Here is a 41746-nt window from a genome sequence, read left to right as displayed (position 1 = left end):
GTAGTTTTTTTTTCATTTATCAATGTTTAACTGTTATGCTGGTATCTTTCACAATGCCCGCTAACGTTTCGGGGCTTTGCGAAGTGGCGGAAAATCGAAGCGGAAAGTTTCGATTTAGACGACACGTAGCAAAAGCCAATTTCTATTTGCTAAATTATGAAAAAAAGCCAATAAAATTGGCTTTTGCGGATTACGAAGCAGAAAACTTTCAACTATTACTTAACCCGCCATTTTGCAAAACCCTTGTTGGTGGCAGTACTGGTTGTTCACAGTGCTATTTTCCGTTTAATATTGATTTGCTCCAAAAAAGTTTCATCGTGAGAAATGACAAGCAATGTTCCCTGATAATCGTTGATTGCATTCGTCAGAATTTCAATATTTTGAATGTCTAAGTTGTTGGTCGGCTCGTCCAAAATAATCATATCGGGTGATTGATTGCCGATACTTAAACAGCATAGCATTAAACGCATTCTTTCTCCACCACTCAAAGCGTTACAAGATTTACCCCAATCTTCTCTTGTGAACAAAAACCGGTTCAACCGAATTTTAATTTCGTGTTCCTGCAATGCAGTCGTGTTAAACACTTGTGCCTGTTCGTAAACTGTCAGATTATTGTCAATCAAAGAATAATCCTGGTCGATATAAACCGATTTATTTTCTGCGATAAAAACCGTCCCGATTTGTGGTTTCAGATTTCTCAAAATCACTTTTATCAAGGTTGTTTTTCCCGAACCGTTTGTACCTTTTATGGCAATTCGTTCTCCACTTACAATTTGAAAGTTAAGATTTTCCGTCCACAAATAGTTTCCGTTTTCATAACTAAAATTGATATTTTCGGCAACGAACAACTTTTTGCCTTTATGTAGTTTGGCGTTGTCAAACCCGAATTTCATTTGGTCGGTTTCCGAAAGCGAAGAACGCAGGTTTTGAAGCTCTTGTTTGATATTCCCGATTTTTTCTGTGTGAACACCCGCAATTTTGGCGGTACTCCGCTCTGCACTGTTTTTCCACGTATTGGAAACTATTTTCGGAAGTCCTGCTTTGCCTAAATTTTTCTTGGCTCGGACATCTAATCTTTGTTGCCGTTCTGTGGTTTCACGTTCTTTTTCTTTCGCTTTCTTCAACGCCTTTTCTTTGCTGTGTATATCTTGGCTTATCGCATTGATTTCAATTTCTTTTTGCTCTTTGTAAAAATCATAATTACCTCCATAAACTTTAATTCCGTTTTTGTTCAGTTCGCAAACGGTATCCAGAATATTTAATAATTTTCTATCGTGGCTTACGATAATCAAGGTGCTTTTTGTGTTTTCGATGAAATCATACAAAATATTTCTTCCCGAATTATCCAAATGATTACTCGGCTCGTCCAACAAAACCAACTCGGGTTGGTGAATGGAAATTCCTGCCAAAAACACTTTGGTTTTCTGTCCTCCGCTCAATGTTTCCATTTTTTGAGACAAGTCTAAATTAGACAAATTCCAATAGTTCAAGGCTTCCCTACAACGGTCTTCTATCGTCCAATCGTCATTGAGCAAACTGAAATTTTCTTCCGATACATTTCCGTTCAGAATTTCTTTCAAAGCGTTCAGTTTTTCATCAATTAGCAAGGCTTGTGCAATGGTTAAATGATTGAATTGCCCGAAAATTTGCGGAATATAATACGGTTGCGTTTCGACTTTCAACAGTCCGTCAGACGGTTGTAATTCTTTGGCAATAATTTTCAGCAAGGTAGATTTTCCAACACCATTGTTGCCAATTAATGCAATTTTTCCGTGATTATTTACCGTCAGATTGATGTCGCTGAACAGTAAATCTTTGTTAAGATGTGTATATGATAAATTTTGAATAGTAAGCATAATTTCTTCCTTTTAGATATTAAACAAATCAGCCAAACTCGATTTCGAGTTCACTGTTTTCTGAAGGTCTGAAAGAAATTATTTTTTTACATTTTTCGCTTACTTTTAATTTTATGGTGCAAAGCTACAATTTTTTTCGAGAGTTCGGTTCGTATTGCCACCAACGCCCAAATATACGAACATTCGTTTATTTTGCACATATATATTGCGTATATCTATTTTATTTATAATTTTGTATATAGTTGAAAAATAATTTATGAGTTAAATACGACGCAAATATAAACTGTTTTATTTTATAAATCAAATATTTTTTAAAAAAAAACAGAAGATTGAAAAAACTTCTGCTCTTGTGTTTATAAAATTCTATTTATTAGATACCAAGAAGCCACTCTTTTCGAACAGCCCCATTTCCTACAAGTAAAAAGCGAAAAACTTTATGTTTTATCTATTTTTTTAGGTTTTCAGTCATTTCTGTTTTAGTTCGATTTTTTTAGCACAGTCGTCCTACGCTTGCCTGTAACGGTTTGCCGCTTTGCGAAGGCGGGGATTTTTAGCACTAAACTTCTTACGAAGAACTAAACATCAAATATAACACTTTCCTGTCCTACGAAGCACGAAACCCCTGCTTGCGTATAGGTGATGTTGTGCCTTCGTTGTTTTTCTCGTTCTGTTCGTCTGTCAGTGTTGGGAAAGCCATACTCTTTGCCAAGTTTTGGTTTGCGTGCCGGCTGGTGCGACTTGGCAATGTGTATGGCTTTGGTGAGGGTTTTAATAATTCAAAGACAGTCCGATTCCAAGTCCCATATCGCTATCGTAATGCGTTCTAAGTCCCATATTTTTGTTCAAAACATAACTTAATTCAACCATATATTCTTTGTCGGTGTTTACCATAAAACCTGCTCTTATTCTTTTTGAAATAGGAATGTCTTCACGCATCAATGACAATCGTACAATTCCATCGTGATAAACTTCTGCCTGAAAATTAACCAACATTGGCAATGTGTACATAAAACCTAAACTGAACGCCCTGCGGGTGTCTTTCTTGTTGGTTTGTCCAAATATGTTCTTTTCGTGTTCATCCATTCCCATTTTTCTGTACCGCCAATCGAAGCCGACAAATGGCATAAACCATTGCATTTTTCCAATGTATCTTCCAAGGTGTGTTTCTATTTCGTAACCGTGCATATCGTTATAGCCTAATCGCCATTCAGTACCTAAAGACCATCTTGCATTTTGAACCATTGCTTCACCATCATTGCCATTGGTAGCAAAATCATTTTGAGCCATAAAATGTGGCATATTGCTTTCTCTTTGCAATTTATTATAGGCTTGTTTTTTATTGGGCAAGTATGGATTTTGGTAGTCATCAACTGCAAAAACCCTATTCATCCCGCCCATCATATGATATAAGATATGACAATGAAAAAACCAATCTCCTTCTTCGTTTGCCAAAAACTCGATGGTATCCGTTTCCATTGGCATTATATCCAACACATTTTTGAGTGGTGAATACTCGCCTTTGCCATTGATTACCCTAAAATCAAAACCGTGCAAGTGCATTGGGTGTCGCATCATAGAGTTATTGTAAATAGTGATGCGTAGAATTTCTCCTTTCTTAACTGGTATTTTATCAACTTCTGAAAGTATTTTATTATCCATACTCCACACATAACGGTTCATATTTCCGGTGAGGGTAAATTTTAATTCTTTTACTGGAGCATCTTTGGGAAGTGAAGTATTGTATGGCGATTGCAACATTGCATAATTCAGGGTTTTAATTTCCCCTAAAGCATTTGCATCGTAACGGTTTGGGTCGTTTTCCATATCCATATTGTGTTGGTTATGGTCTTCTTTCTGCTTAGTATCGCCTGTAATTTCGGGATACATTACCACGTTCATATCCATTTGGTTCAGACTCATTTTCATTCCCATATCGTCCAAATCACCATTCATCTTCATCATATCGTTCATCATCTTCATTCCTTCAAAATATTTCAATTTTGGAAGAGGGGAAATGAGTTGTTTAATGCCATTGCCTACGAAATAGCTTGCTGATTGTGTACGGTCTTCGGTTGTGGCTAAAAATTCATAGGCAATGCCCTCTTCGGGAATGGTTACTACAATATCGTAAGTTTCGGAAACTGCAATGATTAATCTATCTACTTCCACAGGTTCTACATCGTTGCCGTCATTTGCAACTACTGTTATTTTACCGCCTGCATACCGCAACCAAAAATAGGACGAAGCTCCACCATTTGAAACTCGCAACCGTACTTTATCGCCTGCTTTTAATGTTTTACCTTCAACAGTTTTTAAATCGGTAGTATGGTTTCCGTTGATTAAAATTTTGTCATAATACACATCGCTTACATCCATTGCCAACATCCGTTTCCATTCGTTGGTGAGTTTTGTTTTGAAATGTCCTTCTCTAATAGCTTCTGCATAAGACTGTGTTGCATTTTTTTTGATGGCAGCCCAATCATTGGCATTATGCAACATTCGGTTGATGTTATTGGGGTTTAGATTTGTCCATTCGCTTATAATAATGGGTACGGTGGGTAAATCATCAATTCCTTTTCTAAAGGTTTTATCATCATCCTTTTTCTTCATTATAAAACTGCCGTACATACCAATCTGCTCTTGCAAGCCAGAATGTGAATGATACCAATGCGTTCCAGTTTGGATAATAGGAAAACGATAGGTGTATGTTGTTCCGGGTTCAATGGGTTTTTGCGTAAGCCAAGGCACCCCATCTTCTTTATTGGGTAAAAACACACCGTGCCAATGCAAAGAAGTACTTTCTTTTAATTGGTTGTGTACTACAATTTCGGCAGTATCACCTTCTGTAAAAGTTAGGGTAGGCATAGGTATTTGTCCGTTTACGGCAATCGCTCTTTTTTCTTTTCCTGCATAGTTTACAAGTGTGTCTTTTACGTACAAATCATAACGAACTACTTTTTGGGCAAAGAGTGAAGTTGTTGTTAATAGCATTATGGCTATCGGCAACAGTTTTTTTGAGAAAATATTTTGTATATCCATTTCAGAATTTTTATTTATTAATTTTTAAAAGGCTTGCATTTATGGCAACCACAATTGTACTTACGCTCATCAAAACCGCACCCATTGCAGGACTTAAAGCGAAATTCGGATAAAGCACGCCTGCTGCCAGTGGTATGGCTATCACATTGTAGCCAACTGCCCAAAGCAGGTTTTGAACCATTTTTTTATATGTCCGTTTTCCGAAGTCAATCATCTTTACCACATCTCTCGGGTCGCTGTTTACTAGAATAATGTCGGCTGTTTCGGCTGCTACATCCGTACCTGAACCAACTGCAATACCTACATCTGCTTGTGCCAGTGCGGGTGCATCATTTACACCATCGCCAGTCATAGCAACCACTTCACCTTTGGCTTGATATTCCTTGACTTTTTCCTGTTTTTCGTGAGGCAATACATTGGCGATATAACCGTCCATTCCCAATTGTTCAGAAACTGCTTTTGCAATTTTTTCATTGTCGCCTGTAAGCAGAATGGATTTGATATTCATCTTTCTTAACTCATCAATGGCTTCTTGCGAACCCTCACGAATGCTGTCTGCCAACGTGATAATACCGATAACTTCATTATCAATAAAAACATAGTTGACTGTTTCAATGCTTTGATTGATTTCTTTGGGCGTTTCAGGCTCTGTAAGATTATTTTGTTTGAAATAATTAGGTCCTGCCGCTACTATTTCCTTTCCGTTTACTAATGCTTTGACACCTATGCCTGCCATATAGCTGAAATTCTCCGACTTCCATAGTTCAAGGTTTCTTTCTGCCAGCATTTTCAAAATACCTTTTGCAATGTGGTGTTCGGAATATTGCTGAACGGCTGCTGCATATTGTATCATTTCATCAGCAGAATATTTATCAGTAAGTGGGATCACTTTTTCTACTGCGTGAGAACCTTTGGTAAGCGTTCCTGTCTTGTCGAAAATAATCGTGGATAGTTTTCGGGTAGTTTCAAATGCGGTACGATTGCGAATGAGCAAACCATTGGTAGCCGAAAGCGTTGTAGAAATGGCAACCACCAACGGAATAGCCACACCCAAAGCGTGGGGACAAGCCGTAACCATTACCGTAACCATTCTTTCCAATGCAAACGCAATATCTCCGCTACTGCTGAACCAATAAATAAAAGTGATTACGCCTACTGCAATAGCAAGAAAGGTGAGCCATTTAGCTACTTTATCGGCAAGGTTTTGCGTATTCGATTTTGCTGCCTGTGCATCCTGAACCAAGTTGATTACCTTATTGAGATAACTGTCTTTGCCTACTCCTGTTGCCGTAACACTTAACGCACCTTCGCCATTGATAGAACCTGCAATTACTTTTCCGTCTTTTTCTTTTTTTACCGGAACACTTTCGCCCGTAAGCATACTTTCGTTTACATAAGAAACGCCATCTACAATCGTTCCATCGGCAGGAATTTTTTCACCGGGTTTGATGATAATGGTTTCACCGTTTTTTAGGTTTTCGAGTTTTATTTTTATGGTTTCACCATTTCGCTCCACCGTAACATCGTTTGGTAAAAGTGCCACCAATGACTGCAATGCTTTTGAAGCTGCCATAGTAGAACGCATTTCTAACCAATGTCCCAAAAGCATAATCACGATAAGAGTTGCCAGTTCCCAAAAGAAGTCCATTCCCGGCAGACCAAAAACGACGGCAACCGAATAGATGTAAGCGACTGAAATAGCGATTGCCACCAATGTCATCATCCCAATAGCTTTGGCTTTTATTTCGCCTACTATTCCTTTCAGAAATGGCATTCCCCCATAGATGTAAATAAAAGTTCCCAGCGCCAATAGCACATATTTATCTCCAGGAAAAGCAACCGTGAAACCAAACCATTCCTGTATCATTTGCGATAAGAGCAAAATGGGAACGGTAATGATTAAACTTACCCAAAAACGTTTGAGGAAATCGTGGGTATGATGTCCTTCGTGTTTATCGTAACCACTATCGGAATGATGATGGTTATGTTCGTCGCTATGTGTGGAATGTTCTTTATGGTCGTGATGATGATGGTGTCCGTGATGGCTGTGAGCTTCATTTTTTGCTCCACTCATTGGAACTAAATCCATTCCGCAAAGTGGACATTTCCCTGGTTTGTCCTTTATCACTTGTAAGTGCATCGGACAGGTATATTTTTTCATATTCTTTTAACTTTTGAAAAGCAATGAAGATGGACTTTACCACTTCATTGCTTTGTTGGTTACTTTATAGTTTCAACTGTACTACCACACGTTAGCATTTGTGAACCGTAATAAGGGTTTTTAATCGCATTTTCTTTGCTCAACCAATTTGCTCCTTTGCCTTTGTTCGCCATTGGGCAATGTTGATAATAAACAGGCGTTTCCTGATTTGAAACTTTTATCAGTTCGTACATATTTTTTGAAAGGCTCATAAAATGGTCTCGCTGATGTGCCACATCTTTGGTTTCAGCAATGTGTCCTGCATCAAAGGCAAGGTCTTTCATTACTTTCATCCAAACCGTATGTTCCTCGTTTGATAGTTTATTCATTTGCACAGCGTCAAGAGCGGTTAGCAAGTCTTTTGCTTTAGTGGAAGTGGTGTTTGCGTCAGATTTTACCAATGCATCTTTTACCGAAAAATAGTTGTTAAAAACAGATTTCAGTTGGTTTACTTCCTGCATTTCTGTAGATGCGGTATGACTGGAATGGTCGTGTGTCTCCGTTTTCGATTCTGCTTTTGCAACAGGTTTGTTCACCCGTTCGTACAGGCAACATTCAGGCAGTTTTGCATACACATCATCGGGTGCAAGGAATTTATCGCTGTCATAACCGGCTAAAGCGATACGTTTCAAGATTTCGTCCTGGTTCGTCTTTTTGACATCGTAGGTAATGGTAGCCATTTTTGTGTCTTTGTTCCAATCCACTTGGGCTACTTTCTTTACATTTCCTGCATTTTCTATGGTGGTTTCACACATACCGCAGTTTCCGTAAATTTTTACGGTTTCGGTTTTGGCGTTTTTAATTTGAGCGTTGCTCATTCCGAATGACAGCATTACCAATGCAGTCATTATATATTTTAATGATTTCATTTTTGAAAAATTTTTTGATTTTTGAAAATAATAAATTGTGAAAGCAAGTTATTTGCTTTCAATTGGACAGTCCTATGGCTGTCAAGGCAAGGGTTTAGCTAATTTTTGGTGGTAGCCAAATGGAGTGATGACCCGAAGAAAAGTATGGGTCTGAACAAAGAAAGAATTGTTTTTGAGCAACAACTAATAAATTGTATTTGAGTTCAGGTGTAGAAGGAATAAAGCCAAAACTAACTGTAGGGCAATAGCAAGATGAATGTCCGCATTTGCCCCCACAATCGTCATTGTCTTTTTGGTTATGCGAACTTTTATTTTTGCAACAGTCATTTTTGTCTGTCTGTGAAGTTTTTTTGTCGCAACAAGATTTTTCGGTTTGTGTGTGAGATTTATTACAAGCATAAGTCAGTGTTGGTATCAAAAAGAAACCAAGCAATGCTATGAGTAATATGTAAATCTGTTTTGTCATTTATTATCTTATTGCAAAGATATAAATTTTTTCGTTCGGGGGCAAAAAATGGTTCTTTTTTCTGTGAAGGGTTGGCTTGTGTGTTGGGGCAAAACCAAATGTGTTATTTGTGCGGTTGGCTAAAAATTGTTTTTAAAAAATTTGCGTTGGCAAAAAAAAATGGGGTAGGTCAGCGTGTCGGGTTTCTCGCTGTCCGTTAGTAATAACGTCTATATGTTGGTCGCTTTTCAAAATGGCTTGCCCTTGTGTGAATGTTCAAATTTTGGTCGTCCGTTTAATTTTAGCACTGTCGTCTGTTACACTTGCTGGTAACAGTCTCGATAATCGCTAAACTGTCTTTTGGATGTAAATTTTCCATTGTTGAAATAATTTATGAGTTAAACACAATGCAAATATAAATTAGTTTATTTTATAAACTAAATATTTTTTAAAAAAAACAGAAGATTGAAAAAACTTCTGCTCTTGTGTTTATAAAATTCTTTTTATTAGATACTAAGTCGGTACTTGCATTTGCAAGTGCCGACGCTTTTTAACAATATATCACTATCTATGCTTTGCCAACCATTCCACCACATTGGGGTCGTAGTGGTTGATGATGTGGCTTTTGCCCGTGTCGAGGGTGGCTATTTTTGCCATATCTTCGGCGGAAAGTTCAAAATCGAATACATTGATGTTTTCTGCCATTCGCTCTTTGCGAACCGATTTTGCCAATGCCACCACGCCTCGCTGTATGCTCCAACGCAGAATTACCTGCCCTACCGATTTGCCGTATTTCTTCCCGATTTCGGAAAGTATCGGATTACTGAAAATATCGTTTTTCCCCTCGGCAAAAGGTGCCCACGCTTGGGGCTGTACGCCCTTTTGTTTCATATAGTCGATGGCTTCGCCTTGTTGGAAAAACGGATTGATTTCCACCTGATTGAGCATCGGTTTCACTTTGTTTATCGCCACAAACTCCGCTAAGCGTTCGGGGTAGAAGTTGCTCACGCCGATAGCTCGGATTTTCCCCTCTTCATAAAGTTCTTCCAAAGCACGCCACGCTCCGTAGCTGTCGCCAATGGGCTGGTGTAGCAACATCAGATCGATGTAGTCCGTTTGCAGGTTTTCCAACGATTGCAATACCGATGCTTTGGCTTTTTCGTACCCGAAATTGGAAATCCATACTTTGGTGGTGAGGAAAAACTCCTTGCGGTCGATACCGCTGTTTTTGAGGGCGTTACCCACTTCTTTTTCGTTTTGATAGGCCTGTGCCGTGTCAATATGGCGATAGCCCACTTCGATAGCATCTAAAACCGCTTTTTCGGTCTCCTGTGGTGCGATTTGGAACACTCCAAAACCCAATACGGGTATTTCCACGCCATTATTTAATTTGAATGTTTGCATATTTAATCTCCTTTATTATTTAATTCTATAATGCAAAGGTAAGTCGGCAATTCGGAAATATTGTTTCACAAAAGGAGCCGAAAGTTTCATTTTTTGGGGGTCTATAAAACAAAAAAAGCGAAAACCTCATCGGTTTCCGTTTTGGGTGTTATCTTCTGTGAGAAGTTCTATAAATATTCAATCTTTGTACTATTTTTCATTGAATACATTGTTTCTAATACTCTGTAATTTTTAGTCTGTACCTTTTACTAACCATTCCTTCTACTTATCTGTTGCAATATTGATTGGATTGTATATTTTTATCCCAAATGCTTTTTTGTTGCTTATCAGTTGGTATTATTGAGACAATATTGAATTAATTTTATCAAAAAGTATCTTAAAATCTTCAAATTCACTAACATCAAATGTTTCAATTCTTTTATTCAATTCCTTTTTTATAGTATCCTTTTTCAAAGTAAAATCTTTTAAAACTTTAAAACTATCAATTTTTTCTTTACTAATTTTTTTTAATAATTTCGTTTTAAAATAATCTTCAATTTCAAATTGCGAATTTGTTATGCGATCTAATTTAGGTAGCATCAAAAAATGAAAATTATCTTTTTCTAAACTTCCATTATTTTTAAGATTTTGCAACTCTTCCGTATTCAATATTTCTTCAATTTCAGTATTTCCTGCCATATCGTTATCAAGTAATGCTACAACCTTACTATGATTATTAGATTCTTTAATCAACTTATAGAATACTCTTAATCCACTAGCTCCTCCAATAGGAAATATATTCATATTCTTTATACTATTATAAGAAGATTGATTAATTTTATTTAATCCGGTTTTTATTATATTTATATCAAACTTCCCTTCAACTAATAATGTTGGCTTATTAGAACTCATAACAATAGTAGCTTCAGCTATAGAGAATTCGCCATTAGTAATATCAGATAATATTTCAAATTTGTCTTTTTTATAAACTTCCAAGCCATTTTCAGCATTCTTTAGAATTATTGTTTTTTCATTAGGGAAACTATTTAGCAAACTTGGTGAATGAGATGTTAATATAGAGTAACAATCGGATTCTTGCAGATAATCTTTTATTTCTTTCTTCTTAACAATATGCAAATGTGAGTCTGGTTCATCAAGGAGAATTATTGAGTTTTTATTGGCTAAAACATTCATAATACATTTGATTAATATCAATTTCTTTTCACCTTCACTTAGTTGCTTTAGACTTAATTGGTCATTAGTTATATCAATTTTAAGAAATAATTTTTTGTCTTTATACATTCCTATGGCAAATAGTAGAAAAAATAATTTCCGACAGTTCTTTTTATTATTTCCCATTTGGAGAACAATAATATCTCTGATCTCATTAAAGTGTAATGGGCTTCCTTTTTCTTCTTGACGAGATTTTATTGTATTAATTAGCATAAGAGCCTCATTATATGGCTCTTCACCATTATCAATATTTCTCACATACCAATCAACTCTGTTATCATAATTGCTTGGGAAATCAAAATATATAGAAATATCAGTTAGTTCATCGACTTTAAAAATCTCTTTAATATATTCACCAGAATCATCATGACAAATAAGCGTTAATAGTGCAATTTGCCAACTGTGTTTATTTACATACACTAACTTCTGTTTTTCTCGATAAAAACCTCTAGATAGTTTCCTGAAATAACTAAAGTAGTGTTTCGAATATATTTCTTCCCATAATCGCAACTCATCTCCACTATAACAAGCAAATATTTCAGATGGTAAATAATCTCTTTTTTTTCTTTTTATTTCTTTATTTTTTATAATACCATCTTGTTTGAGTAAAGTATAACTTCCATTTTCTATTTGAATTTCCTGATTTTCTATCGTGTATATTATCTTATAAGAGAAGTCATATTCTGGACAAAAATTTTTTATTGTTTTATTTTGATATAGACTGCCAAAAATAAGACTTATTGCCTCTAAAACATTACTTTTTCCAGAACCATTTAAACCAATTAAGGCAATATAATTTCCAGAGTTGGTAAAATCGAAAACTGCTTTTTGGGTGATATTCTTATATCCTTTTATCTCCAAACTCTTTATTCTCATAATAATAGTTTATTTTACTGAAAAATTGCTCTTTCAAATGCTTCGTTGGCTTGATGTTTTAGTTGGGCTGCTATAGTTAATTTTTTCACTTTTGAATTTCTAAGCTCACTTGTCTCATTAGCTATTTTAACTTGTGTATCTAATGGTGGCATCGGAAATAAAAAATCTTGCATTTCCTGTGCATTAATATTTGCTTGCCCCGTAATCTGGCGACTTACCATATCTTTTTGAATCTGTAATATTGATGAATTAAACAATTCGTTAATATACCTCACATCAGCTTTATTCTCGTTTATTTTAACACGAATTAAGTAAGATGCAAAGGTATATTTACCATCTCTATCAAAAATTGCAGTTTTACCTACTAATTCTTTGCTATTTGTGCGATTAAAAAGCAAATCATTCTTATTTAAAATAAATCTTTCAAAAGATTTTTCATCTTTTAAATACTTTATATCATTCAAGTTTAGAGCAGTATCATTGATATTATTCATTCTTAACATTGGCAAACCCAAATCCTCTTCAGAAGCTTTTTCTGACAAACCATATTGATAGTATTCGATTACTTCTCTTAATTTTATAAGATTATAATTACCATTGTCTAAAAAAATTAATTTTGAATATTTGGATAGATAATCGATAGCCCAACGGTCTATTTTATTAAAACTAATTGTTTTTAGTAGTTTTGAGGATTTTTGATTTTCAATATTTTTAGATAATCCCAACTCATCAAACAAATACTTTTCAATTTCTTTATCAATGTTATTGGCTTCAATTTCTAACTGATTGGATTCGTTTATTTTAGAAAAATACGCATCTACAATCGCTTGTTGTTCTTGAAGTGTTGGTAAGGGGATTTCTAAGTCTTTTAATTTATCAAAACTCAAATTTTGACGAACTGAACCTGTTGTATTTTCGTTAATGACTTTATTAAAAGTTTCAGTTTTAAATACTAAAAACAAATACTCTGGCAGTACATTATCTTTACAACTAAATACAACATAAGCAGGGCTTATGTACTCGTTTAGATGTTCTTCTAAACGAATACCTATTGACCCTACATTTATACGATATGGGTTGTAAGCAATCCAACCTGTTTCCATTTTTTTGTAAGGCTGATTGATTTCTTTACCTTTTTGAGTATAAGCGTCAAAAATTCCCGTTTTATTATTTACTCCAAGTATACCAAATTCTTTTTCTTCCTCTAAATAAAGTTTATATTTTTTATTCTCTTCCCTAATGCAAGACCCCAATTTAATCACCTCAAAATCAGAATTTATTGATTTTGAAGTATATCTTTTCGTATCCCATAAATCAAATTTTGAGAATGGAATAAACTTAAAAAAATGCTTCATACTACCTTCCATTAGTTATAAAAAATTTCAGGTTCAGCCACTCCATTATTTTCCGCTATGGGAATGCGATAGATTTGGTTTTCTACCACTTCGTATTTTATGTCTTTTAGTAGCGTTTGCCACAATTGGTTTTCTTTGCGGTATTGTCTAAATTCTTCGGCTAACGGTTCTAAATCGTTTTCAATTTTAGCTCCCGTAGTACTAATGCCCGCTTTCTCTACTTCGGCAATCGGAATTTGGTAATTGAACTTCTCTTTTACCTGTGCTTTTACCTCTGTTTCTATTTTCGTTTCAATGGCTTTTTGCTCCGCTTTTAATGCTTTTTTCTCATCAGCAGATAGGGCTTCTTTTCCTCTCTTTGCCAAGGCTTCTTTTATCTCTTTTAAACGAGCTTCGTATTTCGCTTTTATTGCTTTATTGGCTTCTTTTACAATCTTATTGTACTCTTTCTGTTCCTTTTCGGTAAATTTCTTAAAGAATAACAAACTTGGCTTTACCGTTGCACCACTGGCAATGAATACATCTTGCGGTATGGAAGTAATCAAGATGATTTTAGCCTTCCCTTCTACAAAATCTCGCACTTTTTGTAAATTGGTATTGTTTAAAACACCTTCCGGAAGAACAATTCCCATACGCCCGCCCGGTCGTAATAAATTTAAACAACGCTCAATGAATAATACTTCTGTAAGCGTACTCATTTTGCCCGTTTCGTATAGATTCAAAAGAGGTTTTCCGATGTTGTTATTCACTTGTTTCAACGCTTCGTCATAAGCAGAGCCATAGCGTTTACGGTATTTGTCTATGCGTTCCGTATCGGTATATTTATCGGCTTCGGTAATCTTTAAAGATTTTTCGACGCGAGCTCCGAAAGGAGGATTGGTTAAGATAACATCAAAACGATTTTCAAAAATGCCGTTGATATTCAACAGACCATCGTTGTGATGCACCCCACCGTGACCGTCGCCGTGCATAATCATATTCATCTTTGCCGTACGACTCATACGAGGATTGGCATCTGTCCCAAAAATACAGTCATAACTCAGCACACGCAACCTACTTTTGGGATTGTTAATATCTAATTCGGCATTTAACTTGGCAAACAAATCAGTTACCTGCTCATCTATTTTCGTTTTTTCTTTTTCAGGAAGTTTTTCGTATGCCTCCGTATAATATTGGTCTTTTATTTTATCTTTTGCTATTTGTATTTCGTCTTCAATCTTTGCACGCACATATTCAAAAGCCTTTATCAAAAATCCTCCCGAACCACAACAAGGGTCGCAGATGGTTTCGCCTTCCTGAGGGTCTAATACATCTACCATAAAATCTACCACTGTACGAGGAGTAAAAAATTGCCCTAATTCTCCTCTGAATGTACGACCTAAAAATTGCTCGAAGGCAATTCCCTTCACATCGTCCGAAGTGGTAGAAAGATTGTATATCTGTAATTCTTTTACAATAGCTTCAAAACTGTTTTCTCTGATGCGAAGAATTTCAGTAGGCTCGAATAAATCGTCGTCTTTGAAGTCTTCTTTGGTTTGGTCAAACAAGAATTGATAAAAATCTTTTCCATCTTTGGGCTTATATTTTTCGTAACTTGCCTTATCTTGTTTAAAAGCATCTTCGGAAAAAATTTGATGTTCGGAATTGGCTCTTTCGTATCTAATTTTGATAAATAAAATTTTAGAAATTTCATCAAAAGCTGCTTCAGGAGAAAGTTTATCGTTATTACGAATGATGCTGTGGCATTTGAACAATAGTTTTGAAAACTCGTCGCGTGTAAAGGCTTTGGTTTGTTTTAATAACTCGTCAATCTTTTTGTCGTTTTTAATTTCCTTTGCATTAGGAATGTTTACAATCTCTTCCAAGCGTTTGGGAATAACTCCTTTTACCACTCTGAAAATACGCGTTTCTTTTTCGTTGGTGGTAACGAAGAAGTCGGCACCTGCCCACGATGCGTAATTGTATCCTTGAAAATAGTCTTCTTCGTGAATGGTAATGTGTTCGGCTTTGCACTCTACAACAATGACGGGACTTTTGTCTGCAAGTCTATCGGCTTCGCTTTTCCAGATGACAATATCCGCCATTGCACGCCCCTGCCCTCGTTGCGAATTATTCACTTGCACCTCTTGAGCCATTTGATTAAGCTCAAAACCGTACGAGTTTACTAATCTTACAATATAATTTTGTCTTACTTTTTCTTCTGGTTTTAATTCCAACCATTTATCCTTCAACGGAGCAAAAATTTTATTGTCTTTAATCTGAACTTCCATCATTATATTGTTAAGTTTATTAATTCTTAAACGCAAAAAGTAACTGTATAAAAACCAGCGGTTTATATTTGTAACTGTATTTTCTCGTTGCAAATTTATAAAAGTTAGTGTAATTCACCAGTAGTCAACCATTCAAAAGCTTGTTTTCTTTAGAAAAAATACAGAAATACTGTCGAATGTTGAACAAAAAAACACACTCTCTTTCAAAAGAGAACCAAAGATAAGGAATTAAAAAAACGAAAACCTCATCGGCTTTCGCTTTTTTGATGCTTACATCTTCTCCAATACTTTTTGGGCGTTTTTGACTTGTTTTGGATTGATGGTTTTGAAGCTGTCGATAAGTTTTTTCAGTTCGGGTTTGGTGATACCCAAATTTTTGATGAGTTGAAGGTGAGAACCTAACTGGCTTTCTACGCCTTCCAAAACGGACAACGCCGAAATCACCACGATTTCCCTATCCACATAACTCAGATTGTCGCGACTAAAAAGATAGCCGAATAAGTTGGCTTTCAACGCATAATCCATTCCCTGCGAACCAAACAGAGGTTCACTGCTTGCCACTGCTCCGCTACCCATTGCTTTGAGGGTCTGTTCGCCCAGTCGGTAGTAATCGGCAGGAGAAACGGCAGTCGGCTCCACGCCTGCGGGGTCGTGTATACCTTGCTCGGAACGCTCTTTGAGCAGGTTGTTAAACGCTATCAATCCGTTTAACGCACGAGGAAATCCCACATACGCCTGCAAGTGCGTAAAAATCTCTTTTATCTCGCTCACGATAAGCCCTTTTGCCAATCCTTCTGCCAAGGCGGGTTTCAACCTTTCTACATCGCCCATTGCCGTGAGCGATGCTATGGGAGCAATACTCAATTGGCGTTCGGTAAGGGGTTCGTTTTGAGTAACTTTTACAGTTTTGTCGGTTGTTTGGGGCAAATCCACCCGCTCCAACCAAGTTACTTTGTTCTCTTTGGCTTTCGGGCTTACCACAATATGCGACATTGCCGTATGCTCGCCCGCTCCGTGCCAGTGTTTCACATTGGGCGGACACCAAACGACATCGCCTTTTTTGATGATTTGAACAGGTTTGCCCCACTCTTGCGTACGCCCTTCACCTTCGGTTACTATCAGGTATTGTCCGTGTGAGTGGGTGTGCCAATTGTTGATAGTCCCTTCCTCGAAATGGACGATTGCATAGCTTTCTTCACTGTTCGGAATTTGGGGCAGTGGGGCAAAACAGGCTTTCCCCGTGAAATAAGTATCGGGAGCTTCTACATATTTCAACTCCGAATCGGGTGTAATGGTTTGGGTGTTTTGTCCAAACATATTTATTGTACTTGTCATTAGTGATAAGGCTAAAACTATTTTTTTCATATTAAAACCGCTTTTCTATAAATTCTACAATTTTTGGAATAATTACCGACACATACTCTTCCTTATCATACATATCAAAATGCTTGGCTTTCGGTACGATAAACAATTCTTTATCTGTGGTTTTGGTGTTTCTAAACATCTTTTCTGCTCCTTCGCGAGTAAAAGCATTTTCCCCAGCAACCACCAAATAAGGTGTAGTGAGTTTTTTCACTTCTTCGGCAGGGAAAAACTTTCGCCAAGAAAGCTCTGACCAAGTAACAAACGGCACCCAATGCACACTCGCCCCACGCTTGTAGTTGTAATAATATACTGCTCCTTCCGAACCTTCTTCAATCAGATTGATGCGGGTTGCAATGCCTTTTTCCTCATACAATGCTTTATCTTTCAGTAGTTCCGCTTCAGATTTGGTTTGTATTGTATGGATAATTTCAAATGGATTAACAGAAACTACCGCTTTTAAAATGTTAGATTTCATTTTTGTAATCGCATACGGAAGATAGGCTCCCGAACCACAGATACCAACCGCTGCTATTTTGCTTCTATCCACATTGGGATATTGCAGAATAAAATCCACCGCACTTTCTATATCAGTAGCCTTCACTTCGGGGTCTTCATAACCTCTCGGAAGTCCTTGACTTGAACCCAAATAAGAATAATCATAAACCATTGTAATATACCCTTTTGAAGCCAATATTTGAGCATATAGACTTTGGGTCTGTTCTTTCACGCTACCCATAGGTCCTTGCACCACAATGGCGGGCAACTTCGCTTTCGGATTCATTTTTACAGGCGTGTAGATAATTCCCGCTAAGGTAAATCCCGAAACTTTATTTTTAAAAGTTACAGGAGTTACATTCACTTGTTCCATAGGTGCTTGTGCTATTTTATCGTTTGTATTCATCGCATAGATACTATTTATTCCTAAAATCAGAAAACAAAAAAACATTTTTAGCTGTTTGGTGAAATTTTTCATTTGCTTATTATTTGTGTGTTTTCGATTTTTTTATATTATTTTTTGGGCGTGCCCCTATCGGGTCGGGCTGTTCGCTATTACTCCTCGCTCCGTTGCACTTCGCTGTGGGGTAGCCGCTTCCATCCTTCACGCAAGGTGATACCGCCAAAATTGTTTTCAGAAAACAAAACAGTGTTATTAATTCAATTTATTTTCTTTCAACCACTTAGCGAGCAAATCAGCAAGAACATCGTTATTCTTTTCACTCATCAAGAAATGCGTGTTGCCATAGATTCCCAATTTGGGTAGCTCCACGAGGGTTGCTTTGCCACCGTGTCGGTTAATGGCTTCCACAAACTTACGCCCCATTTGAAGGCGAACACGCCAGTTTTCGTTGCCCAATCGGTCGGTAACCTCTTCGGGGATATAGTCGCCAAAGTAGAGAACTATCGGTTTTTCAGCCAGTTTCTTGAAGGTTTCGAGTGGAACGGGGACTCCTGTCGAACCTCCCGTAAGTCCGTTGATAGGTTCGGGCATTTCGTTTTCGGGGAAGATGAATGCTCCGGGTTCATACGCTACCACAGCTTTGGTTTGGTTGTTAGCGGCAGCTGCCAACCACCCCGACACACCACCTGCCGAGTGCGTTACCAAAATATTTTTCCCTGCTTTATTGGCAAGTGTTACAATGGTGGCTACATCGTTTTGGAAATTGCCACCGCTCAAATCGGGAGTCATTGTTCTGAAAAATTGCGAAAAAGCCTCCGAATCGGTCGGGAACTGTACGCCTTTGTTGTAGGACGGATAGTCGCCCATACGCCATATCTCAAACCAAAATTGCTCGTTGGCTTGGGGGCTAATGGTGATTTCTTTCGATGTTTTGCCTGCCTGCCCACGCCCCGGCAAATCCATCACATACGACGGATAACCCTTGCGAAGCATTAGCGTAGCGAAGCCCTCACGCCCGTCGGGAGTCGATGTCCAAGTTGTCCCCGAACCGCCATAACCGTGAATGTAAATCATCGCGTGTTGTTTGGCATTGGTAGGCTTTTGGTAATCTACCCAAGCGTGGTCGGAGTGTAGCGTTTGTCCCGTTTCATCAACCTCCGCCCAACCTTTGAACGTTTTATTGTTGAAAGTTCCCTGACGCTGAATTTTTGTACCACCAACGGCAAAAGAGGTCTGTTTTTCGATGGTCAAAGGTTTTTGTTTTTTCGTTTGGGCTTCTGCCTGAAAGAACAAACTTCCTGCAAAAGCAATGCTTAGTATCAAATTTCTATTCATTCTTTTAGATTTTATTGTTTACTACCGCAAAGGTATGGCAATCATTCTTACCGATTGTTTCACAAAAGGAGCCGAAAGTTTCACTTTTTGCCTTTTTCTAAAAGATAAAAAAAGCGAAAACCGAGAAGACTTCCGCTTTTTTGGGAAAGAGGAAGTATGCGATACTCCCTTACGGTACGCCCCTTTAATGTATCATATTCCACTTTGTTTATCTGTGCAGATTCTTTCCGAAAAAATCTGTCAGTTTCTCTGCAATTTGCTTTACATATTCGGGCTTCCAATAGGTTTCGATATGGGTTGCTCCCTTTACGATAAACAGCTCTTTATCAGATGTTCCCGTTGCGTTGTCAAAAACGGCTTGGGTCATATAATGCGTATCGGATTTTTCGCCCGAAATCATCAAAAGCGGTTGCGTGATTAAATCGACATTGGTATTAACATCAAAATTCATCAGATACAGCAAACTTTCGGTCGTATATTGAAAAGTAGAATTGGGGTGAGCGTGTGTATCGCCGTAATATTCCATTCCTTGTCGGTAAAGATCGGTAGGAATTTTTGCCAATTCTTCCTTTGAAAGTTTGGTAGCCTTGCTTCCCGTATATTCTATTTCGCCCGTAGCAATGCGTTTGGCTCTGGCATCGGAAGCCAATTGCAGTCGCTCCTGAATGGTTGATAGTTGTGCATCGTGAAAACCATTGCGGCGTACCAACCCCGAATTGAACATACTTACAGTTGCCACTGCTTTGAAACGCTTATCGGTTTGCACCGCTTTAATCGTGTAGCCTCCACCACCACAAATACCGAGTGCCCCGATGCGGTTGGCATCAACACCTTTGTATTCCGAAATGAAATCTGCCATCGCGTAAATGTCTTCAATACGATTATCGGGCTTGTCCGTATTACGCGGTTCGCCGCTACTTGCACCCTGATAAGCCGCATCGGCAGCAATGGTAATGTAGCCTTGCTGTGCCAAAAGTTGGGCGTAAAGTCCTGCTACTTGTTCCTTAACTCCACCGTTGGGGTGTGCTACCACGATGGCTGGATATTTCTTTTTAGGGTCGAAATCGGCAGGCGTATAGACATTGGCAACAATGGTTAGTCCGCTGTGCTTATAGGTTACGGGAGTTATGTTCACTTGCCCTTTTTCATTTTTTGTAATAGCCCCTTGATAGACCAAACCAAAGGGATTGTCGTTGCTTTGTTTCTGTGCCGAGATACTCATTGTTATAAAACTTAATAGTATTAAAAATATTTTTTTCATTTTCCGTAATTATCTATTTATCATCTTTTGGCTTGCTTCGTTGTATCGATGTCCCACGATTTGAATGGATTGCAAGGCTTCCCGTATCTGCGAAAGCTCTTCCGACGCGAAACGAATGTCGGTGACTCCGTTGTTTTCGGTAAGTCGTCCGATGTGGCGTGTACCGGGTATAGGTACGATGTTTTCGCCCTGATGCAACACCCACGCCAAGGCAAGCTGTGCGGGAGTAGCCTCCTTTTGCGATGCCAAACGGCGTAGCAGCTCCACCAAAACCTGATTGGCTTCCATCGCCTCTTTTTGAAACCGCGGTACAGTACTACGGAAGTCATTGGCGGGGAAAAGCTTTTCGGGGTCGATTGTACCTGTCAAAAATCCCTTTCCCAATGGACTGAACGGCACAAACCCGATACCCAACTCTTTGAGCAAAGGCAATATTTCGGCTTCGGGCTCTCGCCACCAAAGCGAATATTCACTCTGCAACGCCGATACAGGCTGTACGGCATTGGCACGGCGGATAATCTCCACTCCCGCCTCCGACAAGCCGAAATACAGTACTTTGCCTTCGGCAATCAACTCTTTCACCGTACCCGCCACCTCTTCAATCGGCACTTCGGGGTCCACCCGATGCTGATACAAAAGGTCTATGTAATCCGTTTCCAAGCGTTTGAGCGAACCTTCCACCGCCTTACGGATATTTTCGGGACGACTGCACAACCCCGCCACCCTGTCGCCTTCAAACTTAAAACCGAATTTGGTAGCAATTACCACCTTTTTACGAAACGGAGCAAGAGCTTTGCCTACCAACTCCTCGTTGGTAAAAGGTCCGTAAATCTCTGCCGTATCAAAGAGCGTAACACCTTGCTCCACTGCCTTATGAATTACTTTGGTCATCTCCTTGGGGTCGCCTGCATCGCCATAAGCCATCGACATTCCCATACAACCCAATCCGATTTCGGATACTTGTAACTGTCCTAATTTTCTTGTTTTCATTTCTTGCATTTTATTTTATGGTGTTATTATAATGTGTCTCAATACACTATCCTTGTGTAGGCAAACGAAGCCAAAAGCCACTTTCCGTTCCATTGGGAGTAGGTCTCGGTAACTACAAACGGATTGGTAACCTCATTGCCTCCCACGACTGCCGTCAGGCGGATTTTGGAAAGCACCACAGCTGTTGTTCCAATGATTCTGACGGACTTTTCCTGCATTTCCAACGCCTTCAAAACGATACCTCTGCGTCGTAAAACATCTATCTCCTCATTACGTGTTAAGGTAGCTCCCATATGCACAAAAAAGGCTTCGGGAGCAATGTTTGTGGTCATTGTTTCAAAATCTTCGGATTGCATTGCTTTCCATATTTTTTCGGAAAGATTTAAAATTTCTTTTTCCATATCGGTCGTATTGTATGTTTTAGTTTGAGCCGAACATATTGCTAATGAATATATTGCAAAAACGATTGATAAGATTGGTTTCATATTCTGTATTTGATACTAATCTATTAATTGCTTATTGGTAACTATTTTCTGCAAAGGTATGCCGATAATTAGAAAATGCTGTTTCCCAAAAGGAGCCGAAAGTTTCACTTTTTGCCTTTGTCAAAAAAAACAACTACCTTTGTTTTTCCAACAACAACATTAAAACCTTATGTTACTCAATCCATTAGAGCATATTGTATTTTCTACCCAATTGGACTTTTTCACCACGCATCGTGAGGATTTCACCGCTCACGCCCTTTGCGAGGCTGGCAGTGGAAGTTTTCTGCTGGCAGGGAAACGCTTCGAGATAAAAGCGGGCGACTTTATGGTTTTTCCCAACGGACATCTGATGTCTGATTTTCGGTTTTCGGCAGATTTCAAGGTTGTTGCCCTGTTTATTTCGCAGGTTTTTATTCGCAACCACCGCCCCGAAAACAACTACGATGTGGTTGGCGTAATGGCTTTGTTTGAAAACCCTATAATGTCCCTCAACGAAGCGGAAATCAAAATCCTCAAAGAGGACATACTCCTGATTAAAAACAGATTAAACGACACCACTCACCATTTTCACAGCGAACTCATCGGGCTGTTGGCAAAGGCTTTTTTTCTGGATATTTATGATGCTCATTACCGCATCTATCGGAAAAATGAAATTTCCGAACGCAAATCTTTGATTCTGAAACAGTTTATTGCCCTTCTGGAAAACGAAACCTATATGGCACAACGAGAGGTAAGCTACTATGCTTCAAAACTTTCTGTAACGCCAAAATACCTCTCCAAAATAGCGGTGGAGGTTAGCGGACTGCCTGCTCAATATTGGATAGAACGCTACACAACGGTGAAAATCATAGAGTTGATTCGCTCACAACAATATTCCCTAACGCAAATTGCCGAGATGATGAATTTTTCTTCGGTTTCGTATTTCAGCCGATATGTACAGCGGGTTTTGGGAATGTCGCCCACCGAGTTTCGGGAGTTGTATAAAGACTTATAATAAACTGAAATACTTGATAATAATTCTTTATTTTAGAGAAACATTACTTTTTTACAAAATCTCGGTTATCACCTCTATTTTCCCGTGGAGTAGTTTGTGTATAGGACAGCGTTCGGCTATAGAAAGTAAGCGTTTTTGTTGGTCTTCGGTGAGGTTTGTATCGCCAAAAGAAATGCTTCTTTCAAATAGTGCTTCTCCTGATTTGTTGTTGTTTTCCAAAATTACCTCTACATCAATGGTTGGGACTTTCCATTGTTTCAATTCTACATACATCTTCAATGTTGCTGCGGTGCAGGTTGCCAATGAGGAAGCTAGTAGTTCTAATGGATTCACTCCCTTGTCTTCTCCACCTTTGTCTATGGGTTCGTCGGTATAGATGGTGTGATTTCCTGCTGTTACTTTGGTAAGAAATTTCTCGCCAGATAATTCTGCTTTTACGCTAACTTTTGCCATATTCTGTATTCTTTCTTTTTATTTACCAAATGGTTTTGGCAGTGGGACAAATTCTTCTTCATCGCCTGGCACTTTCGGAAAGGCATCGTAATTTTGCTCTTGCCAATTCTTTTTGGCTTGTTCTAATTTCTCTTTGTCCGAACTTACAAAATTCCAAAAGATAAAGCGTTCTTCAGGCAAAGGCTCTCCACCAAAAAGATAAACGGTGGTGTTTTCTCCGATTTTAAACGAACAAAGCTCAGCGTTTTTTGCTACTAAAAGTTGTTTGGTTTCGTAATGATTCCCTTCGATGGTTACCGAGCCTTCCAACACATACATCGCTACTTCGCCATAGAGGTGTTTCCCGATATTAAGCACGGCTCTTTCGGTAGATTTTATCTCCACAAAAAACAACGGACTGTGTACGGGCACAGGAGATTTTCTATCAAAAGCCTCACCAGCAATGAGTTTGAACTGCGTGTTTCCTTCGTTCCAAGCGGGGATATCCGCTGCATCGGTATGATGAAAAAAAGGTTCGCCGTTTTCTAAATCTTTGGGCATTGCCACCCAAATTTGCAATCCGTGAAGTGTTTTTGAGGTATTTCGCAATCGCTCTGGCGTTCGTTCGGAATGTACTACGCCTTTCCCTGCCGACATCCAATTGACCGCTCCTGGTGTGATTTCCAAGGCGTTTCCAAGGCTATCGCGGTGAAAAATAGCCCCCTCTAAAAGGTAGGTGAGCGTAGAAAGCCCAATGTGTGGATGTGGAGGAACTTCTAAATTATCCATTGCAGAAAGCTCTGCGGGCCCCATATGGTCTATGAAAATAAACGGCCCTACGGTGCGTTTTTCACGAAAGGGCAACAGCCTTCCTACCAGAAAGTTGCCAATATTCGCTGCTTTTTCTTCTATGATTAATCCAATGTTTGACATATTTTGTGTGGGGTTTAAAATTATAATTAAGTCGGTACAAACCTACTGAAAAAAAGCGTTAGTTTTATCTATAGGATTCTTTACTTTTGTCTATCGTTTCTCAGTTCCGCCATTGGAAAGCAATTAGCACAAAGCCCGTGATTTTATTTTACTGAATTTGAGATAAAAAATTCAATTTGTTAAAGTATCATAAATAGGAAATCGGTAATAAAAAAAATCTTATTTTTGTCCGTTGAAAAAACTTCAATACAATTTTTAGATTGAATATGAAAAAGATAATAGCTCTGCTAGTTTTGGCATTAGCCATCAGCTCTTGTAAACAGAAGTTTGATGTAGCGATGAAAAGTGCCGATAAAAACCTTATTTTAGAAACTGCTAACGAATATTTCGCCAATAAAAAATGGCAACAAGCCATCGCTCTCTACGAAAGATTGCCCAATCTGGTAGCAGGAACAGATGATGCTAAAACCGTAATTTTCAATACAGCGTATGCCAACTACTACGACAAACAATACCGTGTGGCAGGGCATCATTTCAAGAATTTCTCTGTAACCTTTCCTGATGACCCAAGGGCAGAAGAGGCGGCTTATATGTCGGCACTTTGCTATTATGAGGGATCTTATGATTACAACTTAGACCAAGCGAATACGCAATCTGCAATCAACGAGCTTCAAAACTTTCTCAATCGTTATCCTAATTCAGAGCGAGGAAAAAACATCAATGAATTGATAGACGAATTGTCTTACAAGATAGAATTTAAAGCCTACGAACACGCCAGACAATATTATAATATGGCAGAATATGTGTCTGCAGACATTGCATTTGAAAACTTTCTTCAAGACTATCCCGCTACTAAGCTTAGGTCCAAGGTATATGATTACATTATGAAATCTAAATACCACTTGGCAATGAACTCTAAATATGCAAAGAAAGAAGACCGCATCAATACAGCTTTGGCTTATACCAAATTTGTAGAAAAAGAATTGCCAGAAACCAACTATACTAAAACTGCAATAGATTTTAGAAGTAAATTGGAAGCCGAAAAAGTCAACTTTCAAAAATTAAAAGAACGCGTAGAGGCTGAAAACGCTCTTCTTGCCGAAAAACAAAAGAAACTAAAAGCGGAGGAAGAAGCTAGAGAACAAAGACGAAACGAGGTGAAAAATGTACTAAAAACCCTTGATGACAACAAAAAAGCAATGATGGATAGTGCAGCAGCAACAACACCCGCACCAGCAGCAACTTTCAAAATTAAAAGAAATTAATTATCTTTGCAACCTTGATAATAAATAATCCACTGACAATGAGTGTAAAAGATACAAAAGCAGAACTAACAACAGTAACTTACGACAGAGATAAAATCGAAGAAAAAGTAGGTTCTATCTACGAGGCTATCGTAATTATGGGTAAAAGAGCGGAACAAATCAACGCAGAAATCCGTTCAGAACTTCACTCGAAGCTTGATGAATTTGCGGTACACAATACCACTTTGGAAGAGGTATTTGAAAATAGAGAGCAGATTGAAATTTCTAAGCATTACGAGAGATTGCCAAAACCTACCTCCATCGCGGTAGAGCAATGGCTAAATGATGATATCTATTTCAGAAAAACCGAAGAAAGAAAATAATTTTTTTCATACTTAATAAGAAGAAACCACACAACTGCTATTATTGTGTGGTTTCATTTTTATCAAAATATAATGTAATGTTTACTCATTCGCTTTTTTATTCTTTTGGTTGATACCCCAATAGCGAAAATACCGTCTGGTAATTACTCGCTCTGATTTTAGTTTCTGCCTTTTTCAGAAAATCTTTCTCCGACCCGGAAAGATAAATGCTATAAAACCCTTTATTTCTAATTGAAAATACTGCTGTCCCAATGATAATCGTTAATACATCTTCCGCCTTTGGTGTGAAGTGAAAAACGCCCGCAGCAACACCTTTTTTGATAACCTCATCTATTTTTTCTGTGGCGGATTTATAAAATTCTATCAGCTCATCTTTCACCAATTCTATATGCCGCACTTCCTGCTTTACGAAAGCGTGAAAATAGCTATACTTAAACATCTGCTCTACGATAAACCTGATAATCTCCTTCATCTGCATCTCTGGGCGACCTTCTCTTATGACCTCCATAAACTCCGCAAAACACTCTCTGGTACGCATCACACGATACTGATAAAGATATGCCAACATCCTGTCCTTAGAGCCAAAATAATAAGAAATCATTGCAACATTTACATTGGCTTTTTTACAGATTTCCCTTATAGAAGTTCCATCAAATCCTTTCTTGGCAATCAACGTTTCGGCTACCGTTAAAATCTTAATCTGTTTCTCAGTGAATTCCATTTTTACTTATTTTAGTTTTTGGTAAATATATTATTTTTTTATCACAGTCCAAACTAAAATTAATTTTTTGTTAAATTTGGCTATGAAATTTTTGGACTTTCACCACCACAAAAGAGGAATAACTAATGGAATCTACAATCTCCATTTTGAAGAAAACATTCCCAATTTTCCCTTTTCCATCGGGATACATCCCAAAGATATTGATGCTCAATGGACGCAGTATTTCCGCATTGTGGAACAATATGCCTTAGCCAAAAACTGCTTTGCCATTGGCGAATGTGGATTAGATGGCTTGGTTCCTGTGGACTGCAAACTGCAAGAAGAAGTATTCCAAAGGCATATATCATTAGCAAACGCCATCAGAAAACCTCTTGTCATCCATTGTGTAAGGTTGCACGCTCAGCTTCTGAAATTCCGAAAAGTGGCTCAAACTCCAATGGTAGTACACGGTTTTAATAAAAAAGCTACAATAGGAAACACACTTTTAGACCACGGATTTTACCTTTCATTTGGAAAAGCGGTTTTGCAAAATGTATCTTTGCAAAACTTTGTGAAAGATTGCCCTTTAAACCAATTGTTTTTGGAAACAGATGATACTGATTTTGACATCAAAGACCTTTATGAAACCGTAGCAACATTAAAAGGCATCAGCATAGAGCAACTTCACCTTTGTATAATAGATAATTTAGAACGCATCAGAAATATATGAGTAAAAAGTGGTTGGAACGCACCGAACTTTTAGTAAAAGATAAAGGATTAACAAAACTTCAAAAAGCCAATGTTCTCCTAGTAGGTCTGGGGGGGGTAGGTTCTTTTGCAGCAGAATTTTTAGCCAGAGCTGGGATTGGCTCTATGACTATAATAGATGGGGATACTGTAGATGTTACCAACATTAATAGACAGCTTCCCGCTTTACATTCCACCATCGGTAAAACCAAAGCCGAAGTGGTGGCTGCCCGATTGCTAGACATCAACCCAGAGCTGAACCTAAAGGTGGTAACGGAATTTCTAAACCCAGAAAATATGGCTGCTATCTTAGATGCAGAAACCTATGATTATGTCTTGGATTGCATTGATAGCGTATCTCCAAAATTATCTCTAATAAAAGAAGCCAAACGCCGAAAAATAAAACTCATCTCTAGTATGGGAGCGGGTGGTAAAACCGATGCTTCTAAAATCCAAGTGAAAGACATCAGTAAGACCTACAACTGCTACCTCGCTAAGCAAGTAAGAAAACGCCTAAAAAGAGAAACCAACATCCAGAAAGGGTTTAAATGTGTGTTCTCCTCTGAACTTCAAAATGAGGAAAGCTTGAAAATGACCGATGGTACTAATTTTAAACGCTCTTTTTATGGCACCATCAGTTTTATTCCAGCAGCGTTTGGATTGCACGCCGCAGGAGAGGTTATCAATTATTTACTGAAAAAAGATTAAATGAATTCTTACAGATACCCTAAGCAAGAGAAACTAAAACACCGCAATACCATTGCCCTTCTTTTTGAGAAAGGAAAATGGAAAACCTGCGGTAATCTTCGCATTATCACTTATCGCCCAAAGGATAATGCCTCCCATCAAATAGGGGTATCTGTCTCCAAAAAATTCTTTAAAAAAGCTACCGATAGAAACCGCATCAAAAGATTGCTAAGAGAGGTTTACCGACTGAATAAATCTGAATTCGTAGAAAGGTTTGGCGAGACCTCGGTTTCTATGCTCTTCTGGGCTTCCAAAGAGCTTCCCCGCCATTATCAAGAGGTGGAGAAAGATTTTTTGAAACTGATTAAAGGGTAGATTTTAGAGGTTAGAAGTTAGAAGCTAGATGTTAGAGATTAGATTTTCACATTCAAGCCTTTGCGATTCTTAGCGGTCTTAGCGGTAAAAAAAACAACCGCAAAGGACACAAAGATTTCCGCAAAGATAGTTTCACATTCAAGCCTTAGCGACTCCTCGCGGTCTTCGCGGTAATAAAAAAACAACCTACTCCCCTACTCTTGCCAAATATCATCTCTAAAAAGTTTCTTCGGATGTGATTATTTCTGTAAATTTGTTAGCAACTCAAAAAAAATAATACAATGACAAGAGAAGATATTTTAAAGAAAATCATTGAAGAACAACAACGCGTGATAGACAATCTGCACTACTCCGTAGAGCGATACAAAACTGCCTCTGATTTAGATGAAGATGATACCTCCGACCCAGATGACTTTGCAAGGCAAACAGAAGCGAAGGATATGCAACTTCGGTTTGAAAAACTGCTCCAAAAGGAAAAGCAAGATATGGCGTATGTACTTGCAGAGTTAGACCGCACCCACACCGAAGTGGAAGAAGGTGCCCTGATAGAAACGCCTAAAAACTATCTCTTTGTAGCAGTACCACTACCCAAGTTCAACATCAATGGGAAAGATGTGTTTTGCATCTCGGCAGAAGCTCCTATTTTTTCCAAAATCAAAGGAAAGACAGTGGGCGATAGTATAAAAATAGGCTCCGAAGATTTGGAAATCATTGCCGTTTCTTAAAAAACATCCCTTTCCTCACGGAAAGGGATTAGCGTTTCAATTCATCAGTTCCTTTGCTTGTTGCAGGGCGGCATCGGTAATCTTAGAGCCAGAGAGGAGCTGGGCTATCTCTTGTAGCTTTTCTGCTTCGGAGAGGGCAATGATATTAGATTGCGTTTTGCCATCTATTTCCTCTTTTATCACTTTATAGTTTCGGTCGCCCTTCGCAGCTACCTGAGCCAAGTGAGAAATCACTATCAGCTGAAGATGCTGTGCCATCTCTCTCATCACATTGCCTATTTCCTCTGCTACTTTCCCAGAAACGCCTGTATCTATTTCATCTAAAATCAAAGTAGGCAACTGGGTGTTTTCTGCCATTATCTTTTTCACCGCCAGCATCACCCGAGAACGCTCTCCACCGGAGATGGCAGATTGTATCGGCTTGAGCGGAAATCCTGCATTCGCCTGAAATAAAATCTCAATGCTTTCCTTACCAAAATGATTGTATGTATCAACCTCATCAAGAGCTACTTCTATTTTCGCTTTTTCTAAGCCCAATTGCCTTAGCAACGCCTCTATCTTTTGGGTAAACTGTGGTGCCGCCTTTTTTCGATTAACCGAGAGTTGTTTACTGAGGGCGTCCAACTGCTTTCTTACATCGGCAATCGTTTTTTCTAAGGCAAGAATGTTATCTTCCAAATCTGCAAAACCACTTTGCTCTGCTGCCAAAGCATCTCTTAGGGCAACAAGCTCTTCCACCGTTCCCACGCCGTGTTTCAGGAACAGTGCATTGATTTTATTCACCTTTGCATTAAGCTCCTCCAGCAAATGGGCATCTACTTCTATGGCTTCTGCTTTGTTTTGAAGTTCAAAAATAATATCTTTCAGTTCCAAGAAGTTTTCCTCAAAACGGTCCCGCAAAAGGGTGAACTCGTGAGAGTAGTCTGCTACTTTATTCAGTTTGTTTTTAGAATCCAAAAGACCATCTAAAATCCCTATTTCCTCCGCATCAAAACGGGCAAAAACTCCCGCCAATGCTTCAGAGATGGTTTCAGCATTTTCTTGGGTGGTAAGCTTGGCTTGTAGTCCTTCCCAATCAATTTCATCTAAATCGATTTCCTCTAATTCATTCAGCAAAAATGCCTTATAATCCGATTCTTTATTACCATCTTCCAACTGTTTTTTCAGCTGAGCCAATTGTTTCTCTTGCTGTTTCCATTGATGAAAAAGGGATTGGTATTCCAAAATCAAATTTTTATTCTCTGATAATCCGTCTATAATGGCAAACTGATAATCTTGGGAAAAAAGATTGGAGGTTTCAAACTGAGAATGGATGTCTATCAGCTGCTGAGAAAGCTGTTTCAGAACCTCTAGCGTAACGGGAACATCATTCACAAATGCTCTAGATTTCCCCGAAGGTAAAATCTCTCTGCGGATGATGGTTTGAAGTTCAAAATCCAATTCATTGGCATCAAAAAAAGGTTTCAGCCCTTCGGAAACGGAAAATTCTGCTTCTACGATGCTTTTTTTCTCTGCATTGGCAATGGCTTTTACATCTGCCCTCTCGCCTAAAATCAAACGCAATGCTCCAAGGATGATGGACTTCCCAGCACCCGTTTCACCTGTAATCACTTGTAGCCCTTTCTCTAAAGAAATTTCGAGTGTATCGATAAGGGCAAAATTTTGTATAAAAATTCTATTGAGCATAGATGCAAAGGTAATGAAATCCTCAACGCTAAAAAACTATTTCCACTTATTCCACTTGGTATCGGTATCTTTGGGAGAAAAGGCATTCATCAAGGTTTTTAGGTCGGTCAAGTTGATATTGGCATTATTGCCATTGGCAAAAATATCGTAGATTTCCTGCTTTTTAGAATCGATAAAAACATTAAAAGGATAGTTCATCTGGAAATTATTTTCATAACTTTTCAGACTTAGCAATGCATCTGCAATACTCTTTTTAGCCGCACTTTGATCGGTTTTATACAAATTATCCAACCCTAAACGATGGTAAGTATAAAAGGCATTACGCAGTGTTCTATTTTCCTGCTTCAGAAGATTATCAATAAGGCTGCCTCGCGTTCTTGGCCCCTCTACCACAGACCAACCTGTGAAGCGTTGATTCTGGGCATTTTGTGAAATTTTTTGAGCTTTCGTAAACCACTCTTGTCCGCCATTGGACTTGAAGCTATCTGCATCATAAGCCAAAATGGTATAAACATAAAAACTGATAACATCTATGAGGTTTTTACCAGAAAACTGTCTTTCATTGAAAATTAAATTTTCGTTTTCATTGTATTCAAAAGAAAAATTGGCATCGTTAATGTTCAACAAAGGAGATTCATAAGTGGTATTAAACACGGGGCGTACCGCCTGCACCACGATGGAAGCTTTAAACTGATTGTTCCCCTCTCGGGCATTGATGATGATGGCAAAATTGCTTTTTATTTTCTCATAGTTTTGAAGTTTCTTGCCTGTCCAGCTGGTATTATTAATGAAATCTCGAAGGCTTTTTTCCAGCGTTTTATACACCTGAGTATTACTCCCTTGGATTTGATCATAATTCACGGTAACACTTGCTAAAAGCTCTTGAGCAAAAGCGTTATTAATCAACAACAACGAAAGTATAAAGAGTATTTTTTTCATTCAAATTTTATTTAAAGAAACGGAAAGTTTTACATTTTATTTTAGCCATTTATGCTCTATGAAAAGGAGAATATCCTTCGCTACTTCTTCTTTAGGCTTTAATGCGAAAGGCTGTTCTTCCTCGGCTGTAATCAGCCTTATTTTATTGGTATCTTTCTGAAAACCTGCACCCTCATCTCTTAGAGAATTGAGCACAATCATATCCAGATTTTTCTTGTGCAATTTTCCTTTGGCGTTCTCCACTTCATTTTGGGTTTCAAGGGCAAAGCCTACCAAGATTTGATGTTGCTTCCTCTCTCCCATTGTTTTCAGAATGTCTGGATTTTTCACCAATTCTATGGTAAAAGTATCCTCATTTTTCTTGATTTTTTCATCGGCTACCACCTTAGGGGTATAGTCTGCCACGGCGGCGCTAGCAATGGCTATATCCACCGCATTATAATACTGAAATACCGCATTGAACATTTCTTTAGCTGAAACCACCCGATGTAGTTGGATGTTTTGGTGGCGGGGCTTTAGCCCCGAAGGTCCTGAAATTAGAATCACCTGTGCTCCCCTCCGTGCCGCCTCCTCCGCTAGGGCATAGCCCATCTTTCCAGAAGAATGGTTCCCGATAAACCGCACGGGGTCTATAGCTTCATAAGTAGGACCTGCCGTGATGAGGATTGTTTTTCCTTTTAGTGACTGATGAGCATTGGAGAAATGTTCCTCAATAGTTGTATAGATGGTTTCTGGCTCTGCCAATCTTCCCTGCCCTACCAATCCACTTGCCAATTCGCCATATTCTGCGGGAATAATGATATGCCCGAAATCTTCCGCTAATTCCAAATTCTGCTTTGTAGAAGGATGGGCGTACATATCCAAATCCATTGCAGGAGCAATAAACACTGGACACTTAGCCGAAAGATAAACCGCCAACGCAAGATTATCACACAGCCCGTGAACCATCTTACTGAGGGTATTAGCCGTGCAAGGTGCTACCAAAACAACATCTGCCCAAAGTGCTAGTTCTATGTGGTTATTCCAAGTTCCGTTGTCATTATAAAACTCGGTAAGCACCTCATTTTTAGAGAGTGTGGATAGCGTAACTTTAGAAACAAACTGCTCTGCAGACGGGGTAAGCACCACCTTTACTTCTGCATTTTGCTTTACGAAATCTCGTATCAAAAAATTGATTTTATAAGCCGCAATTCCTCCAGAAATAATGATGAGAATTTTTTTTCCTTCTAATGACATTGGTATTTTTTCTACCGAACGAAATTAGTAAATAGTTTTGATTGTAGCAAAAGTTTTAGTAAAAGGATATTAATAGAATTGAAAAAAAACATCCTCCCAATTTGCATTGAGAGGATATTGTATCTATGGCATTGGCGCCATAAGTCCGTTATTATCTTCTTTTTTCTCTTGGTTGAGAAGGTTAGGATTTTCTTTTGCCAATTTATTTTTGGTAGGAATTTTATAATTAACCGAGATACCAAAGGCTCTAGAATCCACCTTACTTCTGGTATGCACATACGGCTGTGCCGCCACAGAACGAAAGTAAAACTGCTGACTATTAAAGATATCGTTTGCAAAGATGGATAGCTTCAGCCTATCGTTCATCAGTTTTTTGGATAGTGTAAGGTCTAGATTATTCCCAATAGGTTTCACCGCTTGGAAGTAGAAGTAATTACCCCTCGGTGGAATAACAAAGTAATTTGCATTCAAAACTAAACTTTTCGGTAATATTATCTGAGCATTCAGATTGAGCACCATTGCCCATTTTGTTTTGATGTCTGGCAACTCGTGTTTTTGATAAGCCCAATAAACATAAAGGAAATTGATTTTATCTGGATTGAAATTGAATTTCATTATTTCCTTCAATGGTTTAGAAAAAATCATAAACGGAATAGGCAATCCCACATTGAAGTTATGAATTTTCATCTCAGAAATGTTCGCTTGTCTGTTTTGGATATAATCATTCGTAAGCCCTGTTTGAGCATCTGTAATCGTTTCCCTTGTAATGATTTGCATCACTTGATTTTTAGCAACGTTCACATTGTACCCGATGAAAGCATAGTCAAACACTGAGATTTTAGCCTCATAGTTATCAAAAATTGTGGGTTGGAGATTGGGGTTTCCAAAAGTAGTAGAATTGCTATTTTGGTATGTATTATTATTAGGGTTTAGAGCAGAGATGCTTGGCAATGTAATTTTTTTATTGTAATTGAGTGCAAAGTACACTTTGGGCATCAAGCTGTACTGGATACTCGCATTTGGGAAGAGTTTAAACTTTTTGAAAGGCGTTAAATCCTCTGTTACCAAAGCATCGTTCTGCTGATACCTAGTAATCCCAGAAATATCATAATCTTCGGCTCTAGTACCGAGGGTAAAATCAAATTTCTTCAGCTTTGCTTGAAGTTCGATATAGGAAGATGCCGTCTGACGCTGATAATCCAAATTGGTAATACCATAGCTCTGTGTATCAAACTTTTGCAACTCATATAAAGCCCCTACACTTATTTTCCCCTCATCTAAAATTTTGACTGGCTGAGAATAATCTACCCTAAAGCTAGACACATTCATATCAGATTGATTGTCCAATGTGTTTTGCACCATTTCCCTATTGTACTGCGTAAAATCTGACTTTGCATTGCTATAATTAAACCTAAAATCCAGCTTCTTAGCCTTATCGCTAAAGCGTTTCTGATAAGTTACCACAGCTTCATTTCTCAGATTAAGTGTTTTAGCATCATCGTTTCTTTCATAAGGCATCTGGAAAAATGTTCCACTACTGAAAGTGTTAGCATCATTATTATGATGAAAAATATCATAATTGAGCAACAAGCGATCTTGTCCAAGATCAAAAGTAACCGCCGCCTTTGCAAAATATCCCCTGCGTCTATTATCACTATTGGTAAAGGTAAGGTTATCCAGATTCCCCTTCATCATCCCTTCTCTATAATTCTCCCCTATACTAAGTTGCCAGCCAAAATATTTATTCTTTGCATTCAAGCTCAAAGATTGATTGGTACGGCTGCGAAACTTATCATAATTGGTAAAACTATAATTTCCCGCATAAGTAGCAGAAAGATAATTCTTTGCCGTTTTAGAAGTGATGATATTCAATATCGCTCCGCCTGATGTTGCAGGGAACTCTGCTCCGGGCTGAGTAATGATTTCTATACGCTCCACAGCATTGGCGGGCATCCCTTCAAGAAAGCCATTCAGCTCGTTAGAACTGATATTCAGAGGGCGACCATCCATATAGACATCCAGCATTTTCCCTTGATACATCATCCCAGCAATATCCGTAACCACCAAGCCGGGAAGCTTTTTCACACCCTCCATCAGCGTTCCAGAGTTGAGCACCGGTTGCTCTGAAAAATCAAAAATAGTTCTATCTGCCTTTTGCTCTACCGTTTTTTTGGCTTTTATAATATTGACAGCCTCTATCTGTTTTTCTTTCTCTGGTTTATTTTTTTCCTGAGCGAAAATCATTGTTGAAGATAATATCGCTCCCAGAATAACATTTTTCTTCATTTGATTTCAATAGTAATTTCAACAATCAGTCTATTGAAAATTTAAAATGTTACAATTTTAAAACCGCTATCAAAGTTGCCCATACCCTGGGAATTTTTCACTTACAAGATGTTTCCATTCTGGGTGTTTTTTGATGTATGCGAATACAAACGGACAGTAAGGCATTACTTTTTTGCCACTTTTTTCAATGTGTTGCAAGGTTTTTTCTACCAAGGCAACAGCCGTTCCCGTGCCTTGTAGTTCCTCTGGAGCTTCCGTATGCACCAAAGCGATGAGATGCTCTTTCTCTTCAAAATCGATAAAAGCGATATGCCCGTTGTTTTGAAGTTCAAAGCGTTGTTTTTTGTCGTTTTTTAGAAGTTGTAAAGATTCTAATTCTGGTTTCATTTTTAATTTTCTAACAAGTTTACAAAAAAAACATCTCACATCAGAATTATTTTTTTCGTATATGAGATGTTTTATATCAAACTAAAAATTCTAAATAAAAGAAATTACGCTTGTTTTACAAATTGAAGTTCTCCTTCTATTTTCACCTCTTCACTCACCAAAACCCCTCCTGTTTCTAAGGCAGCGTTCCAGCTAAGTCCGAAATCGTTTCTATTGATTTTTCCTTGGATAGAAAATCCTAATTTTTCATTCCCCCAAGGGTCTTTGCTTATACCGCCGTATTCTACATTGAGTTTTACCTCTTTGGTTTGTCCTTTTATAGTCAGGTTTCCTACGAGAGTAAATTCCTCTTCGTCTTTTGGTGATATAGAAGTGCCTTCAAAAGTAATGTTGGGATAGTTCTCTGCATCAAAGAAATCTACACTTCGGAGGTGATTGTCTCTATCTTCATTACGCGTAAAAATAGACGCTACATCTACCGTTGCTGTAACTTTAGAGTTTACAAAATCTTCCCCTTCAAATGCGGCTGAGAAATCTTTGAAGTTTCCTTTTACATTAGAAATCATCAAGTGTTTTACTTTGAAATTCAATTCACTATGTGCGGTATCTAATACCCATTTTGTTGTTGCCATATCTTAAATTTATTTTATTTGTTAATTGATGAGACAAAGGTACTTCCTCTGGATAGGTCAAAACATTGATGTAGGATAAGAAATGAATTTTTATAGCTTTATTTTTTTTCCAAAAACAATGATAGAAGAGATGAATGTAATTTATACACAATCTAAATTAGAAACGGGAGGAAAATATTTTAATTTTTGTAATTTTGAAAAATTAATTTTAATCAAAATAATATACAATATGACTTTTGACATTGATATGATTAAAAAGGTGTACGAGCGTTACCCAGAGAGAATTGCTGCAGCAAGAAATGTTGTGGGAAAACCTCTTACACTTGCAGAAAAGATTTTATACGCTCACCTTTGGGAGGGCAATGCTACACAAGCCTATGAACGAGGAAACTCTTATGTAGATTTCGCTCCAGATAGAGTAGCAATGCAAGATGCTACCGCACAGATGGCTCTTTTGCAGTTTATGCAAGCAGGGCGTAAAAAAGTAGCTGTACCTTCTACAGCACACGCAGACCACCTGATTCAGGCGAGAGTGGGTGCAGAGCAAGATTTACAAGAAGGTATTAATAAAAACTCTGAAGTTTTCAATTTCCTTTCTTCCGTTTGTGATAAATATGGCATCGGATTCTGGAAACCAGGAGCGGGAATCATCCACCAAGTGGTATTAGAAAACTACGCTTTCCCAGGCGGTATGATGATTGGAACCGACTCTCACACTGTGAATGCTGGTGGTCTTGGTATGGTTGCCATCGGTGTTGGTGGTGCTGATGCCGTAGATGTAATGGCCGGAATGGCTTGGGAGCTTAAAATGCCTAAACTCATCGGGGTAAAACTTACTGGTAAGATGAATGGCTGGACTTCCGCCAAAGATGTTATCCTAAAAGTAGCTGGTATCCTTACCGTAAAAGGAGGTACAGGCTGCATCGTAGAATATTTTGGAGAAGGTGCAGAGAGCCTTTCGGCAACAGGGAAAGGAACCATCTGTAATATGGGTGCTGAAATCGGAGCTACGACTTCTACTTTCGGGTACGATGATTCTATGAGAAGATACCTCGTAGCTACAGGAAGACAAGATGTGGTAGATGCTGCAGATAAAATTGCAGAACACCTTACAGGAGATGCAGAAGTGTATGCTAATCCAGAGCAATATTTTGACCAAGTGATTGAAATCAACCTTTCAGAATTAACCCCTCACTTGAATGGACCTTTCACGCCAGATTTAGCAACGCCTGTAGCTGAGTTTAGAGCAAAAGCGGAAGCCAATGGCTGGCCTTTAGATGTAGAGTGGGCATTGATTGGGTCTTGTACCAACTCCTCTTATGAAGATCTTTCTAGAGCCGCTTCCATTGTGGAAGATGCTGTTGCAAAAGGGGTAAAACCAAAAGCTATCTTGGGTATCAATCCTGGTTCTGAGCAAGTAAAATTCACCGCCGAGAGAGATGGCTTCTTGGATTCTTTCAGAAAGTTTGATAATGCAAGAATCTTCACCAACGCTTGTGGCCCTTGCATCGGACAATGGGATAGAGAAGGTTCTGAAAAACAAGAGAAAAACTCCATCATTCACTCTTTCAACAGAAACTTTGCAAAAAGAGCCGATGGCAATCCTAATACCCACGCTTTCGTAGCATCGCCAGAGATGGTAGCTGCTGTGGCAATTTCAGGAAGATTAGACTTCAATCCTATTACAGATACTTTGACCAACGAAAACGGTGAGCAAGTCAAACTAGACGAGCCAAAAGGTGCTGAACTTCCAGCAAAAGGTTTTGATGTAGATGATAATGGTTACCAAGCTCCTTCTGAAGATGGTTCTAATGTACAAGTAATCGTAGATTCTAAGTCGGATAGATTGCAATTGCTAGAGCCGTTCCAGCCGTGGGATGGTAAAAACATCGAGGGGGCAAAAGTACTCATCAAAGCTTTCGGAAAATGTACTACCGACCATATTTCTATGGCAGGGCCTTGGTTGAAATACAGAGGTCACTTGGATAATATTTCCAACAATATGCTCATCGGTGCCGTGAACGCCTACAATATGGAAACCAACAAGGTGAAAAACCAATTGACAGGTGAATATGGCGAAGTCCCTGCGGTACAAAGAGATTACAAGGCTCATAATGTAGCTTCCATCGTAGTAGGAGATGAAAACTATGGTGAAGGTTCTTCTAGAGAGCACGCTGCTATGGAGCCAAGACACCTTGGGGTGAAAGCGGTATTGGTGAAATCTTTCGCTCGTATCCACGAAACCAATTTGAAAAAGCAAGGGATGCTAGCATTAACTTTTGCGGACAAAGCAGATTACGATAAAATCCAAGAAGATGACACTGTTAACTTCCTTGATTTGGAATCTTTTGCACCAGGAAAACCATTAACATTGGAGTTTATCCACGCTGATGGCAGCAAAGATACCGTAATTGCCAACCATACTTACAACGACCAGCAAATCGGTTGGTTCCGTGCAGGCTCTGCCCTCAACTTGATTGCAGAAGAAGCCAAGAAGAATGGGTAAACCCCTCTAATTTTGATATACAAAAAATCACCTCTTTATAAAAAGGGGTGATTTTTTATTACTGTAATTAGAATTGATATTAAACAAAGTTCCCAAGATGTACAGAGATTCTAATCTGGTAAATTAAGACCTCCTACTGAGTACAGAGGTTCTAATCTGGTAAATCAAGACTTCCGACTGAGTACGGAGATTCCAATCTGATAAATCAAGACTTCCGACTGAGTACGGAGATTCCAATCTGATAAATCAAGACTTCCGACTGAGTACGGAGATTCCAATCTGATAAATCAAGACCTCCTACTGAGTACGGAGATTCTAATCTGGTAGATTAAGGTCTTCCATCAATAAAACCAAATTATAATGTTCCCCAACAATCAGACCACGGGTTAAGTAAAAAAAAAGTATTAATTCTAACTCGTAGAAAAATGAAAAAAACAAGAAGAAAATTTAGCCCCGCCTTCAAAACACAAGTTGCTATTGAAGCCCTGAAAGAGAGAGAAACACTATCAGAATTAGCTACTCGTTTCGATGTTCACCCTCAGCAAATCCAGAACTGGAAGAAAGAGTTTTTAAGCCAAGCAGACCAAGTTTTTTCATCAGAAAGGAGAAAAGAACAATCGGCTGGTAAAGAGGAAAAACTCTATCAAAAAATCGGTCAATTGCAGATAGAGATTGATTTCTTAAAAAAAACTTAGGGATGCTAGAGGAATGAAAGAACGGGAAAAAATGATAGATAAAGAGTATCGATTGAGTCTTTTCAGGTAATGCAACTTGTTGTGTGTTAGTTATCAACTATAATCAAGGGAGCTAATATACCTCGAGCCATTGGATAGATTATATGGAAAATCACGATATAAAGGTCAGTATGGATGGCAAAGGCAGGGCTATATCGAACAGTTTTTCAGGACGATAAAGTATGATTATATTTATCTCAATCCTGTGGAATCTGTACGAAGGGATTAGAGATTTTATTGCAGGATACAACAACCGAAAACATCAAGGAATTAACAATCAAAAACCAAAAGATTTAATTCAATTTGAACCCAATTATCAACTTAAATCCGCTTAACGTGGTCTAAATTTTGGGGACAGTATACAGTTTAGCCTAAGTCCTAAAACCAACTTTTATAGATTGAAAGGTATTTTTTCAAAAAATAATCCATCAGAACAAAAATAAAATCGGGGAAATCATTCTCCGATTTTTTTATAAACCAACACACTTTGGCAATACCCTATTTTAACATTCCAATAGACTATAATCTCATTTAGTGAAGCCCTTTAAAAAAAGGTTTTAGAAAAGTCTAAATCCGTAAAGCATAGCCTTTGGATAGATACTGCTGGTATCAAAGCGTATTCTCCCTAATCATCAACAAGATGATACAACAAACGACATATTCTGTCTTTCCATTTTTTTACCTTTGCACTTAAATAAAAAACAATTATGGCAAAAGAAGAACAAATACTCAGACTAAAATACATTGAAAACTTCCTAAGAGTAAAAGGAGAACGCGGTGCCACCTTTGAGGAAATAGAACAAGAGTTGGAACGAAAATTCCAAGACCGCGATACACTGGATATGCTCAGTTTTACAAAGCGTACCTTCCAAAGGGATAAAATCGCCCTAGAAAATATCTTTGGGGTAAAAGTTAAATACAACCGAAAAAAAAATGTTTATCATATCGAAAAAAACGAAATAGACGATCAAGAAGACAATATCTTAGACAATCTTCTCCTTGTAAACGCTTATAGAGAAACAAAGGACAAAGCCGATATTATGCTCTTTGAGCAACGCACCGCCCGTGGACTACATAACCTCAATGGACTCATACACGCCATTACCCACAAAAAAGTAGTTTCCTTTGATTATCAAAAATTTTGGACCGATGGCGATATCGTAAGAAAATCCGTAGCCCCCTATGCTCTGAAAGAATTCAAACACCGATGGTATCTCTTAGCAAAAGAACATCAAAACGAATCACCCCAAATAAAAACCTATGGACTAGACCGTATAAGCGATTTGGACATCAGCAGTAGTACCTTCAAAAAGCAACAATACAACGCCCGAGAAGCCTTTCACAACGCCTTTGGAATTGTTTCTCCCAATGGAGAAGCACCACAAAATATCAAACTCTCTTTTGATACTCAGCAAGCAAAATACATCAAAGCATTACCACTACATCACTCTCAAAGGGAAATATCTCACACCTCTGATGCCTCCATATTTGAGTACCACCTAGTACCCACTTATGATTTCGTTCAAGAATTGTTATCCTATGGCAGCAGAATGAAAGTTTTAGAACCTAAAAGTCTCCAAGACATCATCCTCTCTGAACTCAAAGAAAATATCAAGCAATATGAATTGAAAAATCAAAAGTAAAAGCGGTTAAAAACTCAAAAACACCACTTCATCATTCTACATTATACACCCCTTTATCATTCTTCGCGTCTTAGCGGTGATTTTTTTCAGGGTGGGTTTTAACCCGACTTTTGATATATATTATCCAAAAGGCTTTAGCCAAAATTAAAAAAACTTGCAGGGACACCATTTCGTATGGTAAATGGAACTATTGCTTAAACAACCATTGCGGAATTTGATTCAAGGTTTAAGGTTGAATATTCAAAGAATTAGAGGTAAAATAATCTCATTTGGTAGTCAATGGAATACGCCTTTCAACTTCCGAAACACCAAAATTCATTGGGGCATCATAACAAGGTTTTAAATCATTTTCTAATCCACTGTTTGAAGTTAAGGAGTTAGAAATTAGAGGTTAGAGGTTAGAAAAAGCTAGAAGATTATAAAGCTTGTTGATGGTTGATAGTTGCCGGTTGACGGTGAAAACTCAACACTCAACACTCTGCACTTAACACTTGAATTTGGTTGACGGCTGATGGCAGTTCCCCCTTTCGGGGGGTAGGGGGCTTATAAAGACAAAAAAAAACTCCTCACTGATTTCTCAATGAGGAGTTCAAAATTAAAAACTGGCGGCGACCTAC

The 41746-nt window shown here is 38.3% G+C and carries 35 protein-coding genes; 11 read left to right on the top strand and 24 right to left on the bottom strand.

What is annotated here, in order from left to right; all coding sequences use genetic code 11:
* Nucleotides 1-266 precede the first annotated feature (266 nt).
* The 15 genes from abc-f to ACFFUE_RS06435 form a co-directional block, all read right to left on the bottom strand.
* The gene (gene abc-f / locus ACFFUE_RS06505; protein ID WP_376833727.1) at nt 267-1856 is read right to left on the bottom strand and encodes a ribosomal protection-like ABC-F family protein; all 1590 of its coding nucleotides are present in this window, start codon (nt 1854-1856) and stop codon (nt 267-269) included.
* 768 nt (nt 1857-2624) lie between these two features.
* Nucleotides 2625-4895: a multicopper oxidase family protein gene (locus ACFFUE_RS06500; RefSeq protein ID WP_376833725.1), complete on the bottom strand. Its 2271-nt coding sequence runs from the start codon at nt 4893-4895 to the stop codon at nt 2625-2627.
* Nucleotides 4896-4905: 10 nt separating this feature from the next.
* Nucleotides 4906-7056 (bottom strand): heavy metal translocating P-type ATPase, encoded by a 2151-nt coding sequence (locus ACFFUE_RS06495; protein WP_255318368.1) that lies wholly within the window; start codon nt 7054-7056, stop codon nt 4906-4908.
* 59 nt (nt 7057-7115) lie between these two features.
* Entirely contained in the window at nt 7116-7964 is an 849-nt protein-coding gene (locus tag ACFFUE_RS06490) for a DUF3347 domain-containing protein (protein ID WP_212898079.1), read from the bottom strand.
* Nucleotides 7965-8058: 94 nt separating this feature from the next.
* The gene (locus tag ACFFUE_RS06485) at nt 8059-8430 is read right to left on the bottom strand and encodes a hypothetical protein (RefSeq protein WP_376833723.1); all 372 of its coding nucleotides are present in this window, start codon (nt 8428-8430) and stop codon (nt 8059-8061) included.
* A 543-nt stretch (nt 8431-8973) separates the two neighbouring features.
* A complete protein-coding gene (locus ACFFUE_RS06480; RefSeq protein ID WP_376833721.1) occupies nt 8974-9813 on the bottom strand; it encodes an aldo/keto reductase in 840 nt (279 codons plus the stop codon).
* A gap of 336 nt (nt 9814-10149) precedes the next feature.
* A complete protein-coding gene (locus ACFFUE_RS06475; RefSeq protein WP_376833719.1) occupies nt 10150-11901 on the bottom strand; it encodes an AAA family ATPase in 1752 nt (583 codons plus the stop codon).
* Between the two features lie 14 nt (nt 11902-11915).
* Nucleotides 11916-13268: a restriction endonuclease subunit S gene (locus ACFFUE_RS06470; RefSeq protein ID WP_376833717.1), complete on the bottom strand. Its 1353-nt coding sequence runs from the start codon at nt 13266-13268 to the stop codon at nt 11916-11918.
* The gene (locus ACFFUE_RS06465) at nt 13268-15526 is read right to left on the bottom strand and encodes a type I restriction-modification system subunit M (protein WP_376833729.1); all 2259 of its coding nucleotides are present in this window, start codon (nt 15524-15526) and stop codon (nt 13268-13270) included. The genes ACFFUE_RS06470 and ACFFUE_RS06465 overlap by 1 nt, the downstream gene beginning before the upstream one ends.
* Nucleotides 15527-15796: 270 nt before the next feature.
* Nucleotides 15797-16891, bottom strand: a complete 1095-nt coding sequence (locus tag ACFFUE_RS06460; protein WP_376833715.1) for a cupin domain-containing carboxymuconolactone decarboxylase family protein — start codon at nt 16889-16891, stop codon at nt 15797-15799.
* 1 nt (nt 16892) lies between these two features.
* Nucleotides 16893-17792 (bottom strand): alpha/beta hydrolase, encoded by a 900-nt coding sequence (locus ACFFUE_RS06455; protein WP_376833713.1) that lies wholly within the window; start codon nt 17790-17792, stop codon nt 16893-16895.
* Nucleotides 17793-18041: 249 nt separating this feature from the next.
* Nucleotides 18042-19124 carry an alpha/beta hydrolase gene (locus tag ACFFUE_RS06450; RefSeq protein ID WP_376833711.1) on the bottom strand — a complete coding sequence of 361 codons (1083 nt, stop codon included), beginning with the start codon at nt 19122-19124 and terminating at the stop codon, nt 18042-18044.
* Nucleotides 19125-19332: 208 nt separating this feature from the next.
* Entirely contained in the window at nt 19333-20346 is a 1014-nt protein-coding gene (locus tag ACFFUE_RS06445) for an alpha/beta hydrolase (protein ID WP_376833709.1), read from the bottom strand.
* Between the two features lie 48 nt (nt 20347-20394).
* Nucleotides 20395-21375: an aldo/keto reductase gene (locus ACFFUE_RS06440; protein WP_376833707.1), complete on the bottom strand. Its 981-nt coding sequence runs from the start codon at nt 21373-21375 to the stop codon at nt 20395-20397.
* Between the two features lie 38 nt (nt 21376-21413).
* Nucleotides 21414-21776 (bottom strand): nuclear transport factor 2 family protein, encoded by a 363-nt coding sequence (locus ACFFUE_RS06435; RefSeq protein ID WP_376833705.1) that lies wholly within the window; start codon nt 21774-21776, stop codon nt 21414-21416.
* A gap of 253 nt (nt 21777-22029) precedes the next feature.
* Here ACFFUE_RS06435 and ACFFUE_RS06430 point away from each other — a divergent pair, with 253 nt between their 5' ends.
* On the top strand, nt 22030-22854 hold the full coding sequence (locus ACFFUE_RS06430; protein ID WP_376833703.1) for a helix-turn-helix domain-containing protein: 825 nt from the start codon (nt 22030-22032) through the stop codon (nt 22852-22854).
* A gap of 51 nt (nt 22855-22905) precedes the next feature.
* Here ACFFUE_RS06430 and ACFFUE_RS06425 read toward each other — a convergent pair whose 3' ends face one another.
* Nucleotides 22906-23307, bottom strand: coding sequence for an OsmC family protein (locus ACFFUE_RS06425; RefSeq protein WP_376833701.1), 402 nt, complete (start codon nt 23305-23307; stop codon nt 22906-22908).
* A gap of 18 nt (nt 23308-23325) precedes the next feature.
* A complete protein-coding gene (locus tag ACFFUE_RS06420; RefSeq protein ID WP_376833699.1) occupies nt 23326-24219 on the bottom strand; it encodes a pirin family protein in 894 nt (297 codons plus the stop codon).
* A 266-nt stretch (nt 24220-24485) separates the two neighbouring features.
* Between ACFFUE_RS06420 and ACFFUE_RS06415 the strand changes: the two genes are divergently transcribed.
* The gene (locus ACFFUE_RS06415) at nt 24486-25484 is read left to right on the top strand and encodes an outer membrane protein assembly factor BamD (RefSeq protein WP_376833697.1); all 999 of its coding nucleotides are present in this window, start codon (nt 24486-24488) and stop codon (nt 25482-25484) included.
* Between the two features lie 38 nt (nt 25485-25522).
* Nucleotides 25523-25846, top strand: coding sequence for a DNA-directed RNA polymerase subunit omega (locus ACFFUE_RS06410; RefSeq protein ID WP_376833695.1), 324 nt, complete (start codon nt 25523-25525; stop codon nt 25844-25846).
* Nucleotides 25847-25943: 97 nt separating this feature from the next.
* On the opposite strand, the gene ACFFUE_RS06405 is transcribed toward ACFFUE_RS06410, so the two are convergent.
* Complete coding sequence (locus tag ACFFUE_RS06405; protein ID WP_376833693.1) at nt 25944-26567, bottom strand: TetR/AcrR family transcriptional regulator; 624 nt, start codon at nt 26565-26567, stop codon at nt 25944-25946.
* A gap of 82 nt (nt 26568-26649) precedes the next feature.
* Here ACFFUE_RS06405 and ACFFUE_RS06400 point away from each other — a divergent pair, with 82 nt between their 5' ends.
* From ACFFUE_RS06400 to ACFFUE_RS06385, 4 genes are all read left to right on the top strand, one after another.
* Nucleotides 26650-27276, top strand: coding sequence for a TatD family hydrolase (locus ACFFUE_RS06400; RefSeq protein ID WP_376833691.1), 627 nt, complete (start codon nt 26650-26652; stop codon nt 27274-27276).
* On the top strand, nt 27273-28001 hold the full coding sequence (locus ACFFUE_RS06395; protein WP_376833689.1) for a tRNA threonylcarbamoyladenosine dehydratase: 729 nt from the start codon (nt 27273-27275) through the stop codon (nt 27999-28001). The genes ACFFUE_RS06400 and ACFFUE_RS06395 overlap by 4 nt, the downstream gene beginning before the upstream one ends.
* Nucleotides 28002-28355: a ribonuclease P protein component gene (rnpA, locus tag ACFFUE_RS06390; RefSeq protein ID WP_376833687.1), complete on the top strand. Its 354-nt coding sequence runs from the start codon at nt 28002-28004 to the stop codon at nt 28353-28355.
* A 281-nt stretch (nt 28356-28636) separates the two neighbouring features.
* Nucleotides 28637-29080 carry a hypothetical protein gene (locus ACFFUE_RS06385; RefSeq protein ID WP_376833685.1) on the top strand — a complete coding sequence of 148 codons (444 nt, stop codon included), beginning with the start codon at nt 28637-28639 and terminating at the stop codon, nt 29078-29080.
* Nucleotides 29081-29116: 36 nt separating this feature from the next.
* On the opposite strand, the gene recN is transcribed toward ACFFUE_RS06385, so the two are convergent.
* From recN to ACFFUE_RS06355, 6 genes are all read right to left on the bottom strand, one after another.
* Nucleotides 29117-30766, bottom strand: coding sequence for a DNA repair protein RecN (gene recN, locus ACFFUE_RS06380; protein WP_376833683.1), 1650 nt, complete (start codon nt 30764-30766; stop codon nt 29117-29119).
* A 36-nt stretch (nt 30767-30802) separates the two neighbouring features.
* On the bottom strand, nt 30803-31705 hold the full coding sequence (gene porD, locus ACFFUE_RS06375) for a type IX secretion system protein PorD (RefSeq protein ID WP_376833681.1): 903 nt from the start codon (nt 31703-31705) through the stop codon (nt 30803-30805).
* A gap of 36 nt (nt 31706-31741) precedes the next feature.
* On the bottom strand, nt 31742-32941 hold the full coding sequence (gene coaBC, locus ACFFUE_RS06370) for a bifunctional phosphopantothenoylcysteine decarboxylase/phosphopantothenate--cysteine ligase CoaBC (protein WP_376833679.1): 1200 nt from the start codon (nt 32939-32941) through the stop codon (nt 31742-31744).
* A 123-nt stretch (nt 32942-33064) separates the two neighbouring features.
* Entirely contained in the window at nt 33065-35227 is a 2163-nt protein-coding gene (locus ACFFUE_RS06365) for an outer membrane beta-barrel protein (protein ID WP_376833677.1), read from the bottom strand.
* 69 nt (nt 35228-35296) lie between these two features.
* Complete coding sequence (locus ACFFUE_RS06360; protein WP_376833675.1) at nt 35297-35614, bottom strand: GNAT family N-acetyltransferase; 318 nt, start codon at nt 35612-35614, stop codon at nt 35297-35299.
* A 104-nt stretch (nt 35615-35718) separates the two neighbouring features.
* Nucleotides 35719-36246: a YceI family protein gene (locus ACFFUE_RS06355; protein ID WP_376833673.1), complete on the bottom strand. Its 528-nt coding sequence runs from the start codon at nt 36244-36246 to the stop codon at nt 35719-35721.
* A 229-nt stretch (nt 36247-36475) separates the two neighbouring features.
* On the opposite strand from ACFFUE_RS06355, the gene ACFFUE_RS06350 reads away from it, so the two are divergent.
* The 4 genes from ACFFUE_RS06350 (at nt 36476) to ACFFUE_RS06335 (ending at nt 41129) form a co-directional block, all read left to right on the top strand.
* On the top strand, nt 36476-38752 hold the full coding sequence (locus ACFFUE_RS06350) for an aconitate hydratase (protein ID WP_376833671.1): 2277 nt from the start codon (nt 36476-36478) through the stop codon (nt 38750-38752).
* A gap of 425 nt (nt 38753-39177) precedes the next feature.
* Nucleotides 39178-39447, top strand: coding sequence for a transposase (locus tag ACFFUE_RS06345; protein WP_376833669.1), 270 nt, complete (start codon nt 39178-39180; stop codon nt 39445-39447).
* A gap of 221 nt (nt 39448-39668) precedes the next feature.
* The gene (locus ACFFUE_RS06340; protein ID WP_376833667.1) at nt 39669-39821 is read left to right on the top strand and encodes a hypothetical protein; all 153 of its coding nucleotides are present in this window, start codon (nt 39669-39671) and stop codon (nt 39819-39821) included.
* A 372-nt stretch (nt 39822-40193) separates the two neighbouring features.
* Nucleotides 40194-41129 (top strand): helix-turn-helix transcriptional regulator, encoded by a 936-nt coding sequence (locus ACFFUE_RS06335; protein WP_376833665.1) that lies wholly within the window; start codon nt 40194-40196, stop codon nt 41127-41129.
* The last annotated feature ends 617 nt before the right edge of the window (nt 41130-41746 follow it).

Source organism: Bergeyella porcorum, assembly GCF_042427575.1.
GTDB lineage: Bacteria > Bacteroidota > Bacteroidia > Flavobacteriales > Weeksellaceae > Bergeyella > Bergeyella porcorum.
The sequence above is the reverse complement of the archived record's forward strand: the minus strand, read 5'-3'. Positions and strand labels throughout refer to the sequence as shown.

Excerpts from the sequence above, each read along its gene's own strand:
- abc-f (WP_376833727.1), bottom strand. The coding sequence starts at position 1,856 with ATGCTTACTATTCAAAATTTATCATATACACATCTTAACAAAGATTTA.
- ACFFUE_RS06500 (WP_376833725.1), bottom strand. The coding sequence starts at position 4,895 with ATGGATATACAAAATATTTTCTCAAAAAAACTGTTGCCGATAGCCATA.
- ACFFUE_RS06495 (WP_255318368.1), bottom strand. The coding sequence starts at position 7,056 with ATGAAAAAATATACCTGTCCGATGCACTTACAAGTGATAAAGGACAAA.
- ACFFUE_RS06490 (WP_212898079.1), bottom strand. The coding sequence starts at position 7,964 with ATGAAATCATTAAAATATATAATGACTGCATTGGTAATGCTGTCATTC.
- ACFFUE_RS06485 (WP_376833723.1), bottom strand. The coding sequence starts at position 8,430 with ATGACAAAACAGATTTACATATTACTCATAGCATTGCTTGGTTTCTTT.
- ACFFUE_RS06480 (WP_376833721.1), bottom strand. The coding sequence starts at position 9,813 with ATGCAAACATTCAAATTAAATAATGGCGTGGAAATACCCGTATTGGGT.
- ACFFUE_RS06475 (WP_376833719.1), bottom strand. The coding sequence starts at position 11,901 with ATGAGAATAAAGAGTTTGGAGATAAAAGGATATAAGAATATCACCCAA.
- ACFFUE_RS06470 (WP_376833717.1), bottom strand. The coding sequence starts at position 13,268 with ATGGAAGGTAGTATGAAGCATTTTTTTAAGTTTATTCCATTCTCAAAA.
- ACFFUE_RS06465 (WP_376833729.1), bottom strand. The coding sequence starts at position 15,526 with ATGGAAGTTCAGATTAAAGACAATAAAATTTTTGCTCCGTTGAAGGAT.
- ACFFUE_RS06460 (WP_376833715.1), bottom strand. The coding sequence starts at position 16,891 with ATGAAAAAAATAGTTTTAGCCTTATCACTAATGACAAGTACAATAAAT.
- ACFFUE_RS06455 (WP_376833713.1), bottom strand. The coding sequence starts at position 17,792 with ATGAATACAAACGATAAAATAGCACAAGCACCTATGGAACAAGTGAAT.
- ACFFUE_RS06450 (WP_376833711.1), bottom strand. The coding sequence starts at position 19,124 with ATGAATAGAAATTTGATACTAAGCATTGCTTTTGCAGGAAGTTTGTTC.
- ACFFUE_RS06445 (WP_376833709.1), bottom strand. The coding sequence starts at position 20,346 with ATGAGTATCTCGGCACAGAAACAAAGCAACGACAATCCCTTTGGTTTG.
- ACFFUE_RS06440 (WP_376833707.1), bottom strand. The coding sequence starts at position 21,375 with ATGAAAACAAGAAAATTAGGACAGTTACAAGTATCCGAAATCGGATTG.
- ACFFUE_RS06435 (WP_376833705.1), bottom strand. The coding sequence starts at position 21,776 with ATGGAAAAAGAAATTTTAAATCTTTCCGAAAAAATATGGAAAGCAATG.
- ACFFUE_RS06430 (WP_376833703.1), top strand. The coding sequence starts at position 22,030 with ATGTTACTCAATCCATTAGAGCATATTGTATTTTCTACCCAATTGGAC.
- ACFFUE_RS06425 (WP_376833701.1), bottom strand. The coding sequence starts at position 23,307 with ATGGCAAAAGTTAGCGTAAAAGCAGAATTATCTGGCGAGAAATTTCTT.
- ACFFUE_RS06420 (WP_376833699.1), bottom strand. The coding sequence starts at position 24,219 with ATGTCAAACATTGGATTAATCATAGAAGAAAAAGCAGCGAATATTGGC.
- ACFFUE_RS06415 (WP_376833697.1), top strand. The coding sequence starts at position 24,486 with ATGAAAAAGATAATAGCTCTGCTAGTTTTGGCATTAGCCATCAGCTCT.
- ACFFUE_RS06410 (WP_376833695.1), top strand. The coding sequence starts at position 25,523 with ATGAGTGTAAAAGATACAAAAGCAGAACTAACAACAGTAACTTACGAC.
- ACFFUE_RS06405 (WP_376833693.1), bottom strand. The coding sequence starts at position 26,567 with ATGGAATTCACTGAGAAACAGATTAAGATTTTAACGGTAGCCGAAACG.
- ACFFUE_RS06400 (WP_376833691.1), top strand. The coding sequence starts at position 26,650 with ATGAAATTTTTGGACTTTCACCACCACAAAAGAGGAATAACTAATGGA.
- ACFFUE_RS06395 (WP_376833689.1), top strand. The coding sequence starts at position 27,273 with ATGAGTAAAAAGTGGTTGGAACGCACCGAACTTTTAGTAAAAGATAAA.
- rnpA (WP_376833687.1), top strand. The coding sequence starts at position 28,002 with ATGAATTCTTACAGATACCCTAAGCAAGAGAAACTAAAACACCGCAAT.
- ACFFUE_RS06385 (WP_376833685.1), top strand. The coding sequence starts at position 28,637 with ATGACAAGAGAAGATATTTTAAAGAAAATCATTGAAGAACAACAACGC.
- recN (WP_376833683.1), bottom strand. The coding sequence starts at position 30,766 with ATGCTCAATAGAATTTTTATACAAAATTTTGCCCTTATCGATACACTC.
- porD (WP_376833681.1), bottom strand. The coding sequence starts at position 31,705 with ATGAAAAAAATACTCTTTATACTTTCGTTGTTGTTGATTAATAACGCT.
- coaBC (WP_376833679.1), bottom strand. The coding sequence starts at position 32,941 with ATGTCATTAGAAGGAAAAAAAATTCTCATCATTATTTCTGGAGGAATT.
- ACFFUE_RS06365 (WP_376833677.1), bottom strand. The coding sequence starts at position 35,227 with ATGAAGAAAAATGTTATTCTGGGAGCGATATTATCTTCAACAATGATT.
- ACFFUE_RS06360 (WP_376833675.1), bottom strand. The coding sequence starts at position 35,614 with ATGAAACCAGAATTAGAATCTTTACAACTTCTAAAAAACGACAAAAAA.
- ACFFUE_RS06355 (WP_376833673.1), bottom strand. The coding sequence starts at position 36,246 with ATGGCAACAACAAAATGGGTATTAGATACCGCACATAGTGAATTGAAT.
- ACFFUE_RS06350 (WP_376833671.1), top strand. The coding sequence starts at position 36,476 with ATGACTTTTGACATTGATATGATTAAAAAGGTGTACGAGCGTTACCCA.
- ACFFUE_RS06345 (WP_376833669.1), top strand. The coding sequence starts at position 39,178 with ATGAAAAAAACAAGAAGAAAATTTAGCCCCGCCTTCAAAACACAAGTT.
- ACFFUE_RS06340 (WP_376833667.1), top strand. The coding sequence starts at position 39,669 with ATGATTATATTTATCTCAATCCTGTGGAATCTGTACGAAGGGATTAGA.
- ACFFUE_RS06335 (WP_376833665.1), top strand. The coding sequence starts at position 40,194 with ATGGCAAAAGAAGAACAAATACTCAGACTAAAATACATTGAAAACTTC.